Raw genomic sequence first — 56,266 nt, forward strand, 5'->3', positions numbered from 1 at the left:
GATAACGTCGAGGACGAGATCCTTGTAGTACATCTTCTCCCCCGACTGCGTCAAGATGTAGTACGCTACATCAACTTCCGAGCTTTTCAGAAAATCCATTTCTATATCTCCCTTCGCAAAATGCGTAATCAATCCAAACTCACATGTGTTCCGGTGCCGATACGCCGAGGATGCCGAGGCTGTGGCGGATGACATGCGCCGTGACCGTGACGAGCGCGAGGCGCGCCTCCGCGAGGTCGTGGTCGACGCCCATGATGCGGCACTTGTTGTAGAAGCTGTGGAACAGCGCCGCAAGGTCGTAGCTGTAGCGCGCGATGCGCTGCGGCGCGTAGTCGTCAGCAGCCTTCTTGACCTCTTCCGGATACTCCTCAATCTTCTTGATCAGGGCAACTTCACTCTCATCCGTCAGGAGGTCGAGCTTCGGTGCCTTGCCGAGCGCGAGCTTTGTCTCCTGCGCCTGGCGGAAGATGCTGCAGATGCGGGCGTGCGCATACTGGATGTAGTAGACCGGGTTGTCGTTCGACTTCTTCTTGGCGAGGTCGAGGTCAAAGTCGAGCTGGCTGTCGAGCGAGCGCATGAGGAAGAAATAGCGTGCGGCGTCTGTGCCGACTTCTTCCATGAGCTCATTCAAGGTGACGCTCTGGCCCGTGCGCTTGCTCATCTTGACGAGCTCGCCGCCGCGGTAGAGGCTGACCATCTGCAAGAGCAGCACGGTGAGTTTCTCCGGATCATGGCCGAGCGCCTGCATGGCGGCCTTGACGCGGCAGACGTAGCCGTGATGGTCGGCGCCCCAGATGTTGATGAGGCGGTCAAAGCCGCGCTCGTACTTGTTGTGGTGGTAGGCAATATCGGCCGCGAGGTACGTCGGCACGCCGTTGTCGCGGATGACGACACGGTCCTTGTCGTCGCCGTACGCCGTCGACTTAAGCCAGAGGGCACCGTCCTTCTCGTAGATATCGCCCTTCTCCTTGAGAATCTCGACAACCTTGCGCACCGCATCCGGGTGGAGCGTGCGCTCGCTGAACCACTTGTCGAACGTCACGTGGAAGCGCTCGAGGTCCTCCTTGAGGATGGCCAGCTTCTCGTGGTAAGCGAGGTCCTTGAAGATATCGAGGCGATCTTCCTCACTGAGCGCGAGGTACTTGTCGCCGTCGCGGTCGATGATGCGCTGCGCCGTGTCGATGATGTCCTGGCCGTGGTAGCCGTCCTCCGGGAACGTGACCTCCTGGCCGAGCAGCTCGAGGTAGCGCGCATTGACGGAGCGCGCGAGGTTGTTCATCTGGTTGCCGGCATCGTTGATGTAGTACTCGCTCTCGACCGGATAGCCCGCTGCGCGCAACAGGTTGACGAGAGCCGAGCCGGCAGCCGCGCCGCGGCCGTGGCCGACGTGCAGCAGGCCCGTCGGGTTGGCGCTGACGTACTCGACCTGGATCTTCGGATGGTCAAGCTTTGGCAGATTGCCGAAGGACTCCCCGGCCTCCAGGATCTTCTGGAAGGAATCGTAGAGCACATTGCCCTTGAGGTAGAAGTTCAGGAAGCCCGGCCCTGCGATCTGCGTGTGATCGAGCCAGTCTCCCTTGATGCGCTTGGCGAGTTCTTCGGCAATCTGGCGCGGATTCCGATGGAAGACGCGGGCCGACTGCATGGCGAAGTTTGTCGCAAAGTCGCCGAACTCTTTCGTTGGCGGCACCTCCAGGACGATCTGAGGCAGCTGGCCTTCCGGCAGAGCGCCTTCCTGGATGGCATCTTTAGCGGCCTGTTCAATGGCCCCTGTCAATATGTCTTTGATTTCCAAAAGTGTTCCTCCTATTCCTGCGCGCACATCCGGCACGCCAACAGTCCGGCCAAAGTCCCCGAGAAGCTCAGAGGCCATGGTCTTCTTCGATCTCGATATGCAGGCGGTTCTGGCTCTGGAAGGCTCCGTTGACCCAGAGACCGTAACGGATGTCGATGCGCCCTGCCACTTCGCCGTAATCGACGGACAGCGCCTCCGTGCGGACAGAGAGGTCGATGTTGCCGTACGGCGTGCGGTAGATGCTCGTATGCTCGCACCCCTTCTCGAAGCGCTGCTCCTGTTCAAGAGCGCCCTTGCGCAAGAGCGTCATCGTACCGCCGCCGATCTTGAGGACGGTCGAGACTCTCGAGCTTTCCGAACCGTCTTTGCCGTCTTGCACAGCATCATCTTCATAGATCACGTAGTGCTTGCCGCGATGGAAATAATGATGGCCCTTCGCAATGGTGCGGACGCTGTCCTTCTGCCCCTGCGCATCCTGCCAGGAGCCCCTGACCTTCACGATGACCGGTTTCTTCTCACTCATCCGCCTGCCCCTTTCTATACATTGTATACATTATAGACCAAACCGTCGAGCCTTGCCAACTAAAAATTTTATGCCAGGAGGCGCCTGCAGAGCGCCTTCCTGGCATATCCCATCTTGCGTCACATGCGCGCGAGGATCTGGCGCGCCACGTAGACACCGCTGGCGCCGGCCTGCGAGAGGCCGCGCGTGACGCCGGCGCCGTCGCCCGTCGCGAAGACATTGCGCAGCTTCGTCTCGAGCTGGTTTGTCAGGACGACGCGGGCGCTGTAGAACTTGACCTCGACGCCGTAGAGCAGCGTGTCATCGTTCGTCATGCCCGGCGCCACGTAGTTGAGCGCCTGGATCATCTCGATGATGTTGTCGAGGTGACGCTTCGGCAGCACGAGCGAGAGATCGCCCGGCGTCGCCGCGAGCGTCGGCTTCGTGAAGCTCTTGCTCAGTCGGTGCGCATTCGTGCGGCGGCCTTTGATGAGATCGCCGTAGCGCTGCACGATGATGCCGCCGCCGAGCATGTTCGAGAACGACGCGATGCGCTTGCCGTACTGATGCGGCGCCTTGAAGGGCTCCGTGAAGTGGTTCGAGACGAGCAGCGCGAAATTCGTGTTGTGGCTCTGGAGCTTCGGGTCGCTGTAGGAATGGCCATTGACCGTCACGATGCCGTCCGTGTTCTCCATGACGACGTGGCCGTGCGGATTCATGCAGAACGTGCGCACAAAGTCGCCGTACTGCTTCGTACGGTAGAGCAGCTTTGCCTCGTAGACCTGGCTCGTGATATCGTTCCATACCTCATCCGGCACCTCGACGCGCACGCCGACGTCGACGCGATTGTTCTCCTGCTCGATGCCGAGACGGTTGCACTCATTGGAGAACCACTCCGCTCCGGCGCGGCCCGGCGCGATGACGAGGAAGTCCGCCTCGATTTTCTCGCCATTTGCGAGCTCGAGCATGTTGTCGCCCTGGCCGTTCGACTCGATGTGGGCGACGGGACACTCAAAGCGGAACTCCACCTTCTCCTTCAGGTACTCGTACGTCTGCTCGAGCATGCGCAGATTGTTCTCTGTGCCGAGATGGCGCACGCTGGCGCTCAGGAGATGCAGGTCGTGCTGCAGGGCCAGGCGGCCGATGTCGGAGTTCTTCGTCGAGAAGACCTGCGATGGCGCGCCGTGCTTCATGTTGATCTTGTCGACGTAGTCGATGAGCTCCATGACCTCCTCGTCCGGCAGATACTCGTTGAGCCAGCCGCCGAACTTCGTCGTGAAGTTGTACTTGCCGTCCGAGAACGCACCGGCACCGCCGAAGCCGCGCATGATGCTGCACGGCTTGCAGCCGATGCAGCTCTTGACCTTGCCCGCCGAGATTGGGCAGACGCGGTGGTAGATGTCCTTGCCGCTCTCGAAGACGATGACGTGGAGTCCCGGCTTCTTCTCCACCAGTTCATAAGCTGCCATGACGCCGGCGGGGCCGCCGCCGACAATCGCCACATCGTATTTCTTCATGGAAATGCCCCCCATATGGATTCATCCGATATCTCAACTCATTCAACAAAATCTGTGCACAGCAAAAGAGCGCAGTTGACCTTGGCCCCGCCTTGCGCACGTCCGGGCCACCACCTGCGTTCAAACCTTATGTATTATACGGGATATACCATGCGATTGCAAGCGTTTTTATCGATTTTCGCAAAAAAACGCACACAATGTCTTATTTTTATACCTTCTATACAAATAAGTATTGCAATACCCCGCCGTCTTCCCATATAATTGAACTATTCTTGTAAACTTAATTCCACGAAAAAGGAAATGGGGGATTCATTTTGACTCATGATCTTGCCATCATCAACACGTTTGTGCTCTACATCGGTTTCATGATGGCCATCGGCGTGTATTACTACCGCCGCACACGCAACATGAGTGACTACTTCCTCGGCAACCGCAAGCTCGGTGCCTGGGTCACGTCACTCTCCGCCGAAGCCTCAGATATGAGCGGCTGGATGCTCATGGGTGTACCGGGCTACGCTTATCTCGCCGGCCTCAACGCCGGCTGGATTGCCATCGGCATCGCCATCGGCACCTGGGCCAACTGGCACTTCGTCGCCGCGCGCCTGCGCAAGTACACGGAGCTCGCCAACAACTCCCTGACGCTGCCGGAGTTCCTGCAGAACCGCTTCCACGACAAGAGCGGCCTGCTGCGCATCGTGCCGGCCATCTTCATCCTGATCTTCTTCGTCATCTACACCTCGTCGGGCTTCGTCTCGGCGGGCCGCCTCTTCGAGACGGTCTTCGGCATCCCCTATGAGTACGCCATCTTCATCGGTGCCGGCTCCGTCGTCTTCTACACGCTCGTCGGCGGCTTCCTCGCCGTCTCGCGCACGGACTTCATCCAGGGCGTCATGATGTTCTTCGCCATCCTCGTCGTGCCGATCTGCGCTGCGATGCAGTGCGGCGGCTTCGAGTCGACCGTCACGGCCATCCAGCACGTGCAGAGCACGATGCTCGAGCCGCTGACGAAGCCGGACGGCTCCACGATGAACGCCATCGAGCTCATCTCGCTGCTCGCCTGGGGCATCGGCTACTTTGGCCAGCCGCACATCCTCGTGCGCTTCATGGCCATCCGTACCTCGAAGGAAGTCAAGCAGGCCACGCACATCGCCATGACCTGGGTCATCCTCTCGCTCGCTGCGGCTGTCGCCGTCGGCATGGTCGGTCGCGTCTACCTGACGACGCCGCTCGAGGGAACGGCATCTGAGACGGTCTTCCTCGTCATGACAAACGAGCTCTTCCCGCCAATCGCCACGGGCCTCATCCTCTCGGCCGTCCTCGCGGCCATCATGAGCACGGCCTCTTCGCAGCTCCTCGTCGCGGCCTCTGCCTTCGCACAGGACTTCTACCGCACGCTGCTGCGCAAGGACGCCGAGCAGAAGGAGCTCGTCTGGATCTCTCGCGCGAGCGTCCTCGTCATCGCGAGCCTCGCGATTTTCCTTGGGCTCAACCCGAACAACTTCATCCTCGACATGGTGTCCTACGCCTGGGCCGGCTTCGGCGCCGCCTTCGGCCCGGCTCTCCTGATGAGCCTCTTCTGGCGCCACACGACAAAGTACGGCGTGCTCGTCGGCATCATCGTCGGCGGTGTCACCGTCCTCGTCTGGAAGCAGTACGCACTCTTCGGTCTCTACGAGATCGTGCCGGGCTTCCTGTTCTCCACGATCGCCATCTGGGCCGTCAGCTGGCTTGACCGTGTGCCGGAAGCCTCGATCCTCGAGACGTTCGACAAGGTCGGCAAGAGCAAGATCTGATCCATCACACCAATGCAAAGAATCCCCATCATCCACAGAGGATGATGGGGATTTTGTGTATAACTCAGCAAAGATCAGAGCAGATAGCGGATCCAGACGTAGACGCTCGAGATCGCGATCGTCATGATCATGATCGGGAAGGCGATCTTCATGAAGCCCAGGAAGGAAATCTGCTTGCCGCGCTGTGCCGCCATCGAAGCGACGACGACATTTGCGCTCGCACCGATCAGCGTGCCGTTGCCGCCGAGGCAGGCACCGAGGGCCAGCGACCACCACATCGGGTCGAGGTTCGAGAGCCCCATCTGACCCATATCCTGGATCAGCGGGATCAGCGTCGCAACGAACGGGATGTTGTCGATGAAGGCCGAGGCAAAGGCGCTCATCCAGAGAATCAGCATAGCCGTCGCATTGACACTGCCATTCGTCAGCTTGATGGCCTCAGCGGCGAGCACCTTGATGACGCCCGTCTCGACGAGAGCGCCGACGAGGACGAAGAGGCCAGCGAAGAAGAAGATGGCCGTCCACTCAATCTTCGAGAGAACCTTCGTGATCATGCCCTCATTGCGCGTGTAAGTGATGAGGAGCAGGAGGCCGGCGCCCGAGAGCGCAGCCGTTGCCGTCTGCAAGCCGAGATAGCCGTGCACGACGAAGAGACCGATGGTCAGCGCGATGACGAAGAGACATTTCTTCAACAGCTTCGGATTGGCGATCTGGCTCTTGGCATTGAGGCGCATGACCTTCTCCTGGAGATCCGGCTGCGTGTGGAGCTCCTTGCCATAGATCGCGATGAGCACGAGTTCTACGAGGATGAAGATCAAGACCGCGATGCCCGAGAGGTTCGCGAGGAAGTCCACGAAGTTCAGGCCGACAGCGCTGCCGATCATGATATTCGGCGGATCGCCGATCAGCGTCGCCGTGCCGCCGATATTCGAAGACAGGATCTGCGAGATCAGGTACGGCTTGACGTCAACCTTGAGCTGCGCCGTGATGCTGAACGTGATTGGCACGGTCAGAAGGACCGTCGTGACGTTGTCGAGGAATGCCGAGCAGACCATCGTCAGCGCTGAGAGCGCGACGAGCAGAGCAATCGGGCGCGCCTTGACCTTCTTGGCCGACCAGATGGCCAGGAAGTTGAAGAGTCCCGTCTCACTCGTGATGTTGACGATGATCATCATGCCCATGAGTAGGCCCAGTGTGTTGAAATCAATGTGACGGATGGCCGTCTCCTGATCGAGCACACCAAACAGGATCATGAGCATGGCGCCGACGATGCCGACAATCGTGCGATGAACCTTTTCCGAAATGATCAACGCGTAAGCAGCCACGAAGATGACGATGGCTGCTGTCGTTGTGCTAACCAATAGAATCCACTTCTTTCCCTAAAAAACTTCCCTCTTATTTCTTATACTTCGGGATCAGCACGATTTTCTCCCCATCGCGCTTGATCTGGAAGGTATAATTCTTGACATCCTCGCGGTAGAGCTCCATCTTGAGCTGCAAGAGCGCCCGGGCAAGTTCCTCCGTGAGCTGCGGCGTGAAGCCGGCGCGCAGGAAGTCGGCAGGTGCTTCCACCGACTCCTTCGCCTTCTTCTCCGCTTTCTTCTCGGCCGCGCGGAAGCGGTCTTCTATCGATGTATCTTCTACATAATCTTTGAACATGTCCTTGTCGGACAGATTCTTGGGTATCTTTGACATGTGTTCACCTTCTGCAGAATACAGGATTACTTGTTGACTTTTGCCCAGCTGTCGCGCAGGCCGACGACGCGGTTGAACACGAGGTGGTCAGGCGTCGTATCCGGGTCGACGACGAAGTAGCCGACGCGCAGGAACTGGTAGTGCGTGCCAGCAGCCGTGAGCTTCACGGACGGCTCGATCCACGCATTGTCGATGACTTCGAGCGAATCCTTGTTGAGCGCCGCGATGAAGTCCTTCGGTACATTGCCGTTCTCATCCGTCTCGATGAGATAGTCATAGAGGCGCACTTCTGCCGGAAGGGCCGTCTTCTCGGCCACCCAGTGGATCGTGCCCTTGACCTTGCGGCCGGCCGTCTTGCCGCCCGTCTTGGAGTCAAGGTCTGCCGTGCAGTGGAGCTCGACGACATTGCCCTCTGCGTCCTTGACGACTTCCTCGCACTTGATGATGTAGGCGTGCTTGAGGCGTACCTCTCCACCCGGCTTGAGGCGGAAGTACTTCTTGGGCGGCTCTTCCATGAAGTCCTCCTGCTCGATGTAGAGCGTGCGGGAAAACGGCACGAAACGATGGCCACCATGAACCGGATTGTTGTCGGCAAGCAGCCACTCTTCCTTGTCCTCCGGATAATTCGTGATGACGACTTTCAGCGGGTGGAGCACCGCCATGACGCGGTCTGCATTCTCATTGAGGTCCGCACGCACTTCGTGCTCGAGCATGGAGACATCGACGATGCTGTCGGCCTTTGCCACACCGATCTCCTTGCAGAAGTTGCGGATGGCGGCCGGCGTGTAGCCGCGGCGGCGCAGACCAGAGATGGTCGGCATGCGCGGGTCATCCCAACCGCGCACATAGCCCTCTTCGACGAGCTGGCGGAGCTTCCTCTTGCTCGTCACCGTGTTCGTGAGATTGAGGCGCGCGAACTCGATCTGGCGCGGACGCGTGTTCGGATCAAAGTCCAGGGAGTCGAGCAGCCAGTCGTAGAACGGGCGGTGCTCCTCAAATTCCAGCGTGCAGACGGAGTGCGTGATGCCCTCGATGGCATCGGAAAGCGGATGGGCAAAGTCGTACATCGGGTAGATGCACCACTTGTCTCCCGTACGGTGATGCTTGACGTGTGCGATGCGGTAGATGACCGTGTCGCGCATGACGAGGTTCGGCGACGCCATGTCGATCTTCGCGCGCAGCACTTTCGTGCCGTCGGCAAATTCGCCCGCCTTCATGCGCGCGAAGAGGTCGAGATTCTCCTCGACGCTGCGGTTGCGGTACGGGCTCTCCTTGCCCGGCTCCGTCAGCGTGCCGCGGTACGCCTTGATCTCCTCAGCAGAGAGGTCATCGACGTAGGCGAGCCCCTTCTTGATCAGCGTGACCGCGAAGTCGTAGAGCTTATCGAAGTAGTCCGACGCATAGAACTTGCGGTTGCCCCAGCTGAAGCCGAGCCAGCGGATGTCCTCCTGGATGGAGTCGACGTACTCCGTATCCTCCTTCGTCGGATTCGTGTCATCGAAGCGCAGGTTGCAGAGACCGTGGTTGTACTCTGCCAGGCCGAAGTTCAGGCAGATCGACTTCGCATGGCCGATGTGCAGGTAGCCATTCGGCTCCGGCGGGAAGCGCGTGTGGATGCCCTCCGTGTACTTGCCGTTCTTGAGGTCTTCTTCGATCATGTTCTGAATGAAATTCGGCGTCATCGTGATCTTTTCTGCCATCTGGATCCTCTCCTTATCTCTATCCTTCTCTGCTGAACTCTGCCGAAAAGGAATCTACTACTACCGGTTATCTATGCATGCCTGCTGTGCCATCCTCTATGATATCAGCACTTCACTTCGTCCATCTGCGAACACCGCTTCTCCACATAGGCGCGCAGGCGCGCGATGCCCTCCGCCATGCCCGGCTGGTCCGGCAGGTAGTGGATGATGCGGTCGATGTAGCCGCGCTTGACAATCTCGCGGAGCGTCCAGCTGAAGTTGATGTCATAGACCCAGAGCAGGCGCACGAGCTTGCGATCACCATGCGTGCGCAGCTTGCGGTAATCCGCCTGCCGCCCTTCTTTGAACGCCTCGATGAAATCGGGACTGACGAGCTGACTCGCATCCGAGGCGATGAACTTCGGCGCCTTGTCCGCGCCCTCAGGGCCCAAGAACGGCGAGAGCACGCGGTAGATGTCGAGCTTGTCGGCATCGCGCAGGAGCTTCGCGAAGAGCAGTGCCTTCTCGCTCGGCGCAGGGCCGATCTCCTTCTTGTTGTGGCGGCCGATGGCAAAGCGCACGAGCGCTTCGTCTCCAGGCGCGAGTTTCTTCATGAAATCGAGCTCCGACAAGACCTTGAGGCCGAGGTCGGCATGGTCTTCCGACTCGGCATCGTTGAACGTCTTGTAGAGGCTGTACTGGCGGAAGCGCCCGACATCGTGGAAGAGGCCCATGATCTCAGCAAGCTGGGCATCGTGCTCCGAAAGCTGCAGGTGCTTCGCAAGCTGCACCGCAATCGAGGTCACATATCCCGTGTGAAGCTCCTTGATGCGGATGCCCTGCATGACCTCCTCATCATCGGTATGGAAGGACTTCATGTAGGCATCCATCCAGCTGTGCATTTCCTTGAGCAGTTCCTTCACACCACTCATCTCCTTTATCTCAGGGATTCCCATAAAAATCCCGATAGAATCAATGTTTCTATTATACTACACATCTATCCAGCGTTGCAATTGTTCATCCAAGGATTACAGACCGTATCAGTTCTCTCCTTCATGGTCCGATTCATCGACGAGGATGCCCAGGTCCCTGAGGTCATGCTCGATGGCCTTGAGTGCATCCTCATCGGGCACGCGTATCGTGTGCATGTGGATGCCGCCCGTCACGACGAGCAGGGGATTGGCCTGGCACTTCTGCATCTTCGTCAAGAAACGCCGGACATCGCGGCGGCTCTCGACGAAGAGATCGCCTCGTATCGCGCCGTAGACGGGATGCTCGACGATGACATCGAGCACCGCGCCGCCGTTGTCGACGACGGCCTGCAGCTCTTTCTCCATATCAGCCGCATTGTGGCGGCAGACGATTGTCGCCTTGATATCGTGGTCTTTCGCATCCTCTGGCATGATGTAGCCGCGCGGCGTCGCGAAGATCTGCGCGCCCTCTGCGCGCAAGATGCTGATATCGCCGACGATGATCTGGCGGCTGACGCCGAGTGTGCGCGCGAGCTTCGTGCCCGTCAATGGCTGGCTGGCTTCCCGCAGGCGCTTCATCAACGCTTCGCGCCGTTTCTCCGTGTTCATGATACACCCCCTGCTTTGCTTAACAAAAAAAGCTGCCTTGCGGCAGCTATGTTTCTAAGATGGTGGGCGATAACAGGATCGAACTGCTGACATCTTGCTTGTAAGGCAAGCGCTCTCCCAGCTGAGCTAATCGCCCGAATGGTGACGCCAATGGGATTCGAACCCATGAACCCGCCGTGAAAGGGCGGTGTCTTAACCGCTTGACGATGGCGCCATTGGCTCCTCGAGCAGGATTCGAACCTGCGACAGCCTGATTAACAGTCAGGTGCTCTACCGGCTGAGCTATCGAGGAATGAGGAATAATCGGATACTCACGTATCGACTTGTATTATTATACTGGATGATCTGATAGAATGCAAGCATTTTTTATGCGGTTTCCCACAAAAAAAGACAGCCCGCTAGGAGCTGTCTCTTTATCGTCACAGGAAGCCTGTATCAGAAGAATACATCGACACGGCCGAAGAGCTTCTCGGCATCTTTGTCAGCTGCGATGTCCTTGCCGTTGAAGTACTTGGCGAAGAGCTGTACGTTCTTGAACAGCGTGTAGCCCGTGCCGACCTCCCAGCCCTTCTGGCCGCCATCGACACCATCGCCGTACGTCGACCACGGAGCTGCGTACTGGCCGAGGTTGCGGTAAGCGAGGTACATGCCCCAGCTGCCCTTGTTCTGCTGCTGTGCGCCCTTGTAGTCGTACTCGAAGCTGTAGGCATCGTCGTAGTTGTCAGCCTTCGTGTTCTTCGCGTACTCTGCCTTGAAGAAGCTGTTGTGGTCGAAGCGGTAGCCAGCGTTTGCAAACCAGATGTTGGCCTTGTACTCCTTATCGTTGTCATTCGTGTACGGCTTTACGAGTTTATCCGTGTCGAGCGTTGCACCATCCATATGCTCATAGCCCGTGTTGCCGTAGAACTTGTCCTTGGCGTAGCCGAGGTTGATGGCCTGGAAGTTAACCGTATCATCGTCATCTTTAAAGATGTTATCTTTCCACTGTCCTTTGATATCGCGCCCCATATCAATGAACTGCGTCGCATCAAGGCGGCCAGCTTCAAGCGTGACCTTGAGGTCATTGCCAAACGTCACAGCAGCGCCGGAGTACGGGTCATCCGTCGTGGAGAGCAGGTTGATGGCATTCGGCAGCTTGCCGAGTTTGACATTAAAGTTGTCATAGTGACCTTCAGCCCAGACACGTTTGAGCTCAACCTTACCATCATAGAGGCCACCCTTATCGGAATCAAGCTTGGTATCTGCATCAAGGCGAGCATGAACATCCCAGTTCTTGTTGACCTCAGCTTTTGGCTCGAGACGGAACGTAAGATCGTTGTCATTCAGTTTGCGCTCTTTGTCTGTCGTACCTGCATCGTGGCGCGTGCTCGTATACGTGTACTCGACGAGGCCGTTCCACTTGACCTTGTCGGCATTGCGCTCGAGATTTGCCACGCGGACGCCGAGGTTGTTCAGCTCATCGGAAAACTCAGCGGCGAGCTTGTCGATCAAAGCCTTGTCGGCAGCGGAGACATCGCTCTTGGCCATGGCCTTCGCGACCATCTGAGCCATCTCGTAGCGCGTGATGTTCTGGTTGCCGCGGAACGTCGTGTCGCCGTAACCTTCGATGATGCCGTCAGCTGCGAGCTGCGATACTGCATCGTATGCCCAGTGGTCTGCCGGGACATCCGAGAACGGATTGGCAGCTGCGAACGTCGTGCTTGCAGCGCCGACAACGAGTGCCGTAGTGAGTGCGGATACCAGAGTCTTCTTCATATTGAACTCCCCCTAAAAGTGATTGTTTCGCATCGCTCTTTTATGAGTGTCCATGTTTCCTCATATTCCCCCGCGATGCCTTCTTCTTGTTTCATATTGAAACTGTTTTTAGCATAACATGTGGCAACGGTTTCTGCAAGCGTTTACATTTATTTTCTTTATAAAATCATATTTTCTAACAATCAAACAAATCAAAAAGCGCCATCTGACCTGCCAATAAGCAGGCCAGATGGCGCTGATCCGTGACCCTAGCGGTCATCGACAGTCAATCCCGGATGGAATCGCGTCGGATGTCTTCTTCAATCAATTGCTGCAGCCGCGCCTCGGTCATGTCGAACTCCGAGTAGACGGTCAGCCCGTGCTGGCGCAGCAGCTCTGTCGCCACACCGGCGCCGCGTATCTTCCGGCCTGAGAAACTGCCATCGTAGATGCGATGGACGCCACAGGACGGGCTGCCATCCTTGAGGATGGCCACCTCTGCGCGATACGCCTCGGCAATCCGCAGGATCTTCTGGGCGCCGAGCAGCAGGGAGGAAGTCAGGTCACGGCCCGTCGCGTCGACAGCCCGCGCCCTGCCCTCAAGGAGCTTGCGCCCCGTGCCGTACTGGATCTCCATTGGCGGACGCGGCACGGGCAGCATCGCAAAGCACTCCGGACAGACTGCGACAAAGCGTCCACGCGCACTACAGGCCTGCAGCAGCGCGTCATCGTTGCTGCCGCCGTTGTACTTGACCTTGTGCCCTAAAAGGCATGCACTGACAAGGATCATCGAACTCCCTCCTCTATCCTCCAGTATATCGACACACCGTCAGCCAAAGAGCCCGCCATGAACTGCCTGAGGCGCCTGGAACGGCACAATGCGCACGCCGAGATGGAGCGCGAGCGCCTCCATGCTCGTATCCGCAAGCTCACGCCCCGCGCAGATGGGGATAGCCGCACAGGCCTTGGCATCCTCGAGGGCGTCGTGGTGGCGGAAGTGCAGGTTGAGGTATGCGCCGACCGTGCCGAGCTTGTGGTTGGCCAAGTTTGGCCAGGCCCGGCGCGCAATCGCGACGGTATCGCAGTACGAGAACACCGGAGCCTGCAGACCGTGATGCGTGAGGCAGGCGCGCAGGACGCCCATGTCAAACTTCGCGTTGTGCGCGACGACGAGCTGCCCTGCAAGATGCGCCTCGAGTTCCGGCCAGATGCCGGCAAAATCGGCGGCATCTGCCGTATCGGCCTCTGACAGCCCGTGAATCTGCGTGTTGAAGTAGCTGTACCGGTTCTGGGGCGGTTGGATCAAGGTGTAGTATGAATCCACCATCACGCCCGCGCGGATGGTCACGACAGCCACACTGCAGGCAGAATCCCGCGCACCCGTGGCCGTCTCAAAGTCTATTGCCGTGAAGTCCATCATTTTCTCTTGCTCTTGAGGTATTCGTCGATGGCGGCAGCAGCCTTGCGGCCGGCACCCATCGCGAGGATGACCGTCGCTGCGCCCGTGACGATGTCGCCGCCGGCAAAGACGCCTTCCTTCGACGTCGCGCACGTCTCTTCGTCGGCCTCGATGTTGCCGCGCTTCGTCGTCTTGAGCCCAGGTGTCGTGTGTGCGATGATCGGGTTCGGTCCCGTGCCGATGGCGATGATGACCGTATCCATCTCCATGTCAAACTCCGAGCCCTCGATGGGGATCGGGCGGCGTCGGCCCGAAGCGTCGGGCTCACCGAGTTCCATGCGGATGCAGCGCAGGCCCTTGACCCAGCCGTTCTCATCGCCGAGCACTTCGACAGGGTTCGTCAGCAGCTGGAAGTCGATGCCCTCTTCCTTGGCGTGCTCAACTTCTTCCGCGCGCGCCGGAATCTCCGCCTCACTGCGGCGGTAGATGATGGAGACCTTCTCCGCGCCGAGGCGCAGCGCCGTGCGGGCAGCATCCATCGCGACATTGCCGCCGCCGACGACGGCAACATGGCGGCCAACCTGGATCGGCGTCGCGTATTCCGGGAACTTGTAGGCCTTCATGAGATTGCAGCGCGTGAGGAATTCATTGGCCGAGTAGACGCCGTTGAAGCTCTCGCCCGGAATGCCCTGGAAGCGCGGCAGGCCGGCGCCCGTGCCGATGAAGACGGCGTCAAAGCCCTCTTCCTGCATGAGCTCATCGACCGTGTAGAGGCGGCCGGCTACCGAGTCAAGCTCGATCTTGACGCCGAGCTTCTCGATGTTCTCGATCTCCTTCTTGACGACCGTATCCTTCGGCAGGCGGAACTCAGGGATACCGTACGACAGCACGCCGCCCGCCTTGTGCAGGGCCTCGAAGATCGTCACATCGTAGCCTTTCTTTGCAAGGTCGCCGGCGCACGAGAGGCCGGACGGGCCGGCACCGATGACGGCGACTTTCTGCGCATCGGCTGCGCGCTCGACTGGCTTGACCTCTTTATCGGCAGCGAGCTCGCGGTCAGCCACGAAGCGTTCAAGGCGGCCGATGGCGACGGACTCCCCGCGCTTCGCGAGGATGCAGTGCTTCTCGCACTGATTTTCCTGTGGGCAGACGCGGCCGCAGATGGCCGGCAGGGCATTCGACTCCTTGATCGTCGCGATGGCGCCGTCGAAGTCGCGCTCCTTGATCTTGCCGATGAAGGTCGGGATGTCGATGGAGACAGGGCAGCCCTTGCGGCACTGTGGTACCTTGCAGTGCAGGCAGCGCTCTGCCTCGGCCACTGCCGTCTCCTCGTCGTAGCCGAGAGCGACTTCCTCAAAGTTATGGGCACGAACTTCCGGGTCCTGTACCGGCATCTTGTGTTTCTCGAGAATCAGTGCCATTATTTATCTCCTCCCAGTCCGATGTGACAGACGTGATCTTTCTCGACCGCTTCTTTGTCGCGATACATGCGCTGGCGGCTCATGAGCCCCTTGAAGTCGACAAGATGGCCGTCGAATTCCGGGCCGTCGACGCAGGCGAACTTCGTCTCCTCGCCGACCGTCACGCGGCAGCCGCCGCACATGCCCGTGCCGTCGACCATGATCGGATTGAGCGAGACGACCGTGTGGATGCCGAGGTCGCGTGTCGCATCGGCGACGCTCTTCATCATGATGACCGGGCCGATAGCCGTGATCTGCGCAATCTTCTCGCCGCGGTCGACGAGCGCCTGCACGGCGTTCGTGACGAACCCCTTGATGCCGTACGAGCCGTCATCTGTCGTCACGAGGACCTCGTCCGTCACGGCCTTCATCTCATCCTCCATGATCAGGATGTCCTTCGTCTTCGCGCCCATGATCGCGATGACCTTGTTGCCGGCTTCCTTCATCGCGCGCGCGATCGGATATGTCGGCGCGACGCCGATGCCGCCGCCGACGACGACCATCGTGCCGTCGAGCTTTGCGATTTCCGACGGACGGCCGAGCGGCCCGACGAAATCGAGGATGGTGTCACCCGCCTCGAGGGCGGCGAGCTCCATCGTCGAGGCGCCGATGGCCTGGAACACGATGAGGATCTTGCCCGTCTCACGGTCATAATCCGCAATCGTCAAGGGGATGCGCTCACCTTCCTCATTGACGCGCAGGACGATGAACTGCCCTGCCTGTGCTTTCTTCGCCACGCGCGGTGCTTCGATGTCCATCGCATAGACATTCGGCGACCATTCCTCTTTTCTCAAGATCTTGAACATAACAACTCTCCTATCTATAAATCAGGCAAGAACGCCCGCGAGGTACGCCTCGAGGTTCGTCTTGATCGGCATCAGGTAGACATTGGCGTCCTCGCGCTCGGCGAAGTCCATGACTTCTTTCGCAAAGCCGATGCTCCAGTCGAGTGTCGGCTCGAAGGCATGCGGGAAGACGACGTGATTCTTGCGCTCCCAGTAGCTCTGCGAGCGCGCGCTCATGACGGGCGATATACCCCAGTAGACCTCGAGGCCCTGCAGCATGTCGGCGTAGACCGAGAGATACCGTATGTCGAAGAACGGCTGTGTGAAGAAGCCAGCGGCACCTGCCTGCAGCTTGCGCTTGATGCGATAGAGCTCCTGCGCCATGGAGCCGCGGTACTGATCGATGCCGGCGTAGACCTTGACCTCCGGCATCTCCTTGCGGAACTTCCAGATGACGTCGACGCTGTTCGTCGGGTAGATCTCATGCATCATGTCCTGCGGCGGGTCGCCCTCGATGACGAGGACCTCGCGGATATCGTGTGCGCGCAAATAGTCCTTCATCGCGAGCTCCTTGTCGAGGTCGATATCCATTGCGCGGATGTGCGGCATCGAAGCGGGGAAATACTCCTTGGCGACAGCGGCGCCCTGCCAGCTCCGTATCGGGAAGCGCAGGAGGTCGGGGATGTTGATGACATCGACCTTGTCCTGGAACTTGCCGAGCAAGGCGAGCTCCTGGCGCAAAGCGTCCTCGTCACGTGGAACGAGTTCTACTGAGATACGTTTCATATATGTCCTCCGAAGTGTATTTTTCAAAAAAAGCACCATATATCAATCATATTGTAAAGTCTTTGCCAGTATTTTGCAAGTATGCCGACACGCAAAAAGGCCGCCGCAAAGCGGCAGCCTTCAAAAACGAACAGATCGCACCTCAGAGGACGAGGCCGAGCCATTTCCAATACGTATTCGTCAAGAGCAGGATGGTCAGGTAAGCGAAAATCGTCAGCGGGATGCCCGTCTTGATGAAGTCCTTGACCTCAAACGTATCTGTGCTGTAGGCGATCATGTTCTGCGGCGCATTGACCGGCAGGATAAAGCCGAAGCAGATCGTGTACTGCAGGATCATGACCATGCCGACGACATTGAGCGTCATGTTCTCCGAGGCCCCCTGCAGGACAGAGATGCAGATCGGGATCATCGCGGACGACAGTGCCGTCGCGCTGGCAAAGCCGAGATGGATGAGGATGAGGAAGAGCGCGAGGATGGCGATGATGAACGTCGCCGTCGCATCGTAGAGGCCAAAGTACTCGACGATGACATGGGCGATCCACTCACCCGCCTTCGTCGAGAGGATGGCCGAGCCGAGGCTGATGCCGACGCCGAAGAGCAGCAGCGTGCCCCAGTTGATGCGCTCCTGGACTTCCTTCCAGGTCATGATGCCGATGCCCGGCATCATCATCAAGGTGACGGCGACGATCGTCGTCGAGGAGGTGTCAAACGGGTGCACGATCTTCTCCGTCGCCCAGAAGAAGAGCAGGACGACGGAGATGAACATGAGCTTCTTCTCATCCGCCTTCATCGGGCCGAGCGCCGCGAGCTCCTGTGCGATCTTCTCCTTGCCGCCCGGCACTTCATCCATCTCCGGCGGCATGAGCTTCAGGAGGACGAAGTAGAGGATGACGCTCATGATGATGGCGAACGGTGCGGCAGCGATGAACCAGTCGAGCCAGCTGATTGTCGTGCCGAGCTGCTTCTCGATGAAGCCGAGCGCGACCATGTTCTGTGCGGCAGCCGTCTTGATACCGACGTTCCAGATGCTGTCGGCCTGTGCGACGGCGATCAGCATGATGGCGGCGAACTTGCTCTTGCGCGGCACGCCGAAGACGGCGATGATGCCCATGACGATCGGCACCATGCACGAGACACGGGCCGTCGTGCTCGGCACGAAGAAGCTCAGGACGAAGCCGACGCAAATGACCCCCGCCAGCACGTGATGCGTCTTCGCGCCGATCTTCGAGAGCACGAAGAGCGCGATGCGCTTGTCGAGCCCCGTCTTCATCATCGCCGCTGCAATCAGCAGCGCCGCACCGACGAGCGCCAGCGCCGTGCTCGAAAAGCCGCTCAGGGCCATCTTGAGCGCACCAGACGTGCCGAGCATCTTCGACGGGTTGACCATATTAGGGGCAGTGCCGAGCAGGAAGGCCATGAGCGACATGATAATGCCCGCTGAGACCGGATAGGCGACAGCCTCCGTCATCCAGATGATGACGGAGAACACGAGGATGGCCAGCATGCGGTGGCCTGCCGTCGAGAGTTCCGGCGGTGTCGGTATCAATAGCAGCAGGATGAGCACGAGGAAGCCTACGGGCAGCCCCATGCGGCTCAAATTCTTTTTCATGATGATTCCTCCCTTTACAAGATGATGGCAGCATACAAGACCATATAAAAAGGCAGACCTCTGACAGGTCTGCCCTTGTCACGACGCGTGCGCCATTGCACTTATATCGCATATTCATATGTACTATACTGAATCTGTATGGATATCATACCGCAAGCTCGCACGGTTGTCAAGTTGTAAACATCATGCAAAAGAATAATCCTCATCACAGAAGAGAACCTTGTAACAGAAAAGCCACTGCATCGCGAAAATGCAGTGGCTCTTATCCATGACAGCAGCTGTGGCGTCATGATCCAATCATCAGAACAGTCCTGTGATCTTGCCGTTGACGTCGATGTCCATGTTCTCGGCAGCCGGATGCTTCGGCAGGCCCGGCATCGTCAGGATGTTGCCCGTCAGGGCGACGATGAAGCCGGCGCCGGCGCTGATGCGCAGTTCCTTGACCGTGATGCGGAAGCCAGTCGGACGGCCGATCTTCGTCGCATCGTCCGAGAGCGAGTACTGCGTCTTGGCCATGCAGACCGGCATCTTGTCGAAGCCGAGCTCCTCGATCTCCTTGAGTTGTTTCTTGGCAGCCGGCGTGAAGTCGACGCCATCGCCGCCGTAGATCTCCTTCGTGATCTTCTCGATCTTTTCAGGGATGCTCTCATTGACATCGTAGATGAAGTGGAAGTCGTTCGGTTTCTCTGTCGCCGCGATGACCTTGTCGGCAAGCTCCAGGCCGCCTTCGCCGCCCTTAGCCCAGACCTCCGACAGCGCGACTTCGGCACCGAGTTCATTGCACTTCTTCTCGACGAAGTCGAGCTCTTCCTTCGTGTCCGTCGGGAAGGCATTGATGGCGACGACAGCCGACAGGCCGAACTTATGGATGTTCTCGATGTGCTTCGTGAGGTTGGCAATGCCCTTCTCGAGCGCTGCCATGTCGACCTTGCCGAGTTCCTTCTTGTCGAGGCCGCCGTGCATCTTGAGCGCGCGGACCGTCGCGACGATGACGACGGCATCCGGTTTCAGGCCGGCAAAGCGGCACTTGATGTCGAGGAATTTCTCGGCACCGAGGTCCGCGCCGAAGCCTGCCTCCGTGACGACGTAATCGGCGAATTTCAGCGCGAACTTCGTCGCCATGACGCTGTTGCAGCCATGTGCGATATTCGCGAACGGGCCGCCGTGGATGAAGGCTGGCGTGCCCTCGAGCGTCTGCACGAGGTTCGGCTTGATGGCATCCTTGAAGAGCAGCGTCAGCGCGCCCGTGACATTGAGTTCTTTCGCGCGGATGGCGCGGCCTTCGCGGCTGTAGCCGATGACGATCTCGCCGAGGCGCTGCTTCATGTCCTCGAGGTCTTTCGCGAGGCAGAGGATGGCCATCATCTCCGAAGCGACCGTGATGTCGAACCCCGTCTCGCGCGGCGTGCCGTGGGCCTTGCCGCCGAGGCCGATGACGACGTGGCGCAGCGCGCGGTCATTGAGGTCAAGCACGCGCTTCCAGGTGATGCGTCGCACATCGATGTCGAGCGCATTGCCCTGCTGGATGTGGTTGTCGATGACAGCGGCGAGCAGGTTGTGGGCCGTCGTGATGGCGTGGAAATCGCCCGTGAAGTGCAGATTGATGTCCTCCATCGGCACGACCTGCGCGTAGCCGCCGCCGGCAGCGCCGCCTTTAAGGCCGAAGCACGGGCCGAGCGACGGCTCACGCAGTGCGACGGCGACCTTCCGGCCCTGGCGGTGGAAGGCGTCCGCAAGGCCGACACTCGTCGTCGTCTTGCCCTCGCCTGCCGGCGTCGGGTTGATGGCCGTCACGAGGATGAGCTTGCCGTTCGGCTGCTCCTTGACGCGCTCCCAGGCAGAGAGCGCGACTTTTGCCTTGTACTTGCCGTAAAGTTCCAGTTCATCATCGGAAATGCCAAGCTTTTCCGCGATCTCCTGGATGGGGCGCATCTCGGCTTCCTGTGCAATCTCAACATCGGTTTTCATTTCTGTACCTCCTGCATTCTCTGAGAAACACTTTCTATATTCATGTTATGCCTGAAGCTGCATTTCTGCGGCGCGGACAACATTTTCCATGAGCATGGCGACGGTCAAGAGTCCGACGCCGCCCGGCACCGGCGTGATGGCGCCGGCGACTTCCTTGACGGATTCGAAGTCGACGTCGCCGACGAGCTTCTTCGGCGCGATGCGGTTGATGCCGACATCGATGACTGTCGCGCCCGGCTTGACCATGTCAGCCGTGACGAACTTCGGGCGGCCGACGGCTGCGACGAGGATGTCGGCCTCGCGCGTGATGGCCGGCAGGTCCTTCGTGTGACTGTGGCAGATCGTGACCGTCGCATTCTTGCCGAGCAGCAGATGGAGCATCGGCTTGCCGACGATGTTGCTGCGGCCGATGATGACGGCGCGCTGACCGTCAATCGGGATGCCGGCGAGCTCGAGCATGCGCAGGCAGCCGAACGGCGTGCAGGGCACGAGTCCCGGCTCTCCCGTCACGAGGCGGCCGACGTTGACGGGATGGAAGCCGTCGACGTCCTTCTCCGGGCGGATGCGCTCGAGGATCTCCGACTCGTGCGCGGCAATCTGCTCGGGCAGCGGCAGCTGCACGAGGATGCCGTGGATCTTCACGTCCGCGTTGAGCGCATCAATCTTCGCGATGAGCTCGTCTTTTGTCGTCGTCTCGGGCATCTCAATGACTTCGGAGTAGATGCCGAGCGCCTCGCACGACTTGTGCTTGTTGCGCACGTAGACCTGCGAGGCAGGATTCGAGCCGACGATGATGACGGCAAGGCCCGGCTGCACGCCGTACTTCTCCTGCAGAGCGGCTGCCTTCTTCTGCGCGTCCTCGCGGAATGCCTGGGCAAAGACCTTGCCCTCCAAAATACGAGCTGTCATAGAATCACCTTTCCTATCTCTCTATCTCTGAAAAAACAACGTCAAGACTATCGGTCAGATATAGAAACTCAGCCAGGTACAGGCAAAGATGGCCACCGAGACGATGCCATTGCGCATGAAGTACCGCTGCGTCACGCGGGAAAAATCAGTTGGGCTCACGATGCGATGCTGGTAACAGAGCGTCGCAGCGGCGATGAATACACCAACGAAGTAGAGCGCCGAGAGGTGCATCATGAAGCCGACCGCCGCGAAGCAGGCGATGCAGATGATATGCGCGGCGACGGCGATGCGGAAGGCCCCGGCTGCGCCGTAGCTGACGGCCAGCGAGTGGAGCCCCTGGCTGCGGTCGAATTCCTCATCCTGCGCACCGTACATCGCATCAAACGCCCCGATCCAGAGCGCGACGGCCAGACAGAGCACGATGAGCGGCGCCGTGACCGTGCCGCTGACGCCGACCCAGCCGCCCGCCGGCGCCATGGCGATGGCGAGGCCAAGGAACATGTGGACCCAGCCCGTCACGCGCTTCATGAACGGGTAGATGATGAACGGGATGGCCGCCACGGGCAGCAGGTAGATGCAGATCGGCTGCAGCTGCAGGACTGAGAGCACCATGAGCACAAGGCAGATGACGATGAAGACGAGCGCCTCGCGCTTCGAGATGCGTCCTGCAACCATCGCGCGGTAGGCCATGCGCGGCTGCTGCTTGTCGTACTTGAGGTCGGCGAGATTGTCGATGGCCATCGCCGCGGCGCGGCCCGTCGTGATGGCCATCGCGATCCAGAAGAGGTCGATGAGACGCGGATGGCCGCCCGCAGCGAGCACCGCCCCCATGAAGGCGAACGGCAGGTCGAAGATCGTGTGGTGCAGGGCGACGTTGTTGATGTGTGCTTTGATAGAGATCACTCGAGTCCAAGCTCCTTCCACTTCGCATCGACCTTCGCCTTGATGTCCTCCGACATCGCGATCTCATCCGGCCATTCGCGGCTGTGCCCCTCTTCCGGCCAGGTCTTCGTCGCATCGACGCCGAGCTTCGCGCCCCACTTCGCCATCGGCGAGGAGTGGTCGAGCACGTCGAGAGGGCCCTCGACGATCTCGAGATCGTGCTTCGCGTCGATGTTGTTGAAGACGCGCCAGGCCACTTCGCTGATGTCCTGGACATCGACATGTGCGTCGACGACGATGATCATCTTGACGTTCATCATCTGACCCATGCCCCAGAGCGCATGCATGACCTTGCGCGCCTGCATCGGGTACGACTTCTTGATGGAGACGATGCAGCAGTCGTGGAAGACGCCCTCGAGCGGCATGTTGATGTCGATGATCTCCGGCTGCATCTGCTGCAGGAGCGGCAGGAAGATGCGCTCCGTCGCCTTGGCGAGGAAGCAGTCCTCCATCGGCGGCTTGCCGACGACGGTTGCCGAGTAGATGGCATCCTTGCGGTGCGTGATGGCCGTGACGTGGAAGACTGGGTAGTCGTCGGCGAGGGAGTAGTAGCCCGTGTGGTCGCCGAACGGGCCCTCGCGGCGCATCTCATCCGTGCGGACGTAGCCCTCGAGGATGATCTCTGCCGTGGCCGGCACCTCGATGTCAACCGTCTTGCACTTGACCATCTCGACCGACTTGTGGCGCAGGAAGCCCGCGAAGACCATCTCATCGATGTCGCGCGGCAGCGGTGCTGTCGCCGCGTACGTCACGACAGGGTCTGTGCCGATGGCGACAGCCGCCTCGATGCACGCGCCGCCCTGCGCCTTCATGTCGCGGAAGTTCTCCGCGCCGTTCTTATGGATGTGCCAGTGCATGCCCGTCGTCTTGCTGTCGTACTTCTGTAAGCGATACATGCCGACGTTGCGCTTGCCCGTATTCGGGTTCTTGGTGAAGACGAGCGGCAAGGTGACGAACGGGCCGCCGTCATCCGGCCAGCACTTGAGGATGGGGATCTCGTCGAGATCCGGGTTCTCCGTCTCGACGACTTCCTGGCACGGCGCATGCTTGACGTACTTCGGGAAGTTGATGGCCCGCTTGATCATCGGAATCATCGTGACGACGCTCATCTTGTTCTGCAACGAGACGTACGGCAGCTTCATCATCTCGCGGAGCTCATCCGCGACATCGTCGAGCTTCTCGACGCCGAGGGCCATGGCCATGCGCTCGTAGCTGCCGAAGGCGTTCATGAGCACCGGCATCTTCGAACCCTTGACGTTCTCGAAGAGCAGGGCGACATTCTTCTCGCCCTTCATCTTGGACACGCGGTCCGTGATCTCCGTGATCTCGAGATCCGGGTCCACCTCTGTCTTGATGCGCTTCAAGAGGCCCTTGCTCTCGAGGGCCTCGATGAATTCGCGCAGATCTCTGTAAGCCAAAAAAATCTCTCCTTCTCTATCGTATCAATCTAAGCAGACTGAGTTGACTCTGCTGACTCCGCCTCCATATTCACCGGCGCAGGATGAAGCGCACGATGAAGTAGCCGACCTCGTAGAGGACAATCATCGGCAGCGCGATCATCGACTGCGTGAAGACATCCGGCGTCGGCGTGATGATGGCGCCGGCGACGAAGGACAGGAAGATGACGATGCGCTGATACTTCTTGAGCATAGCCGAAGTCAATATGCCCATCTTGCCGAGGATCGTTATGACGAGCGGCAGCTCGAACACGAAGCCAAACGGCAGGACGAACGTGATGACGAAATCAAAATACTTGTTGACGGAAAAGAGCGCCTCGAGCTCCGCATTGCCGAAGCCCATGAAGAAGCGGATGCCCGCCGGCAAGACCAGGAAGAACGAGAAGGCCAGTCCCGAGAAAAACAGGACGACCGACGTCGGCACGACGATGCCGAGCACCATGCGCTCCTTGGCCGTCAGGGCCGGCAGGAAGAACCGCCATACCTGGTAAAAGACGATGGGCAGTGCCATGAGGAAGCCGGCGACGACAGCCACCTTGAGGTACGTGAAGAACGCCTCAGACGGCTGCATATAGTAGAGCTTGCCCGCAGGCAGCGTCAGATAATGCATGATCTCCTCGATGAAGTAATATCCAACGCAGCTGCCCAGGCCGACAGCGATGAGACATTTGATGAGTCGGCTGCGCAGTTCCGTCAGATGTGCGATGAGCGACATCGTACCGTCATCGTCCGACTGCACTTCCTGCACCGTCTCTGCCGCTTCGCTCGTCTGCTGCGGCGCTTCTATTTCTTCATATTGTCTTTCTTCTGCCATTTCTGCCATGGGTACCTCTTATCCTGCTCACTTCTGCTCATCTTTCTTGACAGGCGTCTCTTTCGTCTCCGCCGTCACATTGATCATCTTGTCGTCTTTCTTCCCATCCTCGTCATTGCTGGCCGACTTGAACTCGCGGATGCTCTTGCCGAGCGCCTTGCCGACATCCGGCAGTTTTCCCGGGCCAAAGATGACAAGGCCGATGATCAAGATGAGTACGAGTTCCGGTACACCTAATCCAAACATGATATTTCCTCCCCAAATACGAAAGACTGATGAGCCTGCACACGGCTCCACACTATGCTTCTATTATACATGCTGCCCGAGCGGCTGGCCAGTCTGTTTCCCAATAGACACTATAGGCTTGGCTTATGCTTCCATAACCTTGAAATAAAAACGGGCGCAAAAAGTTGCGCCCTGCTTCAGACTGATTGTTTCTCTTTGCCCGCGGCTTCCTTCTTCGCCTGCGTCTCAGCGATCTGCTGGCGCACGCTCTCCTGTGTCGGTGCCTCATAGGCAGGCGCTTTCGGTGCGGTCTGCTGCGGCGCTTCTGCCTGTGCCTTCGCTGCTTCTGCAGCAGGCGCCTGTGCTGCGCTCTGCTGTGCCTGTGCCTGCGGTGTGGGCTGCGGCTGTGGCTTTGGCTGAGCCTGCGGCGGGGGTTCCGGTGCGTTCATCGCCTGCGTCAGCGCATTCGATGCCTTGCGGAATTCACGGATTCCCTTGCCAAGCGTACGCCCCATCTCCGGCAGCTTGCCGGGGCCAAAGACGATGAGCCCGATGATCAGGATGAGCACGAGCTCCGGTACACCAATTCCAAACATATTGTCCCTCCATTTACCGTTTCACGATAGCACGATATCCATGCGGTCAAAAATCGCGGTCGCCGATAAAGTCGGCTACCATCTCATACGCTTCGCGGATGGCGTCGGGCAGTCCTTCCGGCAATGCTGCCTTGGCGCGCGCAAGGTACTCGTCCGCCTTCGCCTTGGCGAAGTCCACGCCGTCCGTCGCCTTGACTATCTCTAATGCGCGCTCGACCATCTCGTCCGTCATCTCCATGTCCGTGACGATGCGCTCGAGTTCCTCGGCATCGGGGCTCGTCTCGAGTGCCCGGATGACGGGCAGGGTCACGATCCCCTGACGGATGTCATTGCCGGCCGGCTTGCCGATTGTCTCAGCCGTCTGCTCGATGTCGAGGAGGTCATCCGTGATCTGGAAGGCCATGCCGATGCAGTGGCCATACTCCGCGAGCTTCTTCATCTCCTCGCGGTCCATGCCGCCGACCATGGCGCCGAGCTCACAGCAGATCTCGAGGAAATCGGCCGTCTTTTTCTGGATGCGCTCGTAGTAGTCGGCCACGCCGCGCGAAGCCTGGTAAACAGCGTGGTCCTGGATGATCTCGCCGACACTGAGGTTGCAGACGAGATCGGCCAGGCGCTTCGAGACGTACGGATCATAGCCCTCCTCTGCAATCAGTGTGAAAGCTCTCGCGAAGATGTAGTCGCCCGAGAGGATGGCCACCTGGTTGTTCCAGCGCGCATTGGCCGTCGCCGCACCGCGGCGCGTATCCGCCTCATCGATGACATCGTCATGGACCAGCGATGCCGTGTGGATGAGCTCAAGCGCCTCTGCCAGCGGCAGGACATGCGGCAGGTCAAAGGCTCTGCCGCCGCGAGCCGACAGCAGGCAGAGCGCCGGACGGATGCGCTTCCCGCCCGATGTCACGATGTGCATGCCGACTTCCGTCACCAGGTCATTCGTGGAAGTCACGGCCTCCTGCAGGCCCTGCTCCAGTACTTCAAGATCGCCCTTTATGACATCAAACATCTGGTTTGACAAATTCATCACCTACAAAATCTTACTCTTATTTATGACGCATAACACATTCTATAATTATAACCCAGCCAGAAACAGCCGTCAATCACAGTTATCACACGTTCAAAGCGTTCTGAACAGGGCATTTTGAAGGTCTTTTTCCATTTTTTGTTACCATTCTGTTACCGCTGGCCCTGTTCATCGTGTTACCGCTGTTACCACGCAGAAGCCCTGTTGTATCGCCCTCCAGCACCAACAACCACAGATATGAAAACAGGCCGCTGACTTCTACCAGTCCGCCGGGCTCCAATTGCCCATGGAGGGTAGAAGGTTCAACGACCTCTAAAGAGAACCTCGCCGATGTCCGATGTCACGAGCCCCGAACCAAACGTCCGAAACGACTCAGCGAAGAAGCTTCCCGCTTGATTTATAGCAGCCAGGGCTTAGGTGCTGCCACACAGTCCAACGCTGGTGCGGTGTCCCACGACAGCCATATTGTTGGAGCCGTAAACCGTGGGGGTAGCCCTACATCCGATAAATCAAGCGGTCCTCTCACCATCATTGTACCACAGCCGCCCGCGCAATGCCAGACTGTTTCTGCACTGCTACGTTCCATTCATCACACAACATTTCCAGCTGTTCCTGCTCGTACCGCCTGCAAGTAGACTCACAGCGATGAACGCGCCGTGCAATCTCAGGCCAGCGCAGACCATAGAAGTAGTGCAACCGGACAACGTTGCACCAGTCCCAACACTCCAGCGTGTCCAAGAAAGCAAGCTCCCGCCGCATCCTGAGGACTTCCTGCATCAGGCGGGCGGCCTTGCTTCTTTGCTTCTCTGCCAGCGTGACAGCAGACTCCACCGCCGAAGCTCCCGCACCGCCACGCGCTCCCGACACGTGCCACCCTGAGTAATGTGGCAGCACATCGCCGACAAGATCCTGAATCTCCTGCGTCAAGCTGGCAATCCTAGCAGCGTACTGCCCAGCCGCCCGCATGTAGTCCCGCATGGAATCCACCGTCATAATCTCCTGCATCGTCAGCACCCCTTTCGACAAAGAACACCTGCTTTCATTGTCCGCCCCTGCCAGCCACTTGTCAACGGGAACCTGCAACCAGCCTGCCGTTCTCGTCTGCTTTTATGGGCATGAAGAAACTCACCTTTTAGGGACTCGGAAAACTCGCCATATTCCCTGCCGCCCGCATCGACTTGCAGGGACTCGCCAATATGCCGACCCCGTCCCGCCGACACCGCCGCCCGCCATTTGCGTTTATTTTCGTCTGGCCTGTTCTCCGTGCCTGCTTCCTGCCCGTCGAATCCTCCGCCCCTATACACTACCATAGGCCAGCGCATGGACAGCCCTTGTAGCGCGTCCTAGCGCGTCTGAGAGGATAATCCTGCCCGCTACTGCCTGCTGTCCTCGCGTACAGACAAAAAAAGACGGGCCACATCTGCCCGTCGCAATCTTAGGATTTCTTAGCTGTTAGCATTTGTTAGTGCCCGCGTTCGTCTCCTGCTTCCACACAGGGATGACAGGCCCTTGCAATGGCTCAGTTGCTGGAACGAACCGCCAGCCGTTTGCGTCCGTGTCCTTGCCGCGCTTCTTCCGCCGTGCCTGCCGCGCTTCTTCCAGCCGCGCCCGCTCGTCCAGCAGCCACGCTTCGGCATCAGCCCGCGAATAGAAGCCACGGTAACGGGCGGCTAACCCGTAATCTTGCACGCTTGCCGCACATGTCGCCCACTTGTCGAAAACGCCAACGGCCCTGCCACGGCTCACCGCATAGCATGTGAATGGTTTCTTCATAGCCGTCACTCCTTCCAGCCATCGATCTTGCGCATCCACTTCGGGCGGCGCGGCTTTGCTTTCAGGCCCAGCACCTCGCCATCTGCAACAAGATAGACGCGCCCCTGCTTGTCCCTTGCTTCGGTTACATGCTTCGGAAGAAAGCACGGCTCCCCCGTCTGCTGCTCAACGAAAGACTCTATCAAGGATTGCTTGCCCTCGCGCTCCCGCATCTCGTCCATGACATGCATACCAGCAAGACAGCACAATCGAATATCCCAATTCGTCATCTCCATCAAGAAATCCAGCACCTCGCGCGTCCCCTTGAACCGCTTCCAGCCGCCCGCCGCTTCGACTGCCTGCCGTGCCGTGTAGTAGTCCTGCCATTCATATCTCGCGCCGTCGTACCACTTCTCAGGCGGGAACAGCTGTGCAACCTTCTCAGCCGATAGCAGCGACCCTAGCAGCAGCATAGAATGGAATACGTTCCCCAAGTCTTTCAGGCCCGTGTTCGTCTCGTCGTCCAGCTCCTCGTTCTCTAGGTAGGCAAAGTACCGCACAAGACCGACGAAAGCAGGAACAACGTCCTTCTCGTCTGCCCACTCGATCGTGCCGCCCGCTACAATTCGCTCCATGTGTTTGGTGCTTTGTGTCAGATACCGGCACGCCTTCCGCGCTCTCAGCAGCTCCTCGGCCTTCTGCCGCTCGTCCCGCTTGCCAGCAATCCGTTTCATCTTCATGTTCGTCACTCCTATCATTTCATTCTATCCTCGTTGCTGCCGACCTGAACGTTTGTGTCTCACCATACCAAATAAGCGGGATGACCTTTAACTCTGAGTCCTTGGCCTTCAGTGTCCCTAGCTCCACATGCCTGTCTGTCTTGTCCCTCGTGTAGTAGGCAGGACGATACAGCCCCAGAACTATGTCTGCATCCTGTTCAATGTCGCCCGTTTCTCGCAGATCAGAAAGCAAAGGCCGCTTATCCTCTCTCGTTTCCGATGCTCGTGAAAGCTGAGACAAGGCAAGCACTGGCACATCCAGCCGTGTTGCAAGGTCTTTCAGGCCATGCACAATCTCGCCGACTTCATGAACCCTGTCACGGTAACGCCCATCACCACGTGTAAGCTGGATATGATCGACCACTACCAAGTCAAGGCCGTTGAACTTCGCTTTGGTAAGCTGTGCCCGTGCCTTCATTTCCGCCACACTCACGCGCCTGTCAAAAATATCCAGCTGGAACTCCTTAAGGGATTCGCATAGCTTGATAACCTTGTTGGCCCCTTTTTCGTTTAAGCGGCCTTCTCTCAACAGCTTGTAGTCTATATCCCCGATACTGGAAATCAGGCGATCATAGACCTTGTTCTTAGGCGTTTCTTCTGAGACGAACAGCACCTTTCCGCCCTGCTTGCATACGTTTGCCATGATATTCAAGGCAAGGGCCGTCTTGCCCATAGAAGGACGAGCTGCCAATATAACAAGCTCTCCACGCCCAAGCCCGACGATTGCCCTATCAAGGTCAACGAAGCCAGTCTTTAATGCCGTGTCTAGGCCGCACTGCCTGTTGTTGAAGTATTCTAGATAGTCGATCATCCTGTCTGTCATTCTCTGCCAGCCCGCGCCATCATCTGCCGTCGTCAAGGCTGTCAGGCGTTCTTGCACACTACCAGAAATGGCAACAACCGCTTTCCCCATGTCCTGAGAATCAGCCAGCAGGCAACGCGCAACTTGCTGCATCTCGCGCCGTGCTGAGTAGTCCTTGATCGTGCGTGCATATTCCTGTATCTGCTGTTCGTACGTATCGGAAGGTCCTGCCTGTTCCAATAGCTGAGACAGGAACAACGGGGTAATCTCGCCGGCAAGCCCAACTTTCTGTAGATGTATCATGACCGTTTTTATGTCAATGTGCATCCCGTCATCTGCCATCTGTAAGAAGGAATGATATAAGGCTCGATTGACCTGCTTGTAAAAGTCATCCTCTTTCAGGCCCGTCAGCCGCACCTTGTCAATGCAATCAGCCGCGCTATAGAGAATAGCCCCTAAGATTGCTTGTTCTGCTGTATCGTCAAACAGCTTTGTTTTTTCGCTCATATCGTCGCCGCCTTTCACCTATCGGCCTGATCCTGCATTTTCATTTCTCGAATCGATGCTTCAACTCTGGCCTGCCGTTCTTCTTCTGTCTCGTCTGACACCATGGGAATACCACCCCACGCCGAAGAAGCGGACGCGGGCGGCTGTACCTGTGTTGCCAGCTCGTCCTCCCATCTCTCGTCATTCAGCCACGTTGAAGGATATGGGATGTACTTGCCGCCATCCTTCTTCCAGTCTGCCGACAACTTCTGCTGCTCTAGCCCTTTCATCAGCTGAGGGAACACGTCAGGCAGGTTCTTGATCTTGAAGAATGACTTCCGTGCCTTCGCCTTGTCTCGCTTCTTCGGATATGCCTGATAGAACTCGCTGAACATCGTCTCCGTCTTATCCTGCTGATAGGATGCACGCTTGCGCAAATCCGCATTTGCGCTCTTATTCATCTTGTTGTTATTATGTTGCCAATTCTGACATGGGGTGGGCGACAAATCTGTCATGCCCCCTACGTCACTCATGACACCCCCCACGTCAAATTTGACATGCCCCATGACTAACTTGACATGCTTTGTAGGTATGATGTTTCGATGGCTGTTCCCTTCATCGTCGACATAAACCTTGACCTGTACATAGCCTTTCGTTCTCAGTCCGTCTATGATACGCTGCATAGTACGAATTGACTTTCCTCGTATCGCCCCTAAGTTACGATTCGACATAAAGCAATAGCCTTTTGTGTAGGATAGCATGACTATCATGATGTAATACACCAGCTCAGGCTCCGTCAAATCCTTGCTATAGAACAGCTCTTTAGGCGGATCTATATATGGTTTTGCAGATTCATCCATGTTGGTTTTCTTGTTGTCTGACATACCGTCACCACCTTTCATATTCAGACAAAAGAGAGCCGCACACATCTCCGGCTCTCCACAATTTCATTCTGTTGTATACTGCCGTCGCTTCACGGAAACGACTTCCAACTGCTGGCCCGTCGCTTCACCGTACAGGCGGCACAATGTTTTCGCCACCAGCATCACAATTTTCTGGGCGGCTTCCTCGTTTTGTGGTAAAATGGATATGGACGAAGTGTCGGTCAAAACAACTTGTCCTTCTGCCGCTGTTGGTGTTCCCGCACCTGCAACGGCTTTTTTGTTTGCGCTCATTCGTGTCACAACCTTTCCAGCTTAATCTCAAGCAGGCCGCCGTCATCAGGCCATGTTTTGAGAACCAGCCTGTCATACATCAGCAGCGCGCCCTCGGAATCAGCAATCACATCACCGTCTGCATCCAGCAAGGCCAGCTCCAACGCATTGCCCACGCGGATGTGACGCACGCCACGAATCGCCATCCCTTCCCATGCCACCGCCGACACGCCAGCAAGGGCCTGATTGATTGCGTTCTCGATGTGTCGCCGCGCACCTTCGTATTCCTCGGCATGATGTTTCGCCACCGACTCCCAGAACACTGAGAGGTCAACAATCTGTTTTTTCATAGTCATTCATCCTTTCTGCATCAACAGATGCCGAGTGTTTCGAAAAACGCCTGACGATTGCAACGCCCGCGCATCGTGTAGCAGCCCTTCTTCTTCAAACGCTCGTTCGTCAGATGGATAGCCCGACTAGCTGCTGGACGCGAGCAGCACATGATTTTCATGGCTTCTTTCGTCGTGACAAATCGAACCGTCTCGGTGTCGATTTTCTCGTTCACTTCTTGTTTCATTGTTGTCATCCTTTCATTGCCTGTAACTTGCTGATCAGTGCACGCCAGCCGCCACGCTCGAAGAACACGTTGAGTTCACCATGCCGCCCGCCAGTCTCGGCCTTGCCGACAATCACGAGCACTCGGCCCTGCTGGTTCTCCATGCCCGCCGTGAAGTGGTCGTTGTCTCGGCACGTCTCTTGCACCGCATAGCCAGCCGACTCAAGGGCCGCCATGCGCTCCTGCATGAAGCTAGGAAGTGCCGCCCTTTGTACCTGTTCCATCATGCCCACCTCGCTCTTACTTCAAGCTGATAACAAGCAGCTTCCCGACGCCAACCTGCTCACTGTTGTGAAACTCAAGGTGTAATTCGCTACCTACTGCATCCACAAGCCACAAGGCAAGCTCTCGATCATCTGCGTCTCGGAAAGACAGGCCCACCGTACAACGGCCTCCTTCATCCCTCTGATGATACTCATAGGCATCGACGGAAACATGGTCTGTGTAGCTCAGGTTGACACTGTTGATTGCAATCGTCGTGTCCTCGTCGATGTACCGATTCATGATCTTCGCAATTGCGTCCGCACGCATCATGGCCAGCTCGCCATCGTCCTGTTCTTCCTCTGCCATCGCAATAGACAGGTCACACAGGTCAATCGTGACCTCGTGCTTCACATCTACTTTCGGTTCAATAGTTGCGTTCATATCGTTCATCCTTTCTGTACAGCCTACGAGCGGCCCTTCTATTGTCGCCCCTAGGTAAGTGTACCCGTATGTCTTTGGATTTTACTCCTTCTTGTAGCTACAAGGGGAAATGACTTTAAAATCGAAATTAGACCCCTGCTTGACTGGCCTTTTCTCGCCCTGCTTTCAATCTCGCTACCATCTCCGCCCGCTGTTCGTCTGACAAGGTACGCTTGACACGCCTTGACCGATAAGACAGCAGGTTCTTGTCCACGACGTACTCCACAGCAACGACCTCGCCAGCCTGCTTGTGTTCTTTATGTCGCTGGTAAATCTTATCAAGGCGTGTGATCTGCGTTGAATCCGTTGTGTAGACGGTCATCGTCTCGCCGTTGCGGTCATACTGGACGACCGTCTCTTGCTCACTCGTCGGAATACTCATAGCGTTACCTCTCTTTCTGTACTGCCGCCCACGGGCGGCTTTTCTTGTGCCGTCACATGTCCATCAGCTCAGACGGACGCACGCCAAGTACACGGGCAATCTTGCCGAGCGTTACAATCGTTGGCGTGCGGCCTTTCTTCATCATGCCCCAGACAGCCGTCCGCGACACGCCAGCCTTATTCGCCAGCCCCGCCTGTGTCAGGCCCTTCTCAGCCATCAGATCAAGCAGTTTTGCCTTGTCCATACGGTTCACTCCCTTCAATGTTTCATGTGAAACAACAATAGTTTTAATACGCAAACTTTGTTGTTTCTTATTCCCATTATATCCAACATGTGTTAGAATGTCAACATGATAATGAAACAGTTGTTGGAAGGAGCCAAACCCATTGATTCAATTCACGAAAAAGCTCAAGCAATTACGAGAAGCGCATGGTCTCAGCCGCCAAGAACTTGCCGATATGTCCAACATCTCCAGTGCGGCAATCGGTTACTACGAAACAGGGAAAAGAGAACCGCAAGCAAGCACGCTCGTTTCCATCGCCACCGCGCTGCATGTCTCCGTAGACGATTTGCTCGGCTACCATGTTGACCTCTACGAACGCGCAGAGTACATGTTGCAGAGCGTCGGCATAACTACAACGCACGATACAGACAGCATCAATCTGCATATTCCTGCTGATGCATACGAACGCTTAAGCAAGGACTTGTTCATCGAAAATCTCATACTACACGCAACAGCAGGTCAGAAACAAACCCTCGACATTGTGATGCCAACTGACACTTTTCGCGCTTTCGTAGATAAAGCCAACGAAGAAGCGCATACAAGTGCCGATAAAGCGTTCATTTCCGTACTTCTCATGGGCGTGCAACAATACCAACACTACAAGGACATGTTGTTGGCCTACCAAAAAGGCCGCCCGCTCACGCCGTTCCTAGGACATGACCCTTTCCCTACCAGTAAGGAACCAGACAAAGCTGACAGCCCACTCGCTGATCAGACAAAAGAAAAAGCCGCCGACCCGAAGGCCAACGGCAAACACAAGAAAGACTAAATGCTATTTATTATATCACACTGAAAGGACGAAACGCGACCATGACCGACTTCGACTACAAGGCCCTTGACCGACTCAAGGCCGACATGTCCCGCATCGCCAGCACACTGCCGCCTGACGTGCTCGACAACTACAACCGCGACTTCGACGTGACGTATGCCCACGACTCCACGCAAATCGAAGGCAACACGCTTTCCCTTGTGGAAACGAAAGTGCTGCTCGAGGACGGCATTTCCATTGGCGGCAAGAAACTCCGCGAGGTGTACGAGGTCACGAACCACGACCGTGCCTTCACCTATGTACGCCAGCTCATCCGAGAAGGCCGCCCTCTGGATGAAGAACTCGTGAAGGACATCCATGAAATCCTGATGCAAAACATCATGCAAGGCGGCATCTACCGTTCCCATGCCGTGCGCATCATTGGCGCATCGCACCGCCCGCCCGAGCCATATGACATGCTCCAGCAAATCAAGTTCTTCTTCGCGGACATGCCCACCAACAGGGACAGGATGCACCCCGTAGAGTTTGCCGCATGGACGCACGCCGAGTTTGTGCGCATCCATCCATTCGCCGACGGCAACGGCAGAACATCCCGCATGATCATGAACTACCAGCTCATGGCGGGCGGCTTCCTGCCTGTCTCCATCAAGGCCGAGAATCAGGCTCCCTACTACACGGCCCTTGACCAGTACGCCACGGAACGGAACCTTGTGCCCTTCCTGACACAGGTCTACGACCACGAGAAAGCGGCCCTGCTCGACTTCATCGCCAGCTATGGGGAAGGTGCTGCACATGTCACACATTGAGAAACGCACCTTGCAGGACGGCAAGACAAGCTGGCTCATCATGTTCCGTTACACCGACTGGCAGGGCAAGAGACGGCAGAAGAAGGCGTCCGGCTTTCCCACCAAGCGGGAAGCACTTGCCTACGAACGGGACTTCATCGAGCGAGAAGCAGGCTCCCCCAGCATGACGTTCGGCAACCTATGGGCGGTCTACAAGAAGGACTTCAAGCACCGCGTCAAAGAATCATCCGTGCACTCTGTTATCCCGAACGTAGAACGGCGCGTGCTGCCATACTTCAAGGACATGCCAATCAACCAGATCACGCCCGCCATCGTCAGGCGATGGGAAACCGAGCTGCACGATTCCACGGAACTCTCGGACAGGTTCATCCAGTATCTACACGGGCGGCTTTCTTCCGTCCTGTCTTTCGCGTGCAAGTATTACAGCCTTCCACGCAACCCCGCCAAGATAGCTGGCACGACGGTCAAGAGCGCACCCGCCCAACAGACGATACAGTTCTGGACAGTAGAACAGTTCAAGGCGTTCGACCGTGCCGCCGAAGGAGAAGAACCCTATAGGACTCTCTTCCGCCTGCTGTTCTGGTCTGGTCTTCGTGTCGGTGAAGCGTTCGCCCTCACCGTCCAAGACATTGACCTGCAAGCTGGCTCGATCTCCGTGTCCAAGACATACCACCGCTACGACGCCAAGGACAAGATCACCACGCCAAAGACGGCGCACAGCAACCGCACGGTATCCATACCGCCCCAGCTATGCCAAGCCCTGAGTGAACATATCCAAGCGATACCGAACCCCACGCCACACACGCGCCTGTTCGAGTCTCTGCCGTTCAACTACAACCTGACAAGGCACTTCCACAAGATAGCCGAGAAGGCGGGCCTGCCGCTCATCAAGATTCATGATCTCCGGCACTCCCATGCGTCCATGCTCATCCAGAAGAACGTGCCGCCCATCGTCATACGTGACCGCCTAGGCCACAAATCCATCCAGACCACACTGGACATTTACAGCCACCTATACCCCGTCAAAGGGCAGGAAGTAGCCGATATTCTCGCTAATATCTGGTAAAAGTGTTACCTTTCTGTTACCTTTCAGCAAATAAAAAGGCAGAGAACCCTTTATTTACAAGGGACTCTGCCTTTCTTGTTGCAAATTCTATAATTCTACTACAGAATCGCGGATTTGTCATGAAAAAACTCACAAGAAAAGCCTTCCCTGAAAATCTGAGAAGGCTTCTCCTGTACGGCCTGGCCGCCTAGCGCCGACGATATGGGGAATGATGGCGGTATGCCTTTGGTCTTCCCAGTATCTCGGCCATAACGACAGCCTGCTGCACCTGATCCGGCGTGAATTGCGGCAGGATGGCAGCGCGGCGTGCAGTCTTCTTCTTTGCAAGGCCTGCCTGCTGCGCGTAGCCGGCCTCTTCCTCGGCGCGGATGGCGGCTTCTTCGGCGCGGCGCTGCGCTTCGTACGCTGCGGCGCGCGCCTTGTCGGCCATCTCCTCGCGGTAGGCTTCAAGCATGTCCTGCATCTTCGTGCCGGGCTCACGATAGATGCCGCCTTCGTCCGTCATGCCCTGCGGCAGCGGGGCCCCCTTGATATCAGGAATCTCAAAGGGTACGTTCTTTTCCCCGCGCTCCGCCTTTCCCCATGGTTCCGGCATGGGGGGCGGCAGCGTGCGGTCCACATCGCGCGGCGGGAACGGCGGCATTTTCTTGGACGGCTTCTTCTTGCCGAGCTTATCGCTGAGAATCGCCATGATGGCGAACAAGACGATGACCCATATGGATGAATCCATCCTGATCTCCCCTCTCTCAATCCTTCTGGCCGCGCATCTTCACGCAGCTCGCCGCACTCATTTCACTGGCTGCGTCGGACGCATCTTGTCGTCCGTGCCGGCCGTGCTGATGGCATTGCGCATATCGGTGTCCGCCTGCACGTTGTTGAGGTTGTAGTAGTCCATGACGCCGAGGCGGCCTTCGCGCAGTGCCTCTGCCATGGCATGCGGAACATCGGCCTGCGCCTCGACGACCTTTGCCTCCATCTCCTGCGTGTAGGCCTTCATCTCCTGTTCCTTGGCCACGGCCATCGCGCGGCGCTCCTCTGCCTTGGCCTGCGCGATGCGCTTATCGGCCTCGGCCTGATCGGTCTGGAGCTCAGCGCCGATGTTGCGGCCGACGTCGACGTCGGCGATATCGATGGAGAGGATCTCGAAGGCCGTGCCGGCATCGAGTCCCTTGCCGAGCACCGTCTTGCTGATGTCGTCCGGATTGGCGAGCACGTCGTTGTGGCTCTCCGACGAGCCGACTGTCGTGACGATGCCCTCGCCGACACGCGCGATGATGGTCGGCTCGCCGGCACCGCCGACGAGCCGGTCGATGTTGGCGCGCACGGTGACGCGCGCCTTGATCTTGAGCTCGATGCCGTTGCGCGCGACGGCCGAGACGACCGGAGTCTCGATGACCTTCGGGTTGACGCTCATCTGCACGGCTTCCAGCACGTCGCGGCCGGCGAGATCGATGGCAGCCGAGCGCTCGAACGGCAGAGGGATCTGCGCGCGGTGCGCCGCGATCAGCGCGTCGACGACCTTGTCGACGTTGCCGCCCGCGAGGTAATGCGCCTCGAGCTGATTGACCTGCACATTGAGCCCCGCCTTATTGGCCTTGATGAGCGGCAGGATGATCTTGGCCGGCGGCACGCGGCGCATGCGCATACCGACGAGTGTGATGATGCTGACGTGGACGTCGGCTGCCAGTGCCGAGATCCAGAGCCCAAGCGGCACGAAGTGCAGGAACACCATGATAGCCGCTACGATGAGCACGAGAATGAACGCGGATGTGATCAGTGTTGCCATAAGAACGCCTCCAGTATTGTATCGATCTTGTTATTTCGCTGCTTCCTTCGGGAGCTTTTCCACGCGGCGCACGACGACGCGGCTGCCCTGGACCGAGATGACCCGGACGAGCTCGCCCTTTGCGATGAAAGCTCCCTCCGAGACGACGTCGACGGGATGGCCCTCGAGAAGCGCCGAGCCAGAGGGGCGCAGTTCCGTCAGGACAGGCCCCTGCTCGCCGACGAGCCCCGCTTCCTCCACCGCGCTGACGTAGCCGCGCTTGGCCGTCGACTGGTCCTTGAGCACGAAACGCTTCCAGAGACGGCTCGAGGGCAGCTGGTTGACGATCAGCGCAAAGACGCCGACAGCGGCCACCAACGCAAAAATCAGCACGGCCACTGCGGCGAGATTGCCGCCGAGCGCCATCACGAGGCTGTAGAGCATGGCCGCCACGCCGACGCCGGCCAGGAGTCCGACAGTCGGCAGCAGCATCTCGACGACGATGCAGAGGATGCCGCCGAGAAAGAGCCCAATCTGGAAGAGGTCGGCCGCCCCTTTGACGTACTGGCTGCCCCAGAAGACGACGGCCGCGACGAGTCCGAACATGATGCCTGCACCCGTGCCGCCCGTCTTGACCTCGACGAGTATCGCCAGGAACATGATGGCCAGCAGCAGGACCTGCAGGACCGGCATGGTGATGCTATCCATAAAGAATCCTCCCTTCTATGATGAAGATGATGATCGTGATGATGCAATCGTGTTCTCTTTTTATGATTCGACGCGCCTTGCCAAAAACCTTTTCCATACACAGATTGCCTTATTTTCGCATCGAAAAAGGCTGCCACTCGTGTGGCAGCCCCTCTCTTCTGCAAATCAGCCCTGCAGCATGCTGCGGACAATCGTGTTGACCATCTTACCGTCGGCGCGTCCCTTGACCTTCGGCATCAGCATGCCCATGACCTTGCCCATGTCCTTCGGCGACGAAGCGCCCGTCTTCTCGACGGCTTCCTTGACAAGAGCGCGGATCTCGTCCTCGGAAAGCTGTGCCGGCAGATACGGCATGAGCACGTCGATCTCGGCCTGCGTCTTCGCGACGAGGTCCTCGCGGCCGCCCTTCTTGAACTCCTCGATGGAGTCCTTGCGCATTTTGACTTCCTTGCTGATGACGCCGATGACGTCCTCATCGCTGAGCTCTTTGTGGCCGCCATCGATCTCGGCCTGACGGATGGCACCGCGCACGAAGCGGATGACCGACAGGCGGTCCTTATCGTGGCTCTTCATGGCTTCTTTCATATCAGCTGTAAGCTGTTCCTTGATCGACATGATTGATCTTCCTCTCTTCTCATATAAAAAGGCACCCGCGAATCTCTCAACTCGCAGGCGCCTGGCGCAAATGACGGATTAACCTCTGTACTTGCGTTTACGAGCTGCCTCAGACTTCTTCTTGCGGCGAACGCTCGGTTTCTCGTAATGTTCACGTTTTCTCACTTCAGCAAGCGTGCCAGCCTTCTGGGACATACGCTTGAAGCGGCGGAGAGCACTATCGATCGATTCGTTTTTACCAACTTTGATTTCGTTTGCCATCTATTTTCCCCCCCTCCACTTAACATGGGAGTTTGTGTCGTTAGAATTACACCACACCATTATACAGCAGGGCGCAAGTCACTGTCAACACTCTCCAAAAGTTTTAGAGAACTGCGCGCAGCCTCAGCCTGGGGGCCATTGCATGGAGCGGCCGCCAAGGAGGTGGAAATGCAGATGCTTCACGGTCTGACCGCCTTCCTCGCCCGTGTTCGCCACGACACGGAAGCCCTTCTCGGCAATGCCGAGCTTCTGGGCAAGCTGCGGGATGACATCGACGAGGATGTGCGAGACGAGAGCCTTGTCCTCTTCCTCGAGTGCCAGCAGGCTCTCGACGTGCTTCTTCGGGATCACGAGAACGTGCTGCGGTGCCTGTGGCTCCAGGTCACGGAACGCCACGACCGTGTCATCTTCATAGACCAGTTTGGAAGGGATCTCCTTCTGTGCAATCTTGCAAAAGATACAATCTGCCATCTTCATTCACCTCCTTTTGCCACGAATGGCATCAATGGCACGAAACGGGCGCTTAACGCCCATCTATAACAATAATATTCGCCGCCATGAGCGGAAAACCTTCTTCCCGACGGAAAAAAGCAAAAATATTTACCAGCGACTCAGCGCACGCAGTGCGCCCAGACGCCATCGCGCCAGAGCTTGTCGATCTTCACGGTGTAGATCTCGCCGCAATCGACGGTATCGTCGGTGTAGACGCGGATGTAGTTGTCCGTCAGGCCATCCGTGATGCCGTCTTTTTCCGTCTCGAACAGCACGCGCATCTCGCGGCCGATGAAGCTCTTGTGGAACTCCTCTGCCTTGCGGTCGGCGAGCGCCTGCATGCGGTGCACGCGCTCCTTCTTGACGGCTTCCTCTACCTGGTCGCGGCGCGCGGCGGCTGGTGTGCCCGTGCGGCGCGAATACGGGAAGACGTGCATGCGGGCGAAGTTCATCTTCTCGACGAAGTCGAGCCCTTGCTGGAAGTCCTCCTCTGTCTCGCCAGGGAACCCGACGATGATGTCCGTCGAGATGGCGACGCCTGGCACCTCCTGCTCGACGTGCTCGATGAGGCGCGCGAACTCCGCCGTGTCATAATGGCGGTTCATGTCCTTGAGCACCTTGTCAGAGCCGGCCTGCAGCGGCAGGTGGAGGTGCGCGCAGAAGCGCTCGTCCTCGCGGATCAGTGCGAAGAGCTCCGGCGAGAGCTCGATGGACTCGAGCGAGCCGAGGCGCAGGCGCTTGAGGCCCAGCACGGAGAGCACCTCACGGCAGGCATCGGCCAGCGTGATGCTGCCGGGGAGGTCGCGGCCGTAGGCGCCGAGGTGGATGCCCGTCAGCACAATCTCCTTGAAGCCCATCGAGACGAGTTTCTCCGCCTCGCGGCGCACGTGCTCCGGCAGGCGCGACTTCACGGGCCCTCTCGCATACGGGATGATGCAGTACGAGCAGAAGTTCTGACAACCATCCTCGATCTTGAGGAAGGCGCGCGTGCGCTCCGGGCTGTCGTAGAGCGGGATGTCCTCGAACGTCTTTGCCTGCATAATGTCCGTGATCGTGCCCTGGATGCCGTCCTCATGCATGGCCTTCTCGACGTAGTCAACGATGTGGGCGCGCTCCTTCGTGCCGAGCACGACGCGCACGCCCTCGATGGCCCGGATCTCATCTGGCGCGACCTGTGCGTAGCAGCCGCAGACGGCCACGATGGCCTGCGGGTTCTCGCGGTGTGCGCGGCGGATGATCTGGCGGCTCTTGCGGTCGCCAAGGCTCGTGACCGAGCACGTGTTAATGACGTAGACGTCAGCACATGCGTCAAACGGCACGACTTCATAGCCGTGCTGCTTGAAGAGGCCTTCCATCGTCTCTGTCTCGAACTGATTGACCTTACAGCCAAGTGTGGTCAAAGCAACTTTCAACTTCCTAAATCTCCTTTTTCAAACTGTACAATGCTGAGGCCCGCAATGGCCGCCGTCTCGGCGCGCAGGATGCGCGGCCCGAGCGTGACGCTCTGCCCGCCGGCCTTGATGACAGCCTCTGCCTCTTCGAGCGTGAAGCCGCCCTCAGGGCCGATGAGCAGCAGGTAGCGCTCCGACGTCGTGCGCTGCAGGCACTCCCGCACCGATACATTCTGCTCGTTCTCGTAGCAGAACAGGAACTCCGAATCCATGTCGTCCTCATACCAGGCATGGCAGAGGAATTTCTGGAGCGGCTCGATGGGCCGCACCTCGACGAGCGCGGTGCGCCCGCACTGCTTGGCCGCCTCGTCGGCAATCTTCTGCCAGCGCTGCTGGCGCTGGGCGGCCTTCTTGCTGTCGTAGCGCACGACGCAGTTGTGGCTTGCGACTGGCACGATGCAGTTAACGCCGAGCTCGACAGCCTTCTGCACGACGAAGTCCATCTTGTCGGCCTTCAGGAGGCAGACGGCTAGGACGAGCCGGATGGGTGACTCTGTATCCGCATCGAGGCGCTCCACGAGCTTCATCGTCACCGTGTCGGACGTAAAAGCGGTCATCTCCATGCGCGCGACCTGGTTCTCATCGTCGACGACGATGACTTCCTGGCCAGGCTTCGCGCGCATGACGTGCATGAGATGGTGTGCATCCGCGCCGCCGATCTCGATGGTATCCGCGAGGATGCCCTTGTAGAAAAGTCGTCTCACTGTGCATCCCCCCGGCTGATGACCATCGCAGCCCAGCCGCTCTCCTCGATGACCTTGTCGATGGCAAAGCCGTGCGAAAGAGCCGCTTCCGTCACATCGGCCACGCGCTCATCGATGATGCCCGAGGCCAGCAGATGGCCGCCCTCGGCCAGATGCGCATCGAGTTCGTCGAAGAGGCGGATGACGATGTCCGCGATGATGTTGGCGATGATGAGATCCGCCTTGCCGGTAAAAGACTGCAGGAGATCAGAGACGCCAGTCGTCACGCGGTCCTCGACGTGGTTGCGCTCCACATTCTCCTGCGCGACGTGGGCCGCCGTGCGGTCGTAATCCATCGCGATGACCTCGCCGGCTCCGAGCTTGGCAGCAGTCACAGCCAGCACGCCGGAGCCCGTGCCGACATCGAAGACGCGCATGCCGCCTTTGACGGCCGACTCGAGCTCGCGGATGCACATGGCCGTCGTCGGATGCGTGCCCGTGCCGAAGGCCGCGCCGGGGTCGAGGTCGATGACGATGTCGTCGGGGCTCGCCTCGTAATCCTCCCAGGCCGGCTTGATGACGATGAGGCCGCCGACTTTCTCCGTGTGGAAGTAGGCCTTCCAGTTGTCGGCCCAGTCCTCATCCTGGACCGTATGCCATTCGATTGGGCACGATCCCGCGTCGAAGCCGTCGACTTTCGCGAGGTCCCGGACGCGCTGCTCGAACGTGCGCAGGCGGTCGTCAAGCTCTTCATCGACAGGCAGATACGCCTTGATCGTCACGATATTCGTCTGCTCAGCCTTCGGCAGATTGGAGTAGTCGAAAAGTCCACTGTCGATATAACTGTTGAATTCCTCTGGATCTTCAATGACCACGCCGGATGCACCGACGTCGTGGAAAATCTCCGCGATGAGTTCCGTCTCCTCATGTGATGTCCGGATACTGACTTCAGCCCATTTCAAAGCGCATCGTCCTTTCTTGTTCTAGGTCTTTCCATTATAGGGGATATGTCTGTAAAAAACAAGGTTATCCGTCACTCGGTGCGGACGGCATTGCCGATGCGCTCGCAGAGCTTCTCGATGTAGCGGCCGGCATAGCGGCTAAGCTTGATGTGCGCATGTGTCAGGTAGCCGATCTCCATGAAGTCGTCGACGAGCAGCGGCCGCGCGATGATCTCCTCGCCGTTGAGCTCTTCGTTGATGATGCCGCTCGAGATGGTGTAACCGTCGAGGCCGATGAGCAGGTTGAAGAGTGTCGCGCGGTCCGTGACGACGATGTCCTTGCGCACGGGCAGCGTACTCTGGATCTCCTCGGCGTAGTAGAAGGCGTTGTGCGCCCCCTGCTCGTACGAGAGGCGCGGGTAGTCCGCGAGGTCCTCTAAGCGGACAGCCTCCTTTTCTGCAAGCGGATTCCTCTTGCTGATGAAGACATGCGGCTGCGCGCGGTAGAGCGGCGTGAAGCGCAGGCTGTGGTCGAGTATGGCCCGGCGGACGATTGTCTCATTGGCCGGATTGAGGTAGAGCACGCCGACCTCACTGCGCAGCGCGCCGACATCCTCGAGTATCTTGTAGGTCTCCGTCTCGCGCATGTGGAATTCGTATTCTCTCCCCCTGTACTCGCGCAAAAGGTCGACGAACGCTTCGACGGCGAACGAGTAATGCTGTGACGAGACGCAGAAGAGCTGCTTCTTCTTGCGCTTCTTGCCGTAGCGCTCGCGGATCATCGCCTCCTGCTCGAGCATCTGGCGCGCGTAGGCAAGGAATTCCTCGCCCTTGACCGTCAGCGTGATGCCTTTGTTTGTGCGCCGGAAAATCGTGATACCGAGTTCCTCCTCCAGGGCGTGTATGGCCGCTGTCAGGCTCGGCTGCGTGATGAAGAGGCGCTGTGCCGCTTCCGTGATGGAGCCAGACGAAGCCGCCTCGACGACGTAGCGCAGTTGATTGAGTGTCATGCCCATCCCCCTTTTCTCTTACCATCATACCACGCATGCCACGGCAGGCGCAATCTTGCCATAGAGTGAATCTATGGCAAAGCGCCCGTTTTAAGTATTTTCCATCGCGCGCCTTTTGCGGTAAAGTAGAGCCATCAACCGATTCGGTCCACAAGAACAGAAGAGAACAAACAAGTTATCCGAGAGTCATCTCGTCAATCTATCAGGAGGCAATCATATGAGCAAGCATCTTTCCACACCATTCCGCTTCGATTACGTCGGCAGTTTCCTGCGCCCCGCAGCGCTCAAAGAAGCGCGCCAGGAGTTCTCTGAGCACGCCATCTCGAGAGAGGCGCTCAAAGACGTCGAAGACACGTGCATCCGCGAGCTCGTCGCCAAGCAGAAGGCGGCCGGCTACCACGTCATCACGGACGGCGAGTTCCGCCGCGCGACCTGGCACCTCGACTTCATGTGGGGCTTCCAGGGTATCGCTCATCAGAAGACCGACAAGGGCGTCTGCTTCCACGGCGAGCCGGCTCTCATCGATGACACTTGGCTGACGGGCCCGCTCTCTGCCGAGAACCATCCGTTTGTCGAGCATTTCCGTTTCGTACAGGCGCTCACAGACGAGAACACAGTCGCCAAGCAGACCATCCCGGCACCGGCTCAGTTCTTCCAGCAGATGATCCTGCCCGACAACATCGAGCGCACGCGCAAGGTCTACGCGACAGATGAAGCGCTCATCGAGGCGATTGCTGCAGGCTACCGCACCGTCATCCGCGACCTCTATGCGGCCGGCTGCCGCAACCTGCAGTTCGACGACTGCACCTGGGGCGTACTCGCCGCCGGTGGCAAGAAGGGCGGCAAATTCGCCTACGTCGAAGGTTCTGACCTCAAGAAGCTCGCCGAGCAGTTCGTGACGGTCAACAACCTGGCTATCGAAGGAAGCCCCGACGGCCTCGTCATCAACACGCATGTCTGCCGCGGCAACTACCACTCCGTCTACTTCGCCAGCGGCGCCTACGACCCGGTTGCCGACCCGCTCTTCACGCGCGAGAACGTCAATGCCTACTACCTCGAGTTCGACGACGAGCGCTCCGGCGGATTCGAATGCCTCAAGGAAGTCACCCCTGGCAAGAAAGTAGTGCTCGGCCTCATCACAACGAAGCGCCCGGAGCTCGAAGACAAGGCTGCCATCATCGCGCGCATCCACGAGGCGGCCAAGTACGTGCCGCTCGAGGATCTCTGCCTGAGCCCGCAGTGTGGCTTTGCCTCCTGCGAGATTGGCAACAAGCTCACCGAGGAAGAGCAGTGGGCCAAGCTCGCCCTTGTCAAAGAGATTGCCGAAGAAGTCTGGGCATGACCGAGAAATAAAAAATACGGCTTTGCGATGTATTTCGCAAAGCCGTATTTTTATTTCTTGAAGAAGCGCTTGAGGTCGTCGAGGAAGCTCTTCTGCTCCGGATTGACCTTGTCGCCGCTGATCTCGCCGAACTCGCGCAGGAGCTCTTTCTGGCGCCCCGAGAGGTTCTGCGGCGTCAGTACCTTGATGTGGACGAGCTCGTCGCCGCGGCCCGAACCGCGCAGGAACGGGATGCCGCGTCCCTTGATGCGCAGGACCTTGCCCGACTGGATGCCAGCCGGGATCTTGAGGTCGACGGGACCGTCGAGCGTCGGCACCTGTACCGAGCCACCGAGAGCGGCCTGCACGAAGGTGATCGGCACTTCGACGATGACGTCATTGCCCTGGCGCGTGTAGAGCTTGTGCGGCTTGACAAAGATGTAGACGTAGAGGTCGCCGTAGCCGCCGCCATTGCGGCCCGCTTCGCCGGCACCCGACAGGCGGACGCGCGACCCCTGGTCGACGCCCTTCGGGATATTGACCGTGACCTTCGACGTCTCGCGCTTGCGGCCCGTGCCATGGCAGTCCTTGCACGGCGTCTTGACAATCTTGCCCGTGCCGTGGCAGTGCTGGCACGTCTGCGTGCTCATCATGCGGCCGAAGGCCGTGTTGCGCACGACCTGCTGCTGGCCCGTGCCGTGGCAGTGCGGGCACGTCTCCGGGCTCGTCCCCGCCGCGGCACCAGAGCCGTGGCACGTCGGGCACTCGACCGTGCGCGGCACCTCGAGCTCCACCTTCTTGCCGAAAGCAGCGTCTTCGAAGCTGATGGAGAGATCGTAGCGCAGGTCATTGCCGCGCTCCGGACCCGGCTGACGCGCATGGCGGGCACCGGCACCGCCGAAGAACATGTCGAAGATATCGTTGAAGCCGCCTTCGCCACCGCCGCCGAAGCCGCCGAAATCACTAAAGCCGCCGAAGCCGCCGGCTCCAGCGCCACTGAAGCCGCCCGTGCCGTCAAAGGCGCCGGCGCCAAACTGGTCGTACTGCGCGCGTTTCTTCGGGTCCTTCAGGACATCGTAGGCTTCATTGATCTCCTTGAACTTCTCCTCTGCCTCTTTCGGGTTGTCCGGATTGAGGTCTGGATGATACTTGCGGGCCAGCTTCTTATAGGCACGCTTGATCTCCTTTTCATCCGCGCTCTTGTCAACGCCCAGCACTTCATAATAATCGCGTTTTTCGCTCACGTTGCACCATCCTTACAGAAAAATTGGGAGTCCAGAGGGAACCGCGTCAAGCGTCCCCCATAACTCCCAACCTTCAAACAATCATCTGCTTATTTCTTGTCGTCTTTGACTTCCGTGTAGTCCGCATCGACGACATCATCGTCATCTTTCTTCTGCTGCTGAGCGCCCTGGGCATTCTCAGCACCAGCCTGAGCACCCTGCTGTGCACCAGAAGCCTGTGCCTGCTGGTAAGCAGCAGCGCTGAGCTCATAGAGCGGCTTCTGCAGCTCTTCGGTTGCCTTCTTGATGGCTTCCGTATCGTTGCTCTTGATGGCCTCTTTGACCTTCTCGCAAGCAGCCTTGACTTCCGATACCTTGCCGGCATCTGCCTTGTCGCCGAGCTCCTTGATCGTCTTCTCTGCCTGATAGACGAGGTTGTCGGCGTTGTTCTTGGCGTCGATGGCTTCCTTCTGCTTCTTGTCCTCAGCCTCATGAGCTTTGGCTTCGTTGACCATGCGGTCGATGTCTTCCTTGCTCATGCCGCTGTCCGACTGGATCGTGATCTTCTGCTCTTTGCCCGTGCCGAGGTCCTTAGCGGAGACGTGCACGATGCCGTTCGCATCGATATCGAAAGAAACCTCGATCTTAGGTACTCCACGCGGAGCTGGCGGAATATCCGTGAGCTCGAAGCGGCCGAGCGTCTTGTTGCCGGCAGCCATCTCGCGCTCGCCCTGCAGGACGTGGATATCGACAGACGGCTGGTTATCGGCAGCCGTCGAGAAAATCTGGCTCTTGTGGGTCGGAATCGTCGTGTTGCGCTCGATGATCTTCGTGCAAACACCGCCGAGCGTCTCGATACCGAGGGAAAGCGGCGTGACATCGAGGAGCAGGACGTCCTTGACTTCACCGACGAGGACACCGCCCTGGATGGCAGCACCGACGGATACGCACTCATCCGGGTTGACGCCCTTCGACGGCTCTTTGTGCAGGATATTGCGGATGGCATCCTGGACAGCCGGGATACGGGAAGAACCACCGACGAGGATGATCTTGTCGATATCGTCAGCCGTGAGGTCTGCATCAGCCATGGCCTTGCGCGTCGGGCCCATCGTGCGCTCAACGAGGTCACTCGTGAGCTCATTGAACTTTGCGCGCGTCAGCGTGAGGTCGAGGTGCTTCGGGCCCGAAGCATCGGCCGTGATGAACGGCAGGTTGATGTTCGTCTGCGTCATGCTCGAGAGCTCGATCTTTGCCTTCTCGGCAGCTTCCTTGAGGCGCTGAGCAGCCATCTTGTCCTGCGAGAGGTCGATGCCGTTCTCCTGTTTGAACTCGCCGACCATCCAGTCGATGATCTTCTGGTCGAAGTCATCGCCGCCGAGGTGCGTATCGCCGTTCGTAGCCTGTACTTCAAACGTGCCTTCCGAGAGCTCGAGGATCGAGACATCGAACGTACCGCCGCCGAGGTCGAAGACGAGAATCGTCTCATCCTTGTCCTTGTCGAGGCCATAGGCAAGTGCTGCAGCCGTCGGCTCGTTGACGATGCGCAGGACATCGAGGCCTGCAATCTTGCCGGCGTCCTTCGTCGCCTGGCGCTGGCTGTCGTTGAAGTAAGCCGGGACCGTGATGACGGCCTGCGTGACCGTCTCACCGAGGTATGCCTCTGCATCGCCCTTGAGCTTCTGCAGGATCATGGCCGAGATCTCCTGCGGCGTGTAATCCTTGCCGTCGATCGTGACCTTGTAGTTCGGGTCGCCCATATGGCGCTTGATGGACGAGATCGTGCGGTCCGGGTTCGACACAGCCTGGCGCTTTGCCAGCTGGCCGACGAGGCGCTGGCCATCTTTCGTGAAACCGACAACAGACGGCGTGATGCGGCTGCCTTCCGGATTCGTGATGACGGTCGGCTCGCCGCCTTCCATGACGGATACGACAGAGTTCGTCGTACCTAAGTCGATACCAATTACTTTAGACATGGTAACATCCTCCTAAACTTTATGTAAAACTTGAATCATCTGGTTTATGCGATCAGGACGCTCAGTTGGAGACGACCTGGACCATGCTCGGTCGGATGACGCGGCCCTTGACCATGTAGCCCTTCTGGAGCTCCTGGGCAACCGTGTCGTCCTCTTTCTCGGGGTCTTCGACCCGCATGACGGCCTGATGGAAGTTCGGGTCGAACTTCTGGCCGACGGCCTCGATGTGCTCAAGGCCGTTCTTCTTGAGGATTTCCTGGAACTGCGTGAAGATCATCTCGACGCCCTTCTGGAAGGCCTCCACATCCTTTGTCTCGGCCGCCATCGCGCGCTCGAAGTTGTCGAGCAGCGGCAGCATGTCCTTGCAGAAATTCTGCGTGACGACAGCGGAAATCTCTTCGCGTTCCTTCGCCGAGCGGCGGCGGAAGTTGTCGAAATCGGCCTGGAGGCGCAGCAGGCGGTCTTTCTTCTCCTGAAGGTCTTTGTTCAGGCCGTCGACCTGGCCCTTGAGGGCCTCAATCTCTTCCTGCATCGCCGCATCTGCTGCAGCAGCCTCTTCCGGAGCTTCTTCCTCGGAGCCCTCTGCAGCATCTTCCTGCGCGGCTTCCGCCTCGTCGATCTCCTGCTGCATCTCCTCCAGCTTCTGCTCATCCTTCTTCTTCATTTCATCTTTGATAAATGATGGCAAAACTATCACCTCTTCACTCTATTCCGGGAAACCTGCGGCCCTACCAGTGGAACCGCTTGATGACTTCTGTCAGATTGGAATTCATGTATTCGAGCAGGCTCATGGCCTTCGCGTATTCCATGCGCGTCGGTCCGAGCACTGCGATCGTGCCCAAGAGCTCACCATCGAGATGGTACGTCGCGGTGATGATGCTGCTGTCCTTGAAGTGGCTGTCCTCGTTCTCCTGGCCGATCGTGACCTCGAGACCGTCGCCCATATGGGCGTGCAGCACATCCTTCATGAGCTCTTCCTTCTCGAGCACGAGGAGGGTCTCCTTGACCTTCTCCACATCGTGGAACTCCGGCTGCTCGAGCATCTGCGTCGTGCCGCCGAGGTAGAGGCGCTCCCGCTTGCCCGAATCGAGCGCCCTGTTGATGACCTCGAGGGCTGATTCGTAGAGCGGCTCATCCTGGATCTCATCGCGGATCTTCGCGAGCGCTGGATGGTCGATGGTCGAGAGCGTGTGGCCGGCGAGATTCTTGTTGATGACACCGGCCATGCGCTGGAAGTCCTCGAAGCTCGAGCCATTCGGCATCTCGAGAATCTTGTTCTCGATGAAGCCCGCATCCGTCATGAGCACGGTGATAACGCGCCTGTCGTCGAGCGGCAGGAACTGCAGGCAACGGAAAGCCGCCTGCGTCATCTGCGGCGCGAGGACAAGAGAGACATTCTTCGTCACCTGCGAGATGATGCGCGCTGTCTCCTGGAACACCTCGTCGATGCGCTTGACGCGCGCCCTGTACCAGCGATTGATGAGCTCTTTCTCCTCGTCACTCACGGGCTTCGGGGGGATCAGGCCGTCTACATAGAAGCGATATCCCTTCGACGATGGGATGCGTCCAGAGGAGGTATGCAGCTGCTCGAGGTAACCTAGCATCTCGAGATCTGCCATCTCATTGCGGATGGTCGCCGGACTCACGCCGAGGTCGTACTTCCTCGCCAGTGTTCGCGAGCCGACCGGCTCGGCTGACTCGATGTAATCATCGACGATTGCCTGCAGCACGCGTTTCTTGCGCGCGTCGAGTTCATCCTTCATCTGCATGCCCCCTTCCTTCTGTTTTCATCCTCTGTTAGCACTCTATCTATCCGAGTGCTAACTTTGAATCTATAAAGAATATACACCGAAAAAAACAAAAAGTCAACACCTAAAAGTCAAAAAGTCAAAATTATTTTCGACTTTTTTCTCGCGCACGAAAAAAAGACTGCCGCACGCGCGGCAGTCTCATCTTCCATCATCTTTCAGTGGATATCCGTCAGTCACTTGGCCTGTTCAAAGGCATCTACGACGGCAGCCTTGATCGTATCATAGTCCTGGCCCGGCTGTGCCTCGTACACCTTGTGCCCCTCAATGAAGAGGCTCGGCACGTAGTAGTAGTCCTTGGCATACGCCTTGGCGAGCTCCGGCTGCTCGTTCTCGTCGATGATCTCGATCTCGACACCTGCATAGGCCGGCTGCTCAGCGCGCAGCTCCTCCACGGCCTGCGCGGCCTTGGCGCAGTACGGGCAGCCCTGCATCTTGATCATAGTGATTTTCTTCATGGGAATCGTCCTTTCTATCGCTATCCTTGCTCACGCACCGCCTTCGGCGCCGCTCTTCTGGCGCAGCCAGGCTGCGAGCACCTGCGCGTGGTTCTCCTGCTGGTTCTTCGCGGCATAGAGCAGCGTCACATCCTGCGTCTCGAGCCACTTGCGGCAGCGCTCGGCAAAGGCCGCAGCGCCTTCGCTCGCCTCCAGTTCTTCGGCATAGCCCTCGCGGAATCCTGCAAAGGGCATCTCGCCGCGATGGTAGAGTTTGCGCAGCTCCGGAGACGGCGTGATCTCCTTCGGCCAGGCATCGTAGGGCAAGTCGGCCTTGCGGATGCCGCGCGGCCAGAGGCGGTCGACGAGCACGCGCACGCCATCATCGGGCGATGGCACTTCGTAGACGCGCTTGAGACGGATTTCATGCATGAGCATTCGCTTCCTTTCATTACCTCTACCTTACCATCTGGCAGAGAAAGATTCCGTGACTCGAATCACAGAAGTCAGAGCAGGAATTCCTCAAAGGCCACGTTGCCGTACTTCATGCCCAGCTCTGTCAGCCGGACGCCTGCTGTATCCTCTGCGAGCAGCCCCTGGCGCTTGAGCTTGGCAATGGCATCTGCATAGATGGCGTCGAGCGGCACGCCGAATCTCTGCTCGAAGTGCCTGCGGTCGATGCCCCTTGCTGTGCGCAGAGCGAGGAAAGCGAATTCTTCCATGGCAATCTCGCGCGTCATCGCCTCTTCCTGCCGCCGCACGCCGCTCCCGCTGCGGATGCCCTCGATATAAGCGGGAATCTCTCGCACATTCTCGTAGCGCTGCCCCTCGAGATAGGAATGCGCCGCCGCGCCGATGCCAAGATACGGCACATCTTGCCAATACGAAAGGTTGTGGCGGCTCTCAAAGCCAGGCTTGGCAAAATTTGAGATCTCATAGCGCGCATAGCCGTGCTGCGGCAGGAACGATGTCATCGCATCGTACATCGCTTCGACCGTGTCGTCATCTGGAAGAGACAGTTTCCCCATCTCCTGCATCCGGGCAAAGGCCGTGCCCTCCTCAAGCTGCAGTCCGTAGATCGAGATGTGCTCCGGCTGCAGGGAAACCATCGTCTCGAGGTCATGCACGAGCATCGCCTGCGTTTCGCCCGGCAGTCCGTAGATGAGATCCATGCTGACATTGCGGAAACCCGCTGCGCGCGCGAGTTCCATGGCCTCTCTCGCCTGCGCGCCCGTGTGGATGCGGCCGATGCGTTTCAGGAGTGCATCGTCAAAAGTCTGCACGCCAAAGGACAGGCGGTTGACGCCGCCCGCGCGCAGGAGAGCGAGCTTCGCTTCATCGATGGTCCCCGGATTGCACTCCACCGTGAATTCCGGCCTCTCCGCCTCGTTAATGCCTTTCCAGGCAAATGTTTCAGAAATGGCCTGCAAGATCTGCTCAAGCAGAGCCACATCGAGCACGCTCGGCGTGCCGCCGCCCATGTAGATGGTCTGCGGCCTGCCCCACTTCTCCCGATAAAGGACGCCCTGCTCCGCGAGCTCGCGGCACAGGGCGTCCGTGTAATCTGCCTCATAGCGCTCCCGCCCGGCAAAGGACGGGAAGTCGCAGTAAAAGCACTTCTGGCGGCAGAACGGGATGTGGATGTAGAGGCCCCATCGCTGTTTCCTCATCGTGTTCTCCATCAGTCGATCTTCAAGATGGCCATGAAGGCTTCCTGTGGCACTTCGACGCTGCCGACAGCCTTCATGCGCTTCTTGCCTTCCTTCTGCTTCTCGAGCAGCTTGCGCTTGCGCGAGATATCGCCGCCGTAGCACTTCGCGAGCACATCCTTGCGGCGGGCGCGCACGTTCTCGCGCGCGATGACCTTCGAGCCGATGGCCGCCTGGATCGGAATCTCGAACATCTGCTGCGGGATGATCTCCTTGAGCTTGGCGGCGAGCTGGCGGCCGCGAGATGCCGCCCGATCTTTGTGGACAATGGTCGAGAGCGCATCGACAGGATCGCCGTTCAAGAGGATGTCGACCTTGACGAGCTTCGACTCCTTGTAGTCCGCGAGCTCGTAGTCAAGCGAAGCGTAGCCGCGCGTCGCCGATTTCAAACGGTCGAAGTAGTCGAAAATGATCTCGTTGAGCGGGATGTGGTACGTGATCATAACGCGGTTCGTGTCAAGGTAGTCCATGCCCTTGAACTCGCCGCGCTTGTCCTGCGAGATCTCCATGACGGCACCGACGAAATCGTTCGGCACGATGACCGTCGCCTTGACGTACGGCTCCTCGATGTGCTCGATCTCCGTCTGCGGCGGCAGTTCGGCCGGATTGCTGACCTTGATCATCGTGCCGTCCGTCTTGTAGACGTGATAGATGACGGACGGTGCCGTCGTGATGAGCTTGAGGTTGTACTCGCGCTCGAGGCGCTCCTGGATGACATCCATGTGCAAGAGGCCGAGGAAGCCGCAGCGGAAACCGAAGCCGAGTGCAACAGACGTCTCCGGCTCAAAGACGAGCGCCGCATCGTTGATCTGCATCTTCTCGAGCGCGTCCTTGAGGTTGTCGTAGTCCGAGCTCTCGACAGGGTAAAGGCCGCAGTAGACCATCGGGTTGACGCCGCGATAGCCCGGCAGCGGCTCAGCAGCAGGGTTCTCCGCATACGTGATCGTGTCGCCGACGCGCACGTCGCGCACATCCTTGAGGGAGCCCGCGACAAAGCCGACTTCGCCGACATCGAGATGGCCGAGGTCGACGGGCTGCGGCTTGAAGCAGCCGACATCGGTGACCTCGAAGACCTTGCCCGAGTTCATGAGCTTGAGCTTCATGCCCTTCTTGATGTGGCCCTGCACGACGCGGATGTGGGCGATGACGCCCTTGTAGGAGTCAAAGAACGAATCGAAGATCAGGGCCTGCAGCGGCGCATTCTCATCGCCTTCCGGCGCGGGGATGTAGTCGACGATCGAGTCGAGGATCTCCTCGATGCCAATGCCCGTCTTAGCCGAAGCCAGTACGGCATTTGACGTGTCGAGTCCAATGACGTCTTCAATCTCTTTTTTGACGCGTTCCGGATCGGCACTCGGCAGGTCGATTTTGTTGATGACGGGGATGATCTCGAGGTCGTGCTCGAGCGCCATGTATACGTTGGCGAGCGTCTGCGCCTCGACACCCTGCGCCGCATCGACGACGAGCAGTGCGCCCTCGCAAGCCGCGAGGCTGCGCGAAACCTCATACGTAAAGTCGACATGGCCCGGCGTGTCGATGAGGTTGAGCTCGTACTCCTCACCGTCCTTGCCCTTGTAGTTCAGGCGCACTGTCTGCGACTTGATGGTGATGCCGCGCTCGCGCTCGATGTCCATGTTGTCGAGGACCTGCGCCTCCATCTCGCGCTTCGAAAGTGTCCCCGTATATTCAATCAGACGGTCCGCAATCGTCGATTTTCCATGGTCAATATGGGCAATGATGGAAAAGTTGCGGATGTTCTTGTTCTGCATGTTCATTTTCCTTTCAATATTCACGTCGTGCTAATCGAAAATATTATACCATTCCCAAGGCTTCTCCTGCAAGAAAAGCAAAGAAATGGTTGCTTTTTCATTTGACCCATGATATTATACTTAGGTAACGACATTAATTAAGGGGGTGAACTACTTGCCGAATATCAAAGCATCTATCCTGAGTGTGAAATCCGACGCTAAGCGCCATGCAAAGAACGCTGCCGAGAAGTCCCGTGTACGCACTGCTTCCCGCCGTGTCCTCGATGCTGTTGAGGCTGGAAACGCTGATGAAGCGAAATCCCTCCTTACGGTTGCATGCAAGACGATCGACCAGGCCGCTGCAAACAAGGTTTATCACAAGAACGCTGCTGCCCGCAAAAAGTCCCGTCTGGCTCGCAAGGTCAACGCACTGGCTAAATAATCTTTGCAGATAAGATAGAAAAGACCCGCTCCGAGGAGCGGGTCTTTTTCGTGTCTCAAGATATGTCTCAGATCATCGCGATGGCCGAGCGCACGACTTCTGGCAGCGGCAGCACAAAGTGGAACACCGTGTAGAAGTGGATGGCACTGCCGCCCATGACGAAGAGATGCCAGATGACATGGCTGTACGGCAGGCGGCGCGCCAGGTAGAAGATCGCACCGACCGAGTAGCAGAGGCCGCCCGCGACGAGCCACCAGATGGCCTCCAGCGGCAGCGTCTCCAAGAGCGGCTTGACCATGAAGACGGCAAACCAGCCCATGGCGAGGTAGCAGATCGTGCGCACGATGCGGAAGCGCTTCGCGGCAAAGCACTGGAAGACGATGCCGACGAGCGCCATGCCCCAGACGAGGCCGAAGATGGTCCAGCCGAAGCTGCCGCGCAGCGGGATCAGCGCAAACGGCGTGTAGTTGCCCGCAATCAGCACGAAGATGGCCGCATGGTCGATGACCTTGAAGACCGACTTGACCTTGCGGTTCGTGAAACTGTGGTAGAGCGTCGAAGCGAGATACAAGAGGATCAAGGAGATGCCGTAGACGAGGCAGCTCGTCGTGTGCCAGACGCCATCGCCGGCATAGTAGACCAGCATGCCGATGAGTGCCGCTACCGCGAGTGCCGCGCCCACGCCATGCGTGACCGCATTGAGTATCTCTTCTAGTGTGACAGGTGCCTTGAGTGCAGCTGTTTGTTTCATTGTATAAGCCTCCCCTCTCATGCGAGGATAATATGATTCGACTCTCCCATTATCCGTCATTTCCTGTCTGTTGTAAACCTGCAGGAGAGGCTCTGCGGAAGCGCATGGCGACGCATCAAGCCGCTACTGGCCAGTGGATTGCGCGCGCTCCTTCTGGGACGATGACTGCTGCATTGTAGGCCAGGCTCAGGCGCGTCGCCTCCTCGACCTCCTCGGCGGAAGAAGCCGGATTGCGGCGGATCTCATAGACCGCATGCGAGGCCTGCTTGACCGCAAACGACTGCGGCGTGTGGAACTGGAGCTCGACGCGCACGCCGGAGGGGCTCACGAGATGGACATTGACACCCTGATAGAATTTTCCGCCCCAGGCATTGCGGAACTTCTCGACGCGATAGCCCTTTTCGGTAAGGGAAGCCATGGCCTGCGGCACCATCACGCTGTAATCCTCATCGGAGCAGGTCAGCGTGTAGCGCAGGACATCGCTGATGCCGGCGGCAGCAGCCGAAAGGCTCACCTGGTCTTCATCGGCATCGCTCACGATCTTGCGCACCAGACTGTCCATGCTCTTGAGGCGGTAATCAAGGCCCTGCAGCTTGGCCGATGAACGCTCCAGCGTCCGCATGTCCGCTGTGACATCCGGCTCTGCCGCAGCAGCACGGCGCAAGAGCGCCAGGGCAAGCAGGCGGCTTTTCTCCCGGCGCGTGAGCTTCTTGTCACCGCGCAGCTGACGAAGATCTGCCGCATCCGAGGCCGTCACTGCCGAGGCCAGGCTCTCTTCCGGATCGATTGGCGCCGCATACGTCGGCAGCGTATGGATGGGCGCCAGCACAGCCATGACCATCATGACTGCGGCCGTCAGGCTGCGCATCCACTTGCCTGCCCCCATGGTGCGGTATGAGAGATGCTCGGGCTTGAATTTGCGGAACGACCGCGTGAGATGGCGCGCCTTCTTTCCAGCCTGCGCCAAAGTTCCTGTATGTACTTCCGTCAGCTCTTGTCCTGCTTTCATTTGCATTCCCTCCAGACGACGTGATAGACTCTTTCTTTTCTCTTACACATCTATCCTATCACGGGAAACTT

Annotated in this window: 62 protein-coding genes and 3 tRNA genes (1 of these 65 cut by a window edge); 6 read left to right on the top strand and 59 right to left on the bottom strand. The window is 58.4% G+C overall.

The features are described 5' to 3' along the window. The 4 genes from rpoE to T518_RS01035 all read right to left on the bottom strand — a co-directional run. Positions 1-99, bottom strand: the 5' end (the start) of a protein-coding gene (gene rpoE / locus T518_RS01020; RefSeq protein WP_036373872.1) for a DNA-directed RNA polymerase subunit delta. 234 nt of this gene lie to the left of the window's left edge; the window shows 99 of its 333 coding nt (coding positions 1-99); the start codon lies at positions 97-99; its stop codon lies beyond the left edge, outside the window. A gap of 40 nt (positions 100-139) precedes the next feature. Continuing rightward, positions 140-1,795, bottom strand: a complete 1,656-nt coding sequence (gene argS / locus T518_RS01025) for an arginine--tRNA ligase (protein ID WP_036373875.1) — start codon at positions 1,793-1,795, stop codon at positions 140-142. Positions 1,796-1,862: 67 nt separating this feature from the next. Further along, a complete protein-coding gene (locus tag T518_RS01030) occupies positions 1,863-2,318 on the bottom strand; it encodes a YwiB family protein (protein WP_036373878.1) in 456 nt (151 codons plus the stop codon). Positions 2,319-2,437: 119 nt separating this feature from the next. Next, complete coding sequence (locus T518_RS01035; RefSeq protein WP_172674650.1) at positions 2,438-3,814, bottom strand: NAD(P)/FAD-dependent oxidoreductase; 1,377 nt, start codon at positions 3,812-3,814, stop codon at positions 2,438-2,440. Between the two features lie 314 nt (positions 3,815-4,128). Here T518_RS01035 and putP point away from each other — a divergent pair, with 314 nt between their 5' ends. Next, positions 4,129-5,607: a sodium/proline symporter PutP gene (putP, locus tag T518_RS01040; RefSeq protein ID WP_036373885.1), complete on the top strand. Its 1,479-nt coding sequence runs from the start codon at positions 4,129-4,131 to the stop codon at positions 5,605-5,607. A gap of 74 nt (positions 5,608-5,681) precedes the next feature. On the opposite strand, the gene T518_RS01045 is transcribed toward putP, so the two are convergent. The 35 genes from T518_RS01045 to T518_RS01210 form a co-directional block, all read right to left on the bottom strand. Further along, positions 5,682-6,968: an ArsB/NhaD family transporter gene (locus T518_RS01045; RefSeq protein WP_036373888.1), complete on the bottom strand. Its 1,287-nt coding sequence runs from the start codon at positions 6,966-6,968 to the stop codon at positions 5,682-5,684. Between the two features lie 34 nt (positions 6,969-7,002). Beyond that, a complete protein-coding gene (locus T518_RS01050; protein WP_036373891.1) occupies positions 7,003-7,302 on the bottom strand; it encodes a hypothetical protein in 300 nt (99 codons plus the stop codon). A gap of 26 nt (positions 7,303-7,328) precedes the next feature. Next, a complete protein-coding gene (locus T518_RS01055) occupies positions 7,329-9,002 on the bottom strand; it encodes a glutamine--tRNA ligase/YqeY domain fusion protein (protein ID WP_036373894.1) in 1,674 nt (557 codons plus the stop codon). A gap of 104 nt (positions 9,003-9,106) precedes the next feature. After that, the gene (locus tag T518_RS01060) at positions 9,107-9,904 is read right to left on the bottom strand and encodes an HD domain-containing protein (protein ID WP_036373897.1); all 798 of its coding nucleotides are present in this window, start codon (positions 9,902-9,904) and stop codon (positions 9,107-9,109) included. Positions 9,905-10,021: 117 nt separating this feature from the next. Then, positions 10,022-10,561, bottom strand: coding sequence for a transcription repressor NadR (locus T518_RS01065; protein WP_036373900.1), 540 nt, complete (start codon positions 10,559-10,561; stop codon positions 10,022-10,024). Between the two features lie 60 nt (positions 10,562-10,621). After that, a tRNA-Val gene (locus tag T518_RS01070) sits at positions 10,622-10,697 on the bottom strand. Positions 10,698-10,700: 3 nt separating this feature from the next. Continuing rightward, positions 10,701-10,775: transfer RNA gene (locus tag T518_RS01075), tRNA-Glu, on the bottom strand. Between the two features lie 2 nt (positions 10,776-10,777). Then, positions 10,778-10,853, bottom strand: a tRNA-Asn gene (locus tag T518_RS01080). Positions 10,854-10,996: 143 nt separating this feature from the next. Next, on the bottom strand, positions 10,997-12,316 hold the full coding sequence (locus T518_RS01085; RefSeq protein WP_036373903.1) for an S-layer homology domain-containing protein: 1,320 nt from the start codon (positions 12,314-12,316) through the stop codon (positions 10,997-10,999). Positions 12,317-12,581: 265 nt separating this feature from the next. Then, positions 12,582-13,085 (bottom strand): 2-thiouracil desulfurase family protein, encoded by a 504-nt coding sequence (locus tag T518_RS01090; protein ID WP_036373911.1) that lies wholly within the window; start codon positions 13,083-13,085, stop codon positions 12,582-12,584. 39 nt (positions 13,086-13,124) lie between these two features. Further along, positions 13,125-13,715 (bottom strand): 3'-5' exonuclease, encoded by a 591-nt coding sequence (locus T518_RS01095; RefSeq protein WP_036373913.1) that lies wholly within the window; start codon positions 13,713-13,715, stop codon positions 13,125-13,127. Beyond that, positions 13,712-15,115: an NADPH-dependent glutamate synthase gene (gene gltA / locus T518_RS01100; RefSeq protein WP_036373915.1), complete on the bottom strand. Its 1,404-nt coding sequence runs from the start codon at positions 15,113-15,115 to the stop codon at positions 13,712-13,714. The genes T518_RS01095 and gltA overlap by 4 nt, the downstream gene beginning before the upstream one ends. Next, the gene (locus tag T518_RS01105; protein ID WP_036373917.1) at positions 15,115-15,960 is read right to left on the bottom strand and encodes a sulfide/dihydroorotate dehydrogenase-like FAD/NAD-binding protein; all 846 of its coding nucleotides are present in this window, start codon (positions 15,958-15,960) and stop codon (positions 15,115-15,117) included. Before T518_RS01105 ends, gltA begins: the two co-directional genes overlap by 1 nt. 21 nt (positions 15,961-15,981) lie before the next feature. Then, positions 15,982-16,725, bottom strand: a complete 744-nt coding sequence (locus T518_RS01110; protein WP_036373919.1) for a methylenetetrahydrofolate reductase — start codon at positions 16,723-16,725, stop codon at positions 15,982-15,984. A 142-nt stretch (positions 16,726-16,867) separates the two neighbouring features. Then, positions 16,868-18,334 (bottom strand): DASS family sodium-coupled anion symporter, encoded by a 1,467-nt coding sequence (locus tag T518_RS01115; protein ID WP_051652123.1) that lies wholly within the window; start codon positions 18,332-18,334, stop codon positions 16,868-16,870. 300 nt (positions 18,335-18,634) lie between these two features. After that, a complete protein-coding gene (locus T518_RS01120; RefSeq protein ID WP_036373924.1) occupies positions 18,635-20,302 on the bottom strand; it encodes a formate--tetrahydrofolate ligase in 1,668 nt (555 codons plus the stop codon). Between the two features lie 45 nt (positions 20,303-20,347). Then, a complete protein-coding gene (folD, locus tag T518_RS01125) occupies positions 20,348-21,211 on the bottom strand; it encodes a bifunctional methylenetetrahydrofolate dehydrogenase/methenyltetrahydrofolate cyclohydrolase FolD (protein WP_036373927.1) in 864 nt (287 codons plus the stop codon). A 54-nt stretch (positions 21,212-21,265) separates the two neighbouring features. Next, complete coding sequence (locus T518_RS01130; protein ID WP_155948021.1) at positions 21,266-22,114, bottom strand: 4-hydroxybenzoate octaprenyltransferase; 849 nt, start codon at positions 22,112-22,114, stop codon at positions 21,266-21,268. Next, positions 22,111-23,571, bottom strand: a complete 1,461-nt coding sequence (locus T518_RS01135) for a menaquinone biosynthesis decarboxylase (protein ID WP_036373933.1) — start codon at positions 23,569-23,571, stop codon at positions 22,111-22,113. The genes T518_RS01130 and T518_RS01135 overlap by 4 nt, the downstream gene beginning before the upstream one ends. A gap of 70 nt (positions 23,572-23,641) precedes the next feature. Further along, positions 23,642-24,433: a twin-arginine translocase subunit TatC gene (gene tatC / locus T518_RS01140; RefSeq protein WP_036373935.1), complete on the bottom strand. Its 792-nt coding sequence runs from the start codon at positions 24,431-24,433 to the stop codon at positions 23,642-23,644. An 18-nt stretch (positions 24,434-24,451) separates the two neighbouring features. Continuing rightward, complete coding sequence (locus T518_RS01145; RefSeq protein WP_036373937.1) at positions 24,452-24,670, bottom strand: twin-arginine translocase TatA/TatE family subunit; 219 nt, start codon at positions 24,668-24,670, stop codon at positions 24,452-24,454. 176 nt (positions 24,671-24,846) lie between these two features. Beyond that, complete coding sequence (gene tatA, locus T518_RS01150; RefSeq protein WP_036373939.1) at positions 24,847-25,245, bottom strand: twin-arginine translocase TatA/TatE family subunit; 399 nt, start codon at positions 25,243-25,245, stop codon at positions 24,847-24,849. A 46-nt stretch (positions 25,246-25,291) separates the two neighbouring features. Continuing rightward, positions 25,292-26,251, bottom strand: coding sequence for a polyprenyl synthetase family protein (locus T518_RS01155; RefSeq protein ID WP_036373941.1), 960 nt, complete (start codon positions 26,249-26,251; stop codon positions 25,292-25,294). A 546-nt stretch (positions 26,252-26,797) separates the two neighbouring features. Beyond that, positions 26,798-27,352 carry a hypothetical protein gene (locus T518_RS01160; RefSeq protein WP_162177178.1) on the bottom strand — a complete coding sequence of 185 codons (555 nt, stop codon included), beginning with the start codon at positions 27,350-27,352 and terminating at the stop codon, positions 26,798-26,800. Between the two features lie 369 nt (positions 27,353-27,721). Beyond that, positions 27,722-28,042: an RNase H1/viroplasmin domain-containing protein gene (locus tag T518_RS01165; protein ID WP_036373947.1), complete on the bottom strand. Its 321-nt coding sequence runs from the start codon at positions 28,040-28,042 to the stop codon at positions 27,722-27,724. Between the two features lie 5 nt (positions 28,043-28,047). Continuing rightward, the gene (locus tag T518_RS01170) at positions 28,048-28,755 is read right to left on the bottom strand and encodes a hypothetical protein (protein WP_162177180.1); all 708 of its coding nucleotides are present in this window, start codon (positions 28,753-28,755) and stop codon (positions 28,048-28,050) included. Between the two features lie 25 nt (positions 28,756-28,780). After that, positions 28,781-30,109, bottom strand: coding sequence for a replicative DNA helicase (locus T518_RS01175; protein WP_036373953.1), 1,329 nt, complete (start codon positions 30,107-30,109; stop codon positions 28,781-28,783). A gap of 14 nt (positions 30,110-30,123) precedes the next feature. Then, complete coding sequence (locus T518_RS11300; RefSeq protein ID WP_162177181.1) at positions 30,124-30,972, bottom strand: helix-turn-helix domain-containing protein; 849 nt, start codon at positions 30,970-30,972, stop codon at positions 30,124-30,126. 63 nt (positions 30,973-31,035) lie between these two features. Then, positions 31,036-31,263: a hypothetical protein gene (locus T518_RS11935; protein WP_155948023.1), complete on the bottom strand. Its 228-nt coding sequence runs from the start codon at positions 31,261-31,263 to the stop codon at positions 31,036-31,038. 5 nt (positions 31,264-31,268) lie between these two features. Further along, positions 31,269-31,592 carry a hypothetical protein gene (locus tag T518_RS01185; protein WP_155948024.1) on the bottom strand — a complete coding sequence of 108 codons (324 nt, stop codon included), beginning with the start codon at positions 31,590-31,592 and terminating at the stop codon, positions 31,269-31,271. A 20-nt stretch (positions 31,593-31,612) separates the two neighbouring features. Then, a complete protein-coding gene (locus tag T518_RS01190; RefSeq protein ID WP_036373958.1) occupies positions 31,613-31,819 on the bottom strand; it encodes a hypothetical protein in 207 nt (68 codons plus the stop codon). Positions 31,820-31,824: 5 nt separating this feature from the next. Then, complete coding sequence (locus tag T518_RS01195) at positions 31,825-32,085, bottom strand: hypothetical protein (protein WP_036373961.1); 261 nt, start codon at positions 32,083-32,085, stop codon at positions 31,825-31,827. 13 nt (positions 32,086-32,098) lie between these two features. Beyond that, the gene (locus tag T518_RS01200) at positions 32,099-32,503 is read right to left on the bottom strand and encodes a hypothetical protein (RefSeq protein WP_155948025.1); all 405 of its coding nucleotides are present in this window, start codon (positions 32,501-32,503) and stop codon (positions 32,099-32,101) included. A 127-nt stretch (positions 32,504-32,630) separates the two neighbouring features. Continuing rightward, complete coding sequence (locus T518_RS01205; protein WP_036373967.1) at positions 32,631-32,924, bottom strand: hypothetical protein; 294 nt, start codon at positions 32,922-32,924, stop codon at positions 32,631-32,633. 52 nt (positions 32,925-32,976) lie between these two features. Continuing rightward, complete coding sequence (locus tag T518_RS01210; RefSeq protein WP_036373970.1) at positions 32,977-33,168, bottom strand: helix-turn-helix domain-containing protein; 192 nt, start codon at positions 33,166-33,168, stop codon at positions 32,977-32,979. Positions 33,169-33,310: 142 nt separating this feature from the next. On the opposite strand from T518_RS01210, the gene T518_RS11305 reads away from it, so the two are divergent. Genes T518_RS11305 through T518_RS01225 form a run of 3 tightly spaced genes read left to right on the top strand, consistent with a single transcriptional unit; the run spans position 33,311 to position 35,848 of the window. Beyond that, complete coding sequence (locus tag T518_RS11305; protein ID WP_051652125.1) at positions 33,311-33,976, top strand: helix-turn-helix domain-containing protein; 666 nt, start codon at positions 33,311-33,313, stop codon at positions 33,974-33,976. Positions 33,977-34,017: 41 nt separating this feature from the next. Continuing rightward, the gene (locus T518_RS01220) at positions 34,018-34,782 is read left to right on the top strand and encodes a Fic family protein (RefSeq protein WP_036373973.1); all 765 of its coding nucleotides are present in this window, start codon (positions 34,018-34,020) and stop codon (positions 34,780-34,782) included. Further along, positions 34,769-35,848 (top strand): site-specific integrase, encoded by a 1,080-nt coding sequence (locus tag T518_RS01225; protein WP_036374453.1) that lies wholly within the window; start codon positions 34,769-34,771, stop codon positions 35,846-35,848. Before T518_RS01220 ends, T518_RS01225 begins: the two co-directional genes overlap by 14 nt. 187 nt (positions 35,849-36,035) lie before the next feature. On the opposite strand, the gene T518_RS11310 is transcribed toward T518_RS01225, so the two are convergent. From T518_RS11310 to T518_RS01275, 10 genes are all read right to left on the bottom strand, one after another. Further along, on the bottom strand, positions 36,036-36,578 hold the full coding sequence (locus T518_RS11310) for a hypothetical protein (RefSeq protein ID WP_051652127.1): 543 nt from the start codon (positions 36,576-36,578) through the stop codon (positions 36,036-36,038). Positions 36,579-36,635: 57 nt separating this feature from the next. Next, positions 36,636-37,634, bottom strand: coding sequence for a flotillin-like protein FloA (floA, locus tag T518_RS01235; protein ID WP_036373975.1), 999 nt, complete (start codon positions 37,632-37,634; stop codon positions 36,636-36,638). A 30-nt stretch (positions 37,635-37,664) separates the two neighbouring features. After that, positions 37,665-38,321 (bottom strand): NfeD family protein, encoded by a 657-nt coding sequence (locus T518_RS01240; RefSeq protein WP_036373977.1) that lies wholly within the window; start codon positions 38,319-38,321, stop codon positions 37,665-37,667. Positions 38,322-38,486: 165 nt separating this feature from the next. Next, positions 38,487-38,936: a GatB/YqeY domain-containing protein gene (locus T518_RS01245; protein WP_036373979.1), complete on the bottom strand. Its 450-nt coding sequence runs from the start codon at positions 38,934-38,936 to the stop codon at positions 38,487-38,489. Positions 38,937-39,014: 78 nt separating this feature from the next. Further along, on the bottom strand, positions 39,015-39,197 hold the full coding sequence (gene rpsU / locus T518_RS01250; protein ID WP_005841552.1) for a 30S ribosomal protein S21: 183 nt from the start codon (positions 39,195-39,197) through the stop codon (positions 39,015-39,017). A gap of 123 nt (positions 39,198-39,320) precedes the next feature. After that, entirely contained in the window at positions 39,321-39,668 is a 348-nt protein-coding gene (locus T518_RS01255; RefSeq protein ID WP_036373982.1) for a histidine triad nucleotide-binding protein, read from the bottom strand. 140 nt (positions 39,669-39,808) lie between these two features. After that, entirely contained in the window at positions 39,809-41,101 is a 1,293-nt protein-coding gene (mtaB, locus tag T518_RS01260) for a tRNA (N(6)-L-threonylcarbamoyladenosine(37)-C(2))-methylthiotransferase MtaB (protein ID WP_036373984.1), read from the bottom strand. Then, the gene (locus T518_RS01265; RefSeq protein WP_036373986.1) at positions 41,098-41,844 is read right to left on the bottom strand and encodes a 16S rRNA (uracil(1498)-N(3))-methyltransferase; all 747 of its coding nucleotides are present in this window, start codon (positions 41,842-41,844) and stop codon (positions 41,098-41,100) included. Before T518_RS01265 ends, mtaB begins: the two co-directional genes overlap by 4 nt. Continuing rightward, positions 41,841-42,785, bottom strand: coding sequence for a 50S ribosomal protein L11 methyltransferase (gene prmA / locus T518_RS01270; protein WP_036373987.1), 945 nt, complete (start codon positions 42,783-42,785; stop codon positions 41,841-41,843). Before prmA ends, T518_RS01265 begins: the two co-directional genes overlap by 4 nt. A gap of 71 nt (positions 42,786-42,856) precedes the next feature. Then, a complete protein-coding gene (locus T518_RS01275; protein WP_036374459.1) occupies positions 42,857-43,774 on the bottom strand; it encodes a LysR family transcriptional regulator in 918 nt (305 codons plus the stop codon). Positions 43,775-43,991: 217 nt separating this feature from the next. Between T518_RS01275 and T518_RS01280 the strand changes: the two genes are divergently transcribed. Beyond that, positions 43,992-45,116: a 5-methyltetrahydropteroyltriglutamate--homocysteine S-methyltransferase gene (locus T518_RS01280; protein ID WP_036373989.1), complete on the top strand. Its 1,125-nt coding sequence runs from the start codon at positions 43,992-43,994 to the stop codon at positions 45,114-45,116. A gap of 50 nt (positions 45,117-45,166) precedes the next feature. Here the strand turns inward: T518_RS01280 and dnaJ are convergent, their stop codons facing one another. The 8 genes from dnaJ to lepA all read right to left on the bottom strand — a co-directional run bounded on the left by dnaJ (position 45,167) and on the right by lepA (position 54,014). Then, complete coding sequence (dnaJ, locus tag T518_RS01285) at positions 45,167-46,339, bottom strand: molecular chaperone DnaJ (protein ID WP_036373991.1); 1,173 nt, start codon at positions 46,337-46,339, stop codon at positions 45,167-45,169. Positions 46,340-46,428: 89 nt separating this feature from the next. Next, positions 46,429-48,291: a molecular chaperone DnaK gene (gene dnaK, locus T518_RS01290; RefSeq protein ID WP_036373994.1), complete on the bottom strand. Its 1,863-nt coding sequence runs from the start codon at positions 48,289-48,291 to the stop codon at positions 46,429-46,431. Positions 48,292-48,352: 61 nt separating this feature from the next. After that, entirely contained in the window at positions 48,353-48,955 is a 603-nt protein-coding gene (grpE, locus tag T518_RS01295; protein ID WP_081828375.1) for a nucleotide exchange factor GrpE, read from the bottom strand. Positions 48,956-49,019: 64 nt separating this feature from the next. Then, positions 49,020-50,054 (bottom strand): heat-inducible transcriptional repressor HrcA, encoded by a 1,035-nt coding sequence (hrcA, locus tag T518_RS01300; RefSeq protein ID WP_036374465.1) that lies wholly within the window; start codon positions 50,052-50,054, stop codon positions 49,020-49,022. Between the two features lie 221 nt (positions 50,055-50,275). Beyond that, entirely contained in the window at positions 50,276-50,557 is a 282-nt protein-coding gene (locus T518_RS01305) for a glutaredoxin family protein (RefSeq protein WP_036373996.1), read from the bottom strand. Between the two features lie 30 nt (positions 50,558-50,587). Further along, positions 50,588-50,968 carry a DUF488 domain-containing protein gene (locus tag T518_RS01310; protein ID WP_081828384.1) on the bottom strand — a complete coding sequence of 127 codons (381 nt, stop codon included), beginning with the start codon at positions 50,966-50,968 and terminating at the stop codon, positions 50,588-50,590. Positions 50,969-51,042: 74 nt separating this feature from the next. Beyond that, positions 51,043-52,206 (bottom strand): radical SAM family heme chaperone HemW, encoded by a 1,164-nt coding sequence (gene hemW, locus T518_RS01315; protein ID WP_036374468.1) that lies wholly within the window; start codon positions 52,204-52,206, stop codon positions 51,043-51,045. A gap of 11 nt (positions 52,207-52,217) precedes the next feature. Then, on the bottom strand, positions 52,218-54,014 hold the full coding sequence (gene lepA, locus T518_RS01320) for a translation elongation factor 4 (RefSeq protein WP_036374002.1): 1,797 nt from the start codon (positions 54,012-54,014) through the stop codon (positions 52,218-52,220). A gap of 154 nt (positions 54,015-54,168) precedes the next feature. Between lepA and rpsT the strand changes: the two genes are divergently transcribed. After that, positions 54,169-54,435 carry a 30S ribosomal protein S20 gene (gene rpsT / locus T518_RS01325; RefSeq protein ID WP_036374005.1) on the top strand — a complete coding sequence of 89 codons (267 nt, stop codon included), beginning with the start codon at positions 54,169-54,171 and terminating at the stop codon, positions 54,433-54,435. A gap of 67 nt (positions 54,436-54,502) precedes the next feature. On the opposite strand, the gene trhA is transcribed toward rpsT, so the two are convergent. Together trhA and T518_RS01335 are read right to left on the bottom strand one after the other, a co-directional pair. Beyond that, positions 54,503-55,186, bottom strand: a complete 684-nt coding sequence (gene trhA / locus T518_RS01330; protein ID WP_051652128.1) for a PAQR family membrane homeostasis protein TrhA — start codon at positions 55,184-55,186, stop codon at positions 54,503-54,505. A gap of 115 nt (positions 55,187-55,301) precedes the next feature. Continuing rightward, positions 55,302-56,195 carry a hypothetical protein gene (locus T518_RS01335; RefSeq protein WP_155948026.1) on the bottom strand — a complete coding sequence of 298 codons (894 nt, stop codon included), beginning with the start codon at positions 56,193-56,195 and terminating at the stop codon, positions 55,302-55,304. Positions 56,196-56,266 lie beyond the last annotated feature (71 nt).

Source organism: Mitsuokella jalaludinii DSM 13811, assembly GCF_000702905.1.
GTDB classification, from domain to species: domain Bacteria; phylum Bacillota; class Negativicutes; order Selenomonadales; family Selenomonadaceae; genus Mitsuokella; species Mitsuokella jalaludinii.

Bases quoted from the DNA above. Each gene is read 5' to 3' on its own strand.
- T518_RS01030 (WP_036373878.1), bottom strand. From the start codon at position 2,318: ATGAGTGAGAAGAAACCGGTCATCGTGAAGGTCAGGGGCTCCTGGCAG.
- T518_RS01035 (WP_172674650.1), bottom strand. From the start codon at position 3,814: ATGAAGAAATACGATGTGGCGATTGTCGGCGGCGGCCCCGCCGGCGTC.
- T518_RS01050 (WP_036373891.1), bottom strand. From the start codon at position 7,302: ATGTCAAAGATACCCAAGAATCTGTCCGACAAGGACATGTTCAAAGAT.
- T518_RS01055 (WP_036373894.1), bottom strand. From the start codon at position 9,002: ATGGCAGAAAAGATCACGATGACGCCGAATTTCATTCAGAACATGATC.
- T518_RS01065 (WP_036373900.1), bottom strand. From the start codon at position 10,561: ATGAACACGGAGAAACGGCGCGAAGCGTTGATGAAGCGCCTGCGGGAA.
- T518_RS01085 (WP_036373903.1), bottom strand. From the start codon at position 12,316: ATGAAGAAGACTCTGGTATCCGCACTCACTACGGCACTCGTTGTCGGC.
- T518_RS01090 (WP_036373911.1), bottom strand. From the start codon at position 13,085: ATGATCCTTGTCAGTGCATGCCTTTTAGGGCACAAGGTCAAGTACAAC.
- T518_RS01095 (WP_036373913.1), bottom strand. From the start codon at position 13,715: ATGATGGACTTCACGGCAATAGACTTTGAGACGGCCACGGGTGCGCGG.
- gltA (WP_036373915.1), bottom strand. From the start codon at position 15,115: ATGGCACTGATTCTCGAGAAACACAAGATGCCGGTACAGGACCCGGAA.
- T518_RS01105 (WP_036373917.1), bottom strand. From the start codon at position 15,960: ATGTTCAAGATCTTGAGAAAAGAGGAATGGTCGCCGAATGTCTATGCG.
- T518_RS01110 (WP_036373919.1), bottom strand. From the start codon at position 16,725: ATGAAACGTATCTCAGTAGAACTCGTTCCACGTGACGAGGACGCTTTG.
- T518_RS01115 (WP_051652123.1), bottom strand. From the start codon at position 18,334: ATGAAAAAGAATTTGAGCCGCATGGGGCTGCCCGTAGGCTTCCTCGTG.
- T518_RS01120 (WP_036373924.1), bottom strand. From the start codon at position 20,302: ATGAAAACCGATGTTGAGATTGCACAGGAAGCCGAGATGCGCCCCATC.
- folD (WP_036373927.1), bottom strand. From the start codon at position 21,211: ATGACAGCTCGTATTTTGGAGGGCAAGGTCTTTGCCCAGGCATTCCGC.
- tatC (WP_036373935.1), bottom strand. From the start codon at position 24,433: ATGGCAGAAATGGCAGAAGAAAGACAATATGAAGAAATAGAAGCGCCG.
- T518_RS01145 (WP_036373937.1), bottom strand. From the start codon at position 24,670: ATGTTTGGATTAGGTGTACCGGAACTCGTACTCATCTTGATCATCGGC.
- tatA (WP_036373939.1), bottom strand. From the start codon at position 25,245: ATGTTTGGAATTGGTGTACCGGAGCTCGTGCTCATCCTGATCATCGGG.
- T518_RS01155 (WP_036373941.1), bottom strand. From the start codon at position 26,251: ATGTTTGATGTCATAAAGGGCGATCTTGAAGTACTGGAGCAGGGCCTG.
- T518_RS01165 (WP_036373947.1), bottom strand. From the start codon at position 28,042: ATGAAGAAACCATTCACATGCTATGCGGTGAGCCGTGGCAGGGCCGTT.
- T518_RS01170 (WP_162177180.1), bottom strand. From the start codon at position 28,755: ATGAAACGGATTGCTGGCAAGCGGGACGAGCGGCAGAAGGCCGAGGAG.
- T518_RS01175 (WP_036373953.1), bottom strand. From the start codon at position 30,109: ATGAGCGAAAAAACAAAGCTGTTTGACGATACAGCAGAACAAGCAATC.
- T518_RS11300 (WP_162177181.1), bottom strand. From the start codon at position 30,972: ATGTCAGACAACAAGAAAACCAACATGGATGAATCTGCAAAACCATAT.
- T518_RS11935 (WP_155948023.1), bottom strand. From the start codon at position 31,263: ATGAGCGCAAACAAAAAAGCCGTTGCAGGTGCGGGAACACCAACAGCG.
- T518_RS01185 (WP_155948024.1), bottom strand. From the start codon at position 31,592: ATGAAAAAACAGATTGTTGACCTCTCAGTGTTCTGGGAGTCGGTGGCG.
- T518_RS01190 (WP_036373958.1), bottom strand. From the start codon at position 31,819: ATGAAACAAGAAGTGAACGAGAAAATCGACACCGAGACGGTTCGATTT.
- T518_RS01195 (WP_036373961.1), bottom strand. From the start codon at position 32,085: ATGATGGAACAGGTACAAAGGGCGGCACTTCCTAGCTTCATGCAGGAG.
- T518_RS01200 (WP_155948025.1), bottom strand. From the start codon at position 32,503: ATGAACGCAACTATTGAACCGAAAGTAGATGTGAAGCACGAGGTCACG.
- T518_RS01205 (WP_036373967.1), bottom strand. From the start codon at position 32,924: ATGAGTATTCCGACGAGTGAGCAAGAGACGGTCGTCCAGTATGACCGC.
- T518_RS01210 (WP_036373970.1), bottom strand. From the start codon at position 33,168: ATGGACAAGGCAAAACTGCTTGATCTGATGGCTGAGAAGGGCCTGACA.
- T518_RS01220 (WP_036373973.1), top strand. From the start codon at position 34,018: ATGACCGACTTCGACTACAAGGCCCTTGACCGACTCAAGGCCGACATG.
- T518_RS01225 (WP_036374453.1), top strand. From the start codon at position 34,769: ATGTCACACATTGAGAAACGCACCTTGCAGGACGGCAAGACAAGCTGG.
- T518_RS11310 (WP_051652127.1), bottom strand. From the start codon at position 36,578: ATGGATTCATCCATATGGGTCATCGTCTTGTTCGCCATCATGGCGATT.
- floA (WP_036373975.1), bottom strand. From the start codon at position 37,634: ATGGCAACACTGATCACATCCGCGTTCATTCTCGTGCTCATCGTAGCG.
- T518_RS01240 (WP_036373977.1), bottom strand. From the start codon at position 38,321: ATGGATAGCATCACCATGCCGGTCCTGCAGGTCCTGCTGCTGGCCATC.
- T518_RS01245 (WP_036373979.1), bottom strand. From the start codon at position 38,936: ATGTCGATCAAGGAACAGCTTACAGCTGATATGAAAGAAGCCATGAAG.
- rpsU (WP_005841552.1), bottom strand. From the start codon at position 39,197: ATGGCAAACGAAATCAAAGTTGGTAAAAACGAATCGATCGATAGTGCT.
- T518_RS01255 (WP_036373982.1), bottom strand. From the start codon at position 39,668: ATGGCAGATTGTATCTTTTGCAAGATTGCACAGAAGGAGATCCCTTCC.
- T518_RS01275 (WP_036374459.1), bottom strand. From the start codon at position 43,774: ATGACACTCAATCAACTGCGCTACGTCGTCGAGGCGGCTTCGTCTGGC.
- T518_RS01280 (WP_036373989.1), top strand. From the start codon at position 43,992: ATGAGCAAGCATCTTTCCACACCATTCCGCTTCGATTACGTCGGCAGT.
- dnaK (WP_036373994.1), bottom strand. From the start codon at position 48,291: ATGTCTAAAGTAATTGGTATCGACTTAGGTACGACGAACTCTGTCGTA.
- grpE (WP_081828375.1), bottom strand. From the start codon at position 48,955: ATGAAGAAGAAGGATGAGCAGAAGCTGGAGGAGATGCAGCAGGAGATC.
- hrcA (WP_036374465.1), bottom strand. From the start codon at position 50,054: ATGAAGGATGAACTCGACGCGCGCAAGAAACGCGTGCTGCAGGCAATC.
- T518_RS01305 (WP_036373996.1), bottom strand. From the start codon at position 50,557: ATGAAGAAAATCACTATGATCAAGATGCAGGGCTGCCCGTACTGCGCC.
- T518_RS01310 (WP_081828384.1), bottom strand. From the start codon at position 50,968: ATGCATGAAATCCGTCTCAAGCGCGTCTACGAAGTGCCATCGCCCGAT.
- hemW (WP_036374468.1), bottom strand. From the start codon at position 52,206: ATGAGGAAACAGCGATGGGGCCTCTACATCCACATCCCGTTCTGCCGC.
- lepA (WP_036374002.1), bottom strand. From the start codon at position 54,014: ATGCAGAACAAGAACATCCGCAACTTTTCCATCATTGCCCATATTGAC.
- trhA (WP_051652128.1), bottom strand. From the start codon at position 55,186: ATGAAACAAACAGCTGCACTCAAGGCACCTGTCACACTAGAAGAGATA.
- T518_RS01335 (WP_155948026.1), bottom strand. From the start codon at position 56,195: ATGAAAGCAGGACAAGAGCTGACGGAAGTACATACAGGAACTTTGGCG.